This is a genomic window from Lysinibacillus boronitolerans JCM 21713 = 10a = NBRC 103108 (genome assembly GCF_000772935.1).
In the GTDB taxonomy this organism is placed as follows: domain Bacteria; phylum Bacillota; class Bacilli; order Bacillales_A; family Planococcaceae; genus Lysinibacillus; species Lysinibacillus boronitolerans.
In genome coordinates, this window is record NZ_JPVR01000068.1 from 57,672 (window position 1) to 115,342 (window position 57,671).

The window sequence follows — 57,671 nt, forward strand, 5'->3', positions numbered from 1 at the left end:
AGTAAAAGCGTTAACAAAATATATTAAACGAAAATTCGATGCAGATCCACATTTGCGTGAAGTGTATGTAAAAGGTGAATTATCGAATGTGAAAATTCATCAATCCGGCCATATTTACTTTACATTAAAGGATGATGGTGCCCGAATAGCTGCTACGATGTTTAAAACAGCAGCTACCAAATTAGCGTTTGAACCAAAGGAAGGCATGCAAGTATTTATCCGTGGGGATGTAAACGTTTACGAAGGCTATGGAACCTATCAGCTATATGTACAGGAAATGCAGCCAGATGGCATTGGCAGCCTGTTTGTTGCCTTTAATCAATTAAAAGAGCAATTACAAAAAGAAGGTCTTTTTAAACCTGAATGGAAACAACCAATACCAAAATTTCCCGAAAAAATTGGTGTGCTTACTTCAACTACTGGTGCAGCTATACGGGATATTTGTACAACCTTAAAGAGACGTTACCCACTTGCTGAAATTTTGATTTATCCAACACTTGTGCAAGGAGCTCAAGCAGCACCGAATATTGTGCAAAATATTCAACGTGCTAATCAAGAGACAAGCTGTGATGTGTTGATTGTTGGGCGAGGAGGAGGCTCCATCGAGGATTTATGGGCATTTAATGAAGAGATTGTGGCACGAGCTATTTTTGAAAGCCGAATCCCTATTATAAGTGCGGTTGGCCATGAAACAGATACGACGATCGCCGACTATGTAGCTGATTTACGTGCACCTACTCCAACAGCAGCTGCTGAGATGGCTGTGCCAGATCAGGCGGAGCTCTACCAACGGGTGCTTACGCAGAAATCACAGCTTCATCAAATGGTTAGGTCGCAACTTATGGCAGAGCGACAGCGTCTAAATAAGCTCCAGCAGTCTTATCCATTGTCAATGCCAGAAAGACTTTATCGCCCTTTTACAGAAAGATTGGCACAGCTTGAGTCAGGATTGCAGACAGCGATGCAAGTAAGCTTGATGAAAAAAACCGCCCAACTTCAACAATTACATAGTACGGTGGAGCAACATTCACCCAAAAAGGCACTTGCTTTTCATCAGAGAGAGCTTGAAGCGCGCGTCCAACAATTAACACGTGCGACTACGTATTATGTGGCGAAACAGCAACAACAATTTGAGTCAAACGTTAGAACATTAGAAGCTTTAAATCCACTGTCCATTCTAACAAGAGGCTTTACAGTAGCATATAAAGATCAGCAAATGATCAAATCATCCACTGAGGTGCAAAAGCAGGATCAACTGACACTGACCTTCCATGATGGAAAGGTTGTGGCTGAAGTGACGAATATCTTGCCAAAGAATGAGGGGGAATTGTTGTGACAGAAAAACAACAAACATTTGCAGAAGCCATGACGGCACTAGAAGAAATTGTTCGCCAGTTAGAACAAGGTGATGTGCCATTGGAAAATGCCATTGATTTATACAAGCAAGGAATGGAGCTATCAAAGTTTTGCCATAGTAAGCTGCAACATGCAGAGGAGCAGCTTGTATCAATTGTCCAAGAGACTGGTGAAACAACAGCATTTGATCCACTAAAGGGAGAGAATTAGGAAATGAATGAGCCATTAAAGTACTTTATTGAAAGCAATACACCACAAATTGAAGAGACGATGTTTGCACTTGTTGAACAAATTGATGCACCAGCAGATTTAAAGGAATCCATGCTTTATTCATTAAAGGCAGGCGGTAAACGAATTCGTCCACTTTTTGTGTTAGCGGTACTAGAGCTTTACCGTGAAAATCTCCAGGACGGTTTGATTGTCGGTTCAGTGATTGAAATCATTCATACGTATTCGTTAATCCATGATGATCTACCAAGCATGGATAATGATGATTTCAGAAGAGGCAAGCCAACAAATCATAAAGTTTACGGAGAAGCGCTGGCTACGCTTGCTGGTGATGCGTTAAACACACTGGCATTTGGCATTTTAGCACGCATGAATATCTCTGCTGAAAAGCGTATTGAACTTGTCCAATTGCTAAGCGTTGCAGCAGGTGCAGAAGGCATGGTTGGTGGTCAAGTACTAGATATGGAAGGGGAGCAACGTCAGCTTAATTTAGCTGAATTGGAACAAGTCCATGTCAATAAAACAGGTGCTTTATTGCGTTTTAGTATTGAAGCGGGAGCCGTACTTGCAGATGTATCAGAACAAGACCGTGCTACATTGAAGGAGTATGCGCATCATATTGGTTTAGCTTTCCAAATTCAAGACGATATTTTAGATATTGAGGGAACGACTGAAGAACTAGGAAAAACAGCTGGGAAAGATGTCGCTAGTGATAAAAGCACCTATCCAGCACTTCTAACATTAGAGGGAGCAAAAGAAAAGCTTGCTGAGCATTATCAACATGCCATTAACGCACTCGATCAATTACCAATAGATGTAAGCCTATTACGTGACTTTGCTGCTTATATAGTTCATCGTAAAAACTAAGAGAAAATCAAGGCGTTGAAGGAAAAGAATATGCTAGAATAGGTGGGAACGTTTGCAATATGCAAACAATGAAGTGCTCGTACTTTTAGCATATTGATAACACTGCTATAATGGTGGAAACACAATTGCGGTGAATATTTTATTGAAAAGGTGTGTGAGAAAGGTGGATTTAAATAAAATAACTAGTCCATCCTTTTTAAAAAACTTAAATAAGAAGGAGCTTGAGCAGCTTGCCCAAGAAATTCGTACCTTCTTAATCGAAAAATGTTCTGTCACAGGTGGGCATATCGGGCCGAATTTAGGCGTAGTTGAGTTAACGATGATGCTGCATAAAATGTTTGACAGTCCTAAAGATAAGTTTTTGTGGGATGTTGGCCACCAAGCTTACGTGCATAAAATTTTAACAGGTCGTGCGAGTCAATTTGACACACTACGTCAGTTCAAAGGGCTTTGTGGATTTCCAAAGCGCGTGGAGAGTGAACATGATGAGTGGGAAACAGGTCATAGCTCGACATCTTTATCAGCAGCCATGGGTATGGCAGCAGCACGTGATATAAAAAAAGAAAACAACTTTGTTATCCCTATTATTGGTGATGGGGCTTTAACAGGGGGTATGGCACTTGAGGCATTAAATCATATTGGCCATGCAAAAACAAATATGATTGTCATCCTCAACGATAATGAAATGTCGATTGCACCAAATGTTGGCGCATTACACAATGTTTTAGGTCGACTACGTACAGCCAAGGAATACTCAAAAGCCAAGGAAGAGCTGGAATCACTTATTAATAAGATTCCAGTATTAGGTGGAAAGCTTGCCTCTACTGTTGAACGCGTAAAGGATAGCTTAAAATATTTAGTAGTATCTGGTGTGTTTTTTGAGGAGCTAGGCTTTAAATACCTTGGTCCAATTGATGGACATGATTTTGAAGCGCTTGAAATGACATTATCACATGCGAAAAAAGTAAAAGGGCCAGTCCTTGTTCATGTTATTACGAAAAAAGGAAAGGGCTATAAACCAGCCGAGGATGATACAATTGGGAATTGGCATGGAACAGGTCCTTATAAAATTGAAAATGGTGCCTTTGTGAAGTCTGAGACTACTGGACCAGCATGGAGTAGTTTAATTGCTGAGACAGTTCGTAAAATTGCTCATGAAAATGAGCGAGTGGTAACGATTACACCTGCCATGCCTGTAGGTTCAAAGCTGCAAGGTATTCAAAAGGACTTCCCAAATCGTTTCTTTGATGTAGGGATTGCGGAGCAACATGCGGCAACGATGGCTGCAGGATTAGCGACGCAAAAGATGAAACCATTTTTAGCGATTTATTCCACATTCCTGCAACGTGCATATGACCAAGTATTGCATGATATTGCTCGCCCGAATTTAAATGTCTTTATTGGTATTGATCGTGCTGGTTTAGTGGGAGCAGATGGGGAAACACATCAAGGTGTATTTGATATTGCTTTCCTTCGTCATATTCCAAACATGACAATCATGATGCCAAAGGATGAGAATGAAGGGCAACATATGGTAAAAACAGCGATTGATTATGATGGTGGTCCAATTGCACTTCGTTATCCACGTGGTAATGGAATTGGTGTGCCATTAGATGATGAGCTTGTAGCTTTACCAATTGGTAGCTGGGAAGTTTTACGTGAAGGGAAAGACGCCTCTATCTTGACATTTGGAACAACGATTCCAATGGCAATGGCTGCTGCAGAAATGCTTGCGCAACAAGGGATCGATATTGAAGTAGTCAATGCACGCTTTATCAAACCTATGGATGAAGATATGCTCCACCGTATATTATCTAGCCAAAAACCGATTTTAACTATTGAAGAAGCTGTTCTACAAGGTGGATTTGGTAGTGGTGTATTAGAGTTTGCTCATGACCATGGCTATTTAAATGCGCTTATTGATCGAATGGGTATCCCAGATCAATATATTGAGCATGGCAACGTAGATCAGCTACTCGCAGAAATTCATATGACAGCGGAGGATACGGTTGCACGTATGCACGTATTACTTCAACAAAAACAGCAAGTGGGTTTAAATAAATAATGACAAAACAACCAAAAGAACGAGTAGATATTTTACTTGTAGAGCGTGGACTATGTGAAACAAGAGAAAAAGCAAAACGCTCCATTATGGCGGGTCTTGTCTTTTCGAATGAAATACGAATTGATAAGGCAGGCGAGAAAATTGCCATCGATGCACCGCTACAAGTAAAGGGCTCAGATTTAAAATATGTGAGTCGTGGTGGCCTTAAATTAGAAAAGGCGCTACAAATTTTTGATATGTCTGTAGAAGGGAAGCTGATGCTTGACATTGGCTCCTCTACAGGTGGCTTTACAGATTGTGCCTTACAGCATGGTGCAAGACATTGCTATGCACTAGATGTTGGTTCGAACCAACTAGCATGGAAAATTCGCTCAGATGAACGAGTGACAGTAATGGAGAAAACGAATTTTCGCTATACAACGGCAGCCGATTTATCAGAAGGTTTACCTGATTTTGCAACAATCGATGTCAGCTTTATTTCGTTATCACTGATTTTACCAGTATTAAAAACATTATTGCTGCCAGGCGGGGATGTTATGGCATTGGTAAAACCTCAGTTTGAAGCTGGGAAAGATAAAGTAGGTAAAAAAGGAATTGTTCGTGATAAAAAAGTCCATTTAGAAGTTTTGGAAAAAACGGCTGCAATGGCAACAGAGATTGGTTTTGTAGTGAAAGATGCTTCCTTCTCTCCAATCACAGGTGGAGAAGGAAATATTGAATTTTTATTCCATTTAGTGAATCCTATTGGACAAGAAGATCTACCTGCATATACAGCTTTTAATGCACTCGTTGAAGAAGCGCATAATTCTTTAAAATAACACGTGCTCGCTTATAGAGCCGTGTTTTTTCTTGTGCTTTTTTGTTGAAAATGGTAGTGTGATTATACACATATACAATTATTTATAAGAGGTGATTTCGTTGAATAAGGGACAACGACATATACGGATTCGGGATATTATCGCCAATCATGAAATTGAAACACAAGATGATTTAGTCGATTTTTTAAAAGATGCAGGCTATAATGTGACACAAGCTACAGTATCAAGGGATATAAAAGAGCTTCATTTAGTGAAAGTACCATTGCAGGATGGGCGTTATAAATATAGCTTACCCGCAGATCAGCGTTTCAACCCAGTCCAAAAATTACATCGTGCATTAGCAGATGCTTTTGTAAGTATTGATGGAGCATCTCATTTTTTAGTCATGAAAGCTCTTCCTGGGAATGCGAATGCGATTGCATCCCTACTTGACCATTTAGATTGGCCAGAAATTTTAGGTACGATTTCTGGAGATGATACCATTTTAATTATTTGTCGAAATGAAAATGAGCGTGAAAATACAAAAAATCGCTTATTAGATATGCTTTAATTTGATTTAGAGGTGACATTTTGTGTTAAGAGAGCTTAGTATTCGAAACTTTGCCATCATTGAGGATTTGACTGTCAGCTTCTTAGAAGGCTTAACAGTTCTCACAGGGGAAACAGGTGCCGGAAAATCCATTATCATTGATGCGGTGCATTTACTTGCAGGTGGACGAGGCAACACTGAATTTATTCGACATGGCGCAAGAAAAGCAGAATTGGGTGGCTTATTTCAAATTTCGAGTTCAGCTCATCCTGTTCTGAAAAAGTTAGAAGAAGCAGGCATTGAAATAGAAGAAGATACGATTATTTTACGTCGTGATTTAAATGACACTGGTAAAAGTATTTGTCGTGTGAATGGAAAGCTTGTGCCCTTATCGGTGCTTAGAGACATTGGGGCAAGTCTCATTGATATTCATGGTCAGCATGAAAATCAAGAGCTAATGGATGAAAAGCAACACATCAATTTGCTTGACCAGTTTGCAGAAGAAGAGCTATTGCCCATTCAAAAAACGTATCGTGCCCAGTACGATGAATACCGTTTGCTCAAAAAAGACTTAGCTTCTATATCCATTGATGAGCAGCTGATGGCACAACGTATCGATTTGTATCAATTTCAAATTAAAGAGTTGGACGAAGCTAATTTAAAGTTAGGTGAGGAAGACGAGCTTCTAGACGAACGGCGTCGTCTGATGAATTTTAATAAAATTTTTGAACGTTCTAGTGCAGCCTATGAGGCCATACAGGGCGAAACAAAAGGGCTTGATTGGATCGGAACAGCAATGGGTGCTTTAGAAGATGCTGCAATGGTTGATGAGCAATTCAAAGAATCATCGGAGGCAGTTACAAGTGCGTTTTATGCATTACAGGATGCAGCCTATCAGGTTAAAAATGTGTTAGATGAATTGGAATTTGACCCTGCACGTTTAAACGAGGTGGAGCAGCGTTTAGCGTTGTTGCAAACTTTAAAACGCAAATATGGTACGACAGTGGAAGAGATCTTGGCTTATTATGAAAAAATTAAAAACGAGTTAAATGAGCTGTTGAACCGTGATGAGATTTTGCAGGTGAAAGAACGACGTGTGTTAGAAATGGAAGCTGTACTCAATGAGCTGGCTAGTGAACTTTCAACTGTACGTAAAGCTGCGGCTCAACAATTGAGTGAAGCAATTATGGCAGAGCTACGTGAATTACATATGGAAAAAGCAAAATTTATTGTCAATTTCGATGAATTACCCTATTTCGACGCCAATGGGAAAGATCAAATTATCTTCTACATTTCCACAAACGTTGGGGAGCCACCAAAGTCTTTACCGAAAATTGCATCCGGTGGAGAATTATCACGAATGATGCTAGCGTTGAAAACCATTTTCTCTTCTTCCAATGGCATTACTTCCATTATCTTTGATGAGGTGGATACAGGTGTCAGTGGTCGTGTTGCGCAAGCAATTGCAGAGAAAATTGCTGCGATTTCAGTTAATTCTCAAGTTTTATGTATTTCCCATTTACCTCAAGTTGCAGCGATGGCAGATCATCATTACTTCATCAAAAAAGAAGTCGAGCATGATCGAACGTTTACTTCCTTATCAGAAATTGATCAAGATGCTCGTATAGAGGAAGTTAGCCGTATGATGTCTGGAACGGAAATTACAGCTTTGACACTACAGCATGCGACAGAGCTTTTAAAAATGGCAGATGAACGAAAAAAACAAATGCGTTAACCATTATTCCAGAAACAGTTTCAGCTGTTTCTGGCTTTTTTCATTTTGCGCAAATATTTACCGCTTATAAGAACGTCACAACAACACATAGTAAAAAGACAAAAATGAAAAGGAGGTGTCGTATGAATCGTCATTGGCGTCAATTAGTCATTTTGCCTATGCTCATCTTTTTATTAGTAATGCCTATACAAGCTTTAGCCGCCAAAAAGCTTATACCAATGGGCGAAGCAATTGGAATTCAACTTCAATTGTCACATGTATTTGTCGCACACGATGTACTATTAGCTTCCAATCAGTGGATGAAAGGAGGCGCTGTTATTGAAAAAATAAACGATATACCAGTAAAATCCCTTGCTGAAGCCAAGCAGGCTGTGGCAAAAGATGGCCAACAAAAATGGACGATCAATAGTGAAGGCCAACAAATTACATTAGAATTACAAAACCAAGAAGCAGAGCATGTCATTTCCTTTTTAAAAGATGAAACAGATGGAGTAGGAACACTGACTTATATTGATCCAGAGACAAAAAATTACGGTGCACTAGGTCATCAAATTGTCGATTCAACCCTACAAGAAGCCCCTGTTTTTAGAGCTGGCTCCATTTTTTTAGCTTCTATTCAGCAAATCCGAAAAAGCACACCAGGCCAACCAGGCTATAAAATTTCCTCCATTGAAAAGCATCAAGAACGCCTAGGCAGTATAGATAAAAATACTATTTATGGTATTTTTGGCCGCTGGGAAGACGGTTATCAACAAAGATTACCCAAAGCGATAGAAATTATGCATGAAAAAGATATAAAAACGGGGAAAGCTGAAATCTATACAGCCATTGAAGGCAGTAAGGTGGAAACCTTTTCAATAGAAATTACCAAAGTGGAAAATGAACGCCTTGAATTTATAGTATCTGACGAGAAGCTCATTGAAAAAACAGGTGGCATTTTGCAGGGAATGAGTGGCAGTCCTATTATCCAAGACGGTCGTTTTGTCGGTGCTGTGACACATATGTTTGTGGAGGAGCCGAAAAAAGGTGCAGCGCTAACAGTAGCGGAAATGTTAAGAAGGTCTTCATAAAAAGGTATGAAAGGTAAAAATCCGTTTAATTTTCCCCAGGCAGGACAAAAGCCGCGGGAAACTACACGGATTTTTTACCTTTATTTCATCGAATCCAACATGTATTTCCGATAATTTCCTGAAGAAGGCATGATATTTAAAAAAACTGTAGTTTTATCTACTAAATTTATCTAAAATAAGTTATAAGAGCATTCGACAGGTCGCAGTTCTTTAGCATAACTTGTCGATATTAAAAGAAAGTATCGGACTACATACTCATTTTTGGAAATAGAAAAGGTTTTTAAAACAAAAATGTCGAAAATTCCACAGTGTGCCAAAAACGGCATTTAGGGGTTTAGGTTATCGCTTTGAGGTGTTCAAAGCAAGTCCAGAAGGAGGAATTGAAATGACAAAGGTAAAAGTAGCGATTGCAGATGATAATCGTGAGTTATTAAAAACAATGGAGCAGTATTTTCAAGGACATGCCGAAATAGAAATTATTGCAACTGCTTCAAACGGAAAAGTATGTCTACAAATGCTTGAGGAATTTACACCAGATATTTTACTTCTAGATATAATAATGCCTCATCTTGACGGTTTAGCTGTATTAGAGTCCATGTATCAAAATGAAAAAATGTCATCAATTCAAGTCATTATGCTAACGGCTTTTGGCCAAGAGGATGTCATGAAACAAGCGGTAGATTTAGGAGCTTCCTATTTCATGCTAAAGCCCTTTGAATTCGACCAATTGGTACAAAAGATTTTACATTGCGCTGGACAGAAGGCGACACTTCCGAAAAAGACAAGCGTACTACAACCGACAGTACCTCAAAAATTAAATCAGCATCAATTAGACAGTACAATTACGGCTATCATTAAAGAAATCGGTGTACCCGCACATATTAAGGGCTACTCCTATTTACGTGAAGCCATTCAAATGGTCTTTGAGGATATTGAATTATTAGGATCGGTAACAAAAATTTTATATCCAGAAATCGCGAAAAAGTTTAATACGACACCATCTCGTGTGGAACGTGCGATTCGCCATGCCATTGAGGTTGCATGGAATCGCGGCAATTATGAATCCATTTCGTCAATGTTTGGTTATACTGTCCATCACTTAAAATCCAAGCCTACAAATAGCGAATTCATTGCCATGATCGCAGACAAAATCCGCATTGATATGATGGCTAGCTAGTACCAATATAATCATTAACATATACAGCAATTATACTTCGCATAGTATAGCGTCTTTTTAAATCATATTGTTTAAAAGGGCGCTTTTTTTGTTACTTCAACAAATACTATGGAAATTTCTGTGGCTGTCCTTTAACATTGAAACCGTTAAAAGAACGTCTAAATCAGATAAAAATACACGAAATACATGTAAGAAGGGCAATGGAGTTATTATTCTCATGGTAGGTGATCACAGTAAAAAGTGTAAATATTCAATTAGAGGGAATGAATTCGCTCGAAATCACTCAGATTGAGGAAGAGCTATTTGAGGTGCGTTTAGTATTCGATGGTAAAATAAGTATGCAATATATGAATCGACAGCAATTGAAACAACTAGGTTCTACTTTCCAAATCGAAAGTAATATCAATGAAATAGTTTAAAATACCTAAAATAGCTATAATTTAGTGAGAAGCAATCCTCAATACCTGTCAATGGGAGATGTTTTATTTAAAATAGCCTAATGGAATTACTTTGGATTTATCGGTAATTTTAATAAAAAAACTCAAAAACAAACAATTAATTGGTATTAATTATCTATTTTTATTTATAAAAAATAAAATATTGGCTCATGTTTTAATGATTAGGTGGTACTATTTTCTTTCTCGGTAGTGACAATGGTCTCTAAACAAATGTAAGTGGATTGTATATACTTACATATAGAGGGAAGGAGGAGGTAGCTTGATTCTAGTTCGAAATGAAAACTTCGAAATTTCTGAGGAAAATGGCAAGGTATTTATGCTTACTTTTAGCCCTGGTTTCCCATTAAAAGAATTTGACAGCATCCTACGTAGTCATCCACGACTGAAATTATCTAATTTTTCAATTTTAAAAAATGTGTTATCAACCCAGAATACAAATCCTGTTGAAATTGGACGCTGGCTTCCGAACATTGAAGCAGAAGTGGCACGTGATAAGATGTCAGCCTCTGTTTTTATATATGAAACGCATGATTATATTCAAAATAATAAAGAAAAATTAACACAACAAATCCGAGAAACACTTAATGAAAATGGAATTGTACACGGAATATTGGATTTTGATATATTGAAGGCTGAACCAGGAAAAGCATTCTTAATTGCTCAAGGCGAGCAACCTATAGCAGGAATAGATGCACAAATTACATACTTACCTAAACCCGAGAGAAAGCCAGTCATTCGTGAAGACGGTAAAGCGGATTACTATGATATGAATTTTATTTCGGAAATTTCAGAAGGCTCTTGGCTAGGTGAAAAGATTCCTGCGACATTAGGTAAACCGGGGAAAAATGTGCTAGGTCAAGAAGTTGCTGCTGTACCTGGTCGAGATTATCCAATCAAATACGATACAAAATCGGCCTATGAAGTGGAAGAAGACGGAAAAATCGTCATTCGCTCGAAAATTGCTGGTGTTTTAGATGATGTCAAAGGCATGATTGGTGTAAACAGACACCTTCCTATAAATGGGGATGTTGGAGTGGAAACAGGTAACCTTGAATTTAATGGTTCACTTAGTATTAAAGGTACAGTAACAAGTGGCTATACGGTTATTGCAACTGGCGATATTTCCATTGAGGGAGCTGAGGGTGTAAGCGGTGCCAAGCTTATTAAATCCATTGAGGGTGATGTCTATATTCGTGGTGGCATCTTTGGACTTGGTTCAACAGTGGTAGAAGCAGGTGGCAATATATTTGTTAAACATGTGAATGAAGCAAATTTATTTGCAGCTAATAGTATTCATATTGGTTTTTACGCACTAGGATCACAGCTTTCTGCTCATTCGATTTATGTGGATGAACGAAAAGGTAAAATTATTGGGGGACGTGCAGTAGCCAAAAATACGATTGTTACGGCCATTTCTGGGAACCGATTAGAGCGACGAACAGATTTGATAATAGAAAGTATTAATAAGCAAGAGAATAACACCGTGATGCAGGAAAAAGCAGCACAGCTAAGACAATTGCAAACAGAGATTTCAGCACACGAGAGTAGCATGAAAAATTTATTGCCTTTTCTCAATCAAATGTCCAAAGAACAAGCAGCGTCCTTTGAAGTGACAAAGCAAGCCTTAACTAAATTAAAGGGCGAAGCGCTTACATTAGATCGTGAAATCAAATTATTAATGGATGAAATGCGTCATGTAGGGAAAGAAGAGATTATTGTGACAAAAGAGGCTCATCCTGGAACGTATATTCAAATTGGCAGAAAATCATCTTTATTAAGCAAAATGACGAATGGTAAATTCATGCTAGAATTTGGTGAGTTAAATGTCTAAGGCAGCCTTTATTCCTGTTTTTGCACATCGTGGTGCTTCTGCTTATGCATTAGAGAATACCTTTAAAGCTTTTGAAAAGGCCTTAGAGCTAGGTGCTGATGGAATTGAATTAGATATTCAATTCTCAAAAGATGGTTTACCTGTAGTGTATCATGATCCACAATTATCGAGGTTAGTAGGCACCAATAAATTGGTAAGCGATTGTACGATCGAGGAGCTTCTGCGCTTTAAACTTGGTAAGCCTTGGAGACGTTTATTTTCGTCATATAAGATGCCAGCGTTTGAGGCAGTTTTAGCATGGGCAAATACACAGCAGATGCCGTTGAATATTGAATTAAAATCAACGATCTTGGACAATAAGAGTGGGCTAATTCATTTCCTTCGTGGGTTAGCTCTGCCAAAAGGTAGTCATTTTTCATCCTTTCACTATGAGCTTTTAGAGATCGTAAAAAAGCATAGACCAGAATTTGAAACGGCCCTTATTGCGACGAAAAAAATAAAATGGGATCTTCTAGCTGATTATAAAGCGGCTGATAGTGTGCATATGCATAAAAGGTACTACAAACCAAGATACTTGGAGGCCTGTGTTACAAGTGAAAAAGCATGTCGTTTTTATGCTATTGATGGTACAGAATCATTTTTAACCAATCCGCACCCTTCTGTCATTGGTTGGATTACGGATTATCCTGATAAAGTCCTCAGATCTCAGCAACGGGTATAAAAAGAGCTATCCAGTAAGTCTTTCCTGACTTATTTGGATAGCTCTTTTTATTTTTTTTGGAAGCGTGGTGCTACTTTTCCGTTTTTTCGATCGCGATGTAGTAAAAATCCAGCGAAAAACCCAAAGCCTATTACGAAGAAAATGACCCCAACTATAAATTGCAGCCATAAAAATGGGAATGGTGAAATGAGCTTACCAAATAATGTATCACGCATAAATTTAATGCCACCTGCAGCCATAAGACCTGGAATAAGCATTACAATAAATGCAGCTAAACGGGCCATGTATACCCCTCCTTATTCCTATGATTAATTTTACCTGTGGATGGTAGAATGTCAAGGAAGGGTATAAACCAATATAATATTTTTAGCTAAAAACGTAACAGGACAGAAAGTAGCAATTGTAACTGAATGTTTAGAAAATTCTTACTTAAATAAGAATATGTAATAATAGTTGCGAAATTGTGAATTTGTCAGTATTGTAAAAATAAGTGGAGCAATATTATCCATTACTAAACAATTTCTTCTTTAAGTATTAGGGTCTAAACACCTACTGAATAATAGGAGCTCAGAATTTGCTGAGTGAGGACGCTACAAAGATTAGATTGTTAGATAAAACTTGATTGGATGGGCATTTGGGGATGCACTTTCCAAAGCAAAGGGGCGAGTTTCATGGAAATCTTCAAGTATATGGAAAAGTATGATTACGAACAATTGGTATTTTGCCAAGATGAAGCATCAGGGTTAAAAGCGGTTATCGCTATCCATGATACAACACTTGGACCAGCACTAGGTGGAGCACGTATGTGGACGTATGCGTCAGAAGAAAATGCAATTGAAGATGCATTACGTTTAGCACGAGGAATGACTTACAAAAATGCTGCAGCTGGTTTAAACCTTGGCGGTGGAAAAACGGTCATTATTGGTGACCCATTTAAAGATAAAAATGAAGAAATGTTCCGTGCGTTAGGTCGTTTCATCCAAGGATTAAATGGCCGCTATATTACAGCTGAAGACGTAGGTACTACGGTATCGGATATGGATTTAATCCACGAGGAAACAAATTATGTAACAGGAATTTCTCCTGCATTCGGTTCTTCAGGTAATCCATCTCCAGTAACGGCTTATGGTGTTTATCGTGGTATGAAGGCAGCTGCAAAAGAAGCATTCGGTTCAGACTCACTAGAAGGATTAAAAATTTCTGTACAGGGTCTAGGAAATGTAGCCTACAAGCTTTGCGAGTATTTACATAATGAAGGGGCAAAACTTGTTGTAACAGATATCAATCAGGCAGCAATTGATCGAGTTGTTAATGACTTTGACGCGATTGCAGTGGCACCAGATGAAATCTATGCGCAAGAAGTTGATATTTTCTCACCATGTGCATTAGGTGCAATTTTAAATGATGAAACGATTCCACAATTAAAAGCGAAAGTGATTGCTGGGTCTGCAAATAACCAATTAAAAGATTCACGTCATGGTGACTACCTACATGAATTAGGTATCGTTTATGCACCAGATTATGTAATCAATGCTGGTGGCGTTATTAACGTTGCGGATGAATTATATGGCTATAATCGTGAACGTGCAATGAAACGCGTAGATGGCATTTATGATAGTATTGAAAAAATCTTTGCTATTTCAAAACGAGATGGCATTCCAACATATGTGGCAGCGAACCGCTTAGCAGAGGAACGTATCGCTCGCGTAGCAAAATCTCGCAGCCAATTCTTAAAAAATGAAAAAAATATTTTACACGGTCGCTAATTTACACGGTTGATACATGAAGAGAAGTCGCATTGTCGACTTCTTCTAATTTTCAACAAGAAATTAGGGCTTTCATGAAGTAAAGCTAAAGTTTCTAAAGCACTGACTGTTAAAAAATCACTTGGTTATTGTTTAATAGAATCCTTTAGCACTTTTCTCAATAGGGGGGAATAAACATGGCTCAAAATTATGATGTTGTCATTTTAGGTGGAGGTACAGGTGGTTATGTTGCAGCCATCCGCGCTGCTCAGCTAGGCTTGAAAACAGCCATTGTAGAGCGTGAGCGTTTAGGTGGTACTTGCTTGCATAAAGGCTGTATTCCAAGTAAAGCCTTACTACGAAGTGCCGAAGTATATCGTATGGCTAATAAAACAGCTAGCGAATATGGTGTCGATATCGAAGGTGTGACATTACAATTTGACAAAGTTCAAGCTAGGAAACAAGCAATCGTTGAGCAATTAAGTCAGGGTGTGAATACACTGATGAAAAAAGGAAAAATAGATGTTTATCATGGTACAGGGCGAATTTTGGGTCCATCTATTTTCTCACCTATGCCAGGTACAATATCTGTAGAAATGTCCAATGGCGATGAAAATGAAATGCTTGTGCCTACGAATGTTGTCATTGCAACGGGCTCAAAGCCTCGTGGTATGGCAGGGTTAACGATAGATGGGCAATATGTGCTGAATTCAGACCACGCATTACAGTTAGAAAGTTTACCAAAGTCACTGTTAATCGTTGGTGGCGGTGTTATCGGAATTGAGTGGGCATCCATGCTTTGCGATTTTGGTGTATATGTAACAGTTGTAGAATATGGTCCATCTATTTTACCAGCAGAAGATGCGGATATCGTTAAAGAAGTGACGAAACAACTTGAAAAACGAGGAGTTCGTATTGTTACGAATGCTCGCTTAGATACAAATACATTCAAAATCGAAAATGATAACGTTTTCATTTCTGCAAAAGTGAATGAAAAAGAAGAAATTTTTGAGGCTGATAAACTATTACTTTGTGTAGGGCGTGAGGCGAATACGCAAGGTATTGGTTTAGAAAATACAGAGATTGAAGTGGAAAACGGCTTTATTAAAGTGAATGATTCCTATCAAACGAAAGAGTCTCATATGTATGCCATAGGAGATGTGATTGGCGGCTTACAATTGGCACATGTCGCTTCTCATGAAGGGCTTTCAGCTATTGAGCATATAGCAACAGGGAAAACAGAGACATTGGATGCACTAAAAGTACCGAAATGTGTTTATTCCTATCCAGAGGTTGCTAGCATTGGATTAACAGAAAGTGCTGCTAAAGAACAAGGCTTTTCATTAAAGATTGGTAAATTCCCGTTTAAGGCCATTGGTAAAGCATTAGTAAATGGAGAAGCAGAAGGCTTTGTCAAAATTATTGCTGATGAAGAAACAGATGATATTTTGGGTATTCATATGGTAGGGCCTCATGTAACAGATTTAATTGGTGAAGCATCCTTAGCAAAAGTGTTAGATGCAACACCATGGGAAATTAGTCAGGCCATTCATCCACATCCATCCTTAAATGAGGTGTTAGTGGAATCTGCTCTCGCAGTGGATGATCGCGCTATCCATTTTTAATTTTCTGAATTTCATAACTAACATATCCAAAAGTGGGGATATAGGATAAGATAGTTATTTCTCTATAATACGAAAGGGGTGTTCGTATGCAAGATGTTCAAATCAAACATGAAGATTTAGGTTTGTCAAATGAAGATGTACTTGCTATGTTCGAAACAATGTTAATGGCCAGAAGATTAGATGAGCGTATGTGGTTATTAAACCGTTCTGGTAAAATTCCGTTTGTAATTTCCTGTCAAGGTCAGGAGGCAGCACAGGTTGGAGCAGCCTTTGCACTTGATAAAAATAAGGATTATATTGCACCATATTATCGCGATATGGGTGTTGTTTTACATTTTGGAATGACACCAAGAGAACTGATGTTATCTGCGTTTGCTAAAGCAGAAGATCCAAACTCTGGCGGTCGTCAAATGCCAGGTCACTTTGGCCAAAAGAAAAACCGTATTTTAACAGGTTCATCTCCTGTTACGACTCAAGTTCCACACGCAGTGGGTGTTGCACTTGCAGGACGTCTACAAAAAGAAGATTTTGTTTCTTTCGTTACGCTTGGTGAAGGTTCATCCAACCAAGGAGACTTCCATGAAGGAGCGAACTTTGCAGGTGTGCATAAGCTACCAGTCATTATTATGGTAGAAAACAATCAATATGCGATTTCTGTGCCAGTAGAACGTCAACTAGGCTGTGCAAAAGTATCTGATCGTGGGATTGGCTACGGAATGCCAGGGGTAACAGTGGATGGGAAAAATCCGTTACAAGTGTATAAAGTGGTGAAAGAGGCCGCAGATCGTGCACGTAATGGGGAAGGTCCAAGCTTAATCGAAACGGTAACCTATCGTTTAACAGCCCATTCATCAGATGATGATGACCGTCAATACCGTACGGCTGAAGACATTGCAGAAGGTAAAGCAAAGGATCCAATTGTATTATTTGAAAAATATTTAATGGATGCTGGCGTAATGACAGATGCGATACGTACTGAAATCGAAGAGCGTGTCATGGCAGAAGTAAATGAAGCAACTGATTATGCTGAAGCGGCTCCATATGCACAACCAGAGCATGCACTTAAATATGTTTATGCACCAGTGGACGGAGGTGACATGTAATGGCAGTAATGTCTTATATTGATGCGATTACATTAGCAATGAAAGAAGAGATGGAACGTGACGAACGAGTTTTCATTTTAGGAGAGGACGTTGGTCGTAAGGGCGGTGTATTCAAAGCCACTACTGGACTATACGATCAATTCGGTGAATACCGCGTGCTCGATACACCTCTTGCAGAAAGTGCGATAGCTGGTGTAGGTATCGGTGCAGCGATGTACGGTATGCGTCCGATTGCTGAAATGCAATTTGCTGATTTTATAATGCCAGCTGTCAATCAAATCGTCTCTGAGGCAGCAAAAATTCGTTACCGTTCTAATAATGACTGGACTTGTCCAATGGTCATCCGCGCACCTTTTGGCGGCGGTATTCACGGGGCACTTTATCATTCACAATCCGTTGAAGCACTTTTTGCTGGTACGCCTGGTTTGAAAATTGTCATTCCATCAACACCGTATGATGCAAAAGGTTTATTGAAAGCTGCTATTCGTGATGAAGATCCGGTATTATTTTTCGAACATAAACGTGCCTATCGTTTAATTAAAGGGGAAGTACCACTAGATGATTACACATTGCCAATTGGTAAAGCAGATGTAAAACGTGAAGGAGATGACGTGACAGTCATTACCTATGGTTTAGCAGTCCACTTTGCTCTACAAGCGGCAGAACGCCTAGCTGCGGATGGTATTTCCGCTCATATCCTTGACTTGCGTACAGTTTACCCTCTGGATAAAGAAGCGATTATTGAGGCTGCAAGTAAGACAGGTAAAGTATTGCTTGTTACAGAGGATAATAAAGAAGGTAGTATCATGAGTGAGGTTGCTGCTATTATTGCAGAACATTGTTTATTTGAGCTTGATGCACCAATTCAACGTCTAGCGGGACCTGATGTGCCAGCCATGCCATATGCACCAACGATGGAGAAATATTTTATGATTAATCCTGATAAAGTGGAACGTGCTATGCGAGAACTTGCTGCGTTCTAATAGATCACAACAAGGCTGAATGAAAAATAAAAGCCTCAGACGGAACAACAGATTTTGACTTTGCACAGTTGAAAGTCAAAATCTGTCTAAATGCCTATCTACGTTTAATGTTTTTAGCGCTGCATCAGGTACAATGACGCCTAGGCTTAATTGATGGGAGGAATAAAGGATGTCGGTTCAAAATATTACAATGCCACAGCTCGGCGAAAGTGTAACAGAAGGTACAATTGAAAAATGGCTTGTAAAGCCTGGAGATACAGTTAAAAAATATGATCCATTAGCAGAGGTTGTTACAGATAAAGTAAATGCTGAAATCCCCTCATCATTTGAAGGGGTTATCACGGAGCTACTTGCGCAAGAAGGTCAGACATTACCAGTTGGAGCAGTCGTTTGCTCGATTGAAATAGCGGGAGAAGGTGAATTACCAGCACCGCCACCTGAAAAAAAATCAGCGGTAAGTACGGCTATTTTAAATGCAGGTGTTCAAAAGAAACAGGAGGCACCACAGCAGGTAAAAGCCCCTGTAGCTGCACCAAAAGAGGCACGTACAGGTAAAGTACGTTACTCACCAGCTGTTCTTCGACTTGCGCAGGAGCATGATATAGCTTTAGACCTTGTAACAGGTACTGGCGAGGGTGGTCGTATTACACGAAAAGACCTGTTAAAGCTCATTGAAACAGGTAATATCCCAACGGCAAATGATGTAGCACAAGCAGCTCCAACCGCTCAAACAACAGCACCTACAGCAGCTCCAGCACCACAGCAACAAGTGGAAAAAGCAGCTGCACCTGTACAACCTATTCATCCAGGAGATATCGAAATTCCTGTGACGAAGATCCGTCGTGCCATTGCGAATAATATGGTGAAAAGTGTACATGAAGCGCCACATGCTTGGATGATGATGGAAGTTGATGTAACAGATTTAGTGACTTATCGTGATAGCTTAAAGAATGAATTTAAGCAAAAAGAAGGCTTTAATCTTACATATTTCGCCTTCTTTGTAAAAGCGGTTGCTCAAGCTTTAAAGGAATTCCCAATGCTGAATTCGATGTGGGCGGGAGATAAAATCATTCAAAAACATGACATCAATATTTCGATTGCAGTAGCAACGGATGATGCCTTATTTGTACCTGTTATAAAACACGCAGATGAAAAATCCATTAAAGGAATTGCCAAAGAAATCCATGAACTGGCTATCAAAGTTCGTACAGGGAAATTAGCAATGGATGACATTACTGGTGGTACATTTACTGTGAATAATACAGGTGCATTTGGTTCTGTTCAATCAATGGGCATTATCAATTACCCACAAGCAGCGATTCTACAAGTGGAAAGTATTGTAAAAAAACCTGTTGTTTTACCAGGTGGAATGTTTGCTGCACGTGATATTGTGAATTTATGTTTATCATTAGATCATCGTGTACTTGATGGACTTGTCTGTGGTAAATTCCTAAATAGAGTGAAAGAAATACTCGAAAATACCAATAAATCTTCAACGTCAGTCTACTGATGACTTGTCGGAAACCTGCTGTATAAGGGTTTCCGATTTTTTTTATGCTTTTCGAGTCGCAATTTGTCATGTAGAATAACAAATAGAAACTACTAAGGGGGGAAGCTGATTAAGCGTCCGCATGTCAAACAACATGAAAAATATTGAATTTGAAATACCAGCCTATTCAGACTGGCAAGATGCAGCAATCAAAGCTTTAAAAGGGAAACCATTTGAGTCACTATTCACAAAAACAATTGAAGGTGTTACACTACAGCCGCTTTACACGCAAGAAAGTTTAGTAGCTAAGCTTGGAGAAGAGCTTGATTTACAAGTTGCCACAATCCGTTCCCTACAAAATGATCAAGTATTTCAGGTGGCACAACAAATTCACGCTGATTCAAGCGAAGCTTTTTTTGCACAACTTGAGGATAGCTTGGCTCGAGGCAATGAAGTTATTACGATAGATAGCCGAGTGAGCTTTGCTTGGACAGAAGAAGTATTGGTCAAATTAGCATCATATTTCTCAGAATATTCGTTTAAAATTACTATTGAAAATTCAAAAGACCCGTTATTAGCAGTATTCGACAACATTCCAGTAGATCAACAAGAAGCCATTAAAGGTTACATTATTTCAAAAGACCCTATCACTTTGACTGCATTTCCGAACGTGCGCTCAGTCAGTGCAGACACAACGGTTTATCATAATGAAGGTGCTAACGCTGTCCAAGAATTAGCCTATGCACTTGCATTAGCAGCCAAATTTGCAGAACAAGAAGAAAGCTTTGAAGCGTTTTCGAAGAATTTCTTTGTATCTTTTGCCATTGATACACAATTCTTTACGGAGATTGCAAAACTACGTGCTTTTAAAGTACTTTGGAAAGCGTTCTCATCCGCTTATGGTGTAACAGATCATGTGAAAATTCCGACTGTTGCTGAAACATCATTAAGAAGCTTTTCTAAATTAGATGTGTATGTGAACTTATTACGTTCTTCAAATGAAGCGCTTTCTGGTTTAATCGGTGGTGCGGATCTCTTTACGGTTCATCCACATGATGTGTTAACAAAGCCTACGGATCAATCCATTCGTATCGCTCGTAATGTATCATTAATTTTAAGAGAAGAAACAAATGTCTTAAAAGTAAAAGATCCAGCAGGGGGCTCTTACTTTATCGAGTCGTTAACAGCAGATTTTGTGAAAGAAGCATGGGCATTATTTTTAGACATTCAGGCAGCAGGCGGTATCGATGAATATACAGCTTCTGGCAAGCTTGCAGAAGAAGTGGAAGCATCCTATCAAAAGCGCATTCAAGCTGCCCAAACACGTAAGCAATCATTAATTGGAACGAATATTTATGCTAATCCAGCTGATGTCCTTGAACATGACACAAATCCATTATTTGCTGATATTAAGCGTATTGCTGCTCCATTTGAGGATTTACGTGCAGACATGACAGCAGAAAATGTGAAAACAGGTATTTTAGCATTAGGATCATTAAAAAGCTCTAAACCACGCGCAGATTTTGTAGCGGGCTTCTTAAACACAGTGGGTCTTGAACCAGAAAAAAGTGAGCCAGTGACAACTGTAGAAGAGGCAGTAGCTTGGCTGAAGGCTACAGAGGCTAAGTATGTAGTGATTGCAGGTAATGATGATGATACAAAAGCATTTGTATCAGCTATTTTAGCTGAAAAACCAGCGAATGTGCTTGTAGATGTGGCGGGCAAATTTAAAGACGAAGAAGAAGCTTGGTTAGCAAATGGCTTAAACGGCTTTATTTTCGCAGGACAAAACATCATTGAAAAATTACTGTCCGTGTTTGCGAGCATGAAGGAGGTCCAACGATGAGCAAGCCAAATTTTAATGCAGTAGAAATAGAAAAGGTGTTAACAGCTGAGGCACCTCAAGCGTCTGAAGATAAGTTCATGACTAATGAGGGAATTGAAATTAAAGATATTTACACAAAAGAAGATATTAAAGAGGCTAAACATCTAAATGATGTAGCAGGGATTGCACCCAATACACGTGGGCCATACCCTACTATGTATGTAGCACGTCCATGGACGGTTCGCCAATACGCTGGTTTCTCAACTGCTGAAGAATCCAATGCCTTTTACAAACGAAATTTAGCAATGGGCCAAAAAGGTCTTTCTGTCGCGTTTGATTTAGCAACACATCGAGGCTATGACTCCGATCATCCACGTGTAACAGGGGATGTAGGAAAAGCAGGGGTTGCGATTGACTCAGTTGAGGATATGAAAATCCTTTTCGATCAAATCCCGTTAGACCAAATGTCTGTTTCAATGACAATGAATGGTGCGGTATTACCCGTTCTTGCATTCTATATTGTGGCAGCAGAGGAACAAGGGGTAACGCCAGATCAATTAGCAGGTACCATTCAAAATGATATTTTAAAAGAATACATGGTGCGTAATACATACATTTACCCACCAGCTATGTCAATGAAAATCATCGCAGATATTTTTGAATATACAGCGAAGTATATGCCGAAATTTAACTCTATTTCAATTTCTGGTTACCATATTCAAGAAGCAGGCGCAACTAATGACATTGAGCTTGCCTATACATTAGCAGATGGCTTGGAGTATGTACGAACAGGATTAAAAGCAGGTATTGATATTGATGCATTTGCACCTCGCCTATCGTTCTTCTGGGCAATTGGTATGAACTATTACATGGAAGTTGCTAAAATGCGTGCAGCACGTCGTATTTGGGCACAAATGATGTCTACGTTTAATCCGAAAAATCCGAAGACATTAGCGCTGCGTACGCATTCCCAAACATCTGGCTGGTCATTAACTGAGCAAGATCCATTTAACAATGTTGCACGTACATTAATCGAAGCAAATGCTTCTTCAATGGGACATACGCAATCCCTTCATACAAATGCACTGGATGAAGCAATTGCCCTTCCAACTGATTTCTCTGCACGTATCGCGCGTAATACACAGTTATTTTTACAAGAGGAAACAGCGATGACAAAAGTCATTGATCCATGGGGTGGTTCGTACTACGTGGAGAAATTAACAGAAGAAATTACGAAATCTGCTTGGGCGTTAATCGAAGAGATTGAAGCGCTTGGTGGTATGGCTAAAGCGATTGAAACGGGCCTTCCAAAAATGAAGGTTGAGGAAGCCGCAGCAAAACGTCAAGCAAAAATTGATTCTAAAACAGAAACGATTGTTGGCGTGAATAAGTATCGCTTAGCAAAAGAAGAGCCGATCGATATTTTAGATATCGATAATACAATTGTTCGTCAAAAACAAATTGAACGTTTAGAAGCGATGAAGGCAGCTCGTGATGAAGCTGAAGTTCAAAAGCATTTAGCTCGCTTAACAAAGGCTGCTCAAGATGGAGAAGAAAACTTGCTAGCGGTGGCAGTGGATGCAGCGCGCGCTCGTGCTTCTTTAGGTGAAATATCTGATGCAATTGAAGCTGTTTCTGGTCGTCATAAAGCGGTCATTCGTTCGATCTCTGGTGTTTACTCTGCTAACTTCTCTGATGAGGAGCAAATTGCGGAAGTGAAACAAATGACAGAAGAATTCCTTGAAAATGAAGGTCGTCGTCCACGTATTTTAGTTGCTAAAATGGGACAAGATGGACATGACCGCGGCGCGAAGGTTGTCGCAACTGGTTATGCTGATTTAGGCTTTGACGTAGATATTTCACCACTATTTATGACACCTGCTGAGGCAGCTCAAATGGCTGTTGAAAATGATGTTCATGTCATTGGCGTATCTTCACTAGCCGCAGGACATAAAACATTGGTGCCTGAATTGATAGCTGAGCTTGAAAAACTAGGTCGTGAAGATATTATCATTATTGTGGGTGGTGTTATACCAGCACAAGATTATGATTTCCTTTATAATGCTGGTGCAGTAGCTATTTTCGGACCAGGTACAGTGATTCCTGTATCCGCACAAAAAATTATTGAAGAAATCTACAAACGTTTAGGCTATGAGGAAGTGTCTGAATAATGGACAAAAATAAAGGAATGGAAGAAAGTGCGCTATTTGTCATGGACGGAGTAGAGGCGACTCACGACGGGATGCAATATGGTACACCCAAAAAGTTCCGAAAGAAAAAGGCAGACACTCTAAATGTAGGAGAGCTTGCACAACAAGTACGTGCGGGCTCTCGCACACATTTATCAAAAGCCATTACCCTCATTGAAAGTTCAAACGCTACCCATAAAGTACAGGCACAAGAACTATTGCAGGAGCTTCTTCCACATACAGGCAATAGTATCCGAATTGGCATAACAGGTGTGCCTGGGGCAGGAAAAAGCTCATTCATTGAGGCTTTCGGTACAATGCTGTGTGACATGGGGAAACGAGTTGCTGTTCTTGCCATTGATCCAAGTTCTTCTCTATCAGGAGGAAGTATACTTGGCGATAAAACGCGTATGGAGGAGCTCGTTAAGAAGCCTAGTGCATTTGTGCGTCCATCGCCATCGGCAGGTACCCTAGGGGGTGTTCACAAAAAAACACGGGAAACCATGTTAGTTTGTGAGGCAGCAGGCTATGATGTGATTTTAATTGAAACCGTTGGTGTCGGACAAAGTGAAACCTATGTCCGTGGCATGGTTGACTTCTTCCTGCTTCTTGTTTTAACAGGAGCGGGGGATGAATTGCAGGGCATGAAAAAAGGCATTATGGAATTAGCAGATGCAATTGTCGTGCATAAGGCGGATGGTGAAAATGTTCGTCTAGCTAAAAAAACGGTTGCAGAGTATAAACAAATTTTGCACTTTTTACAGCCAGCTACACCTGGTTGGATGTCAACTGCCATGCCTGTTAGTTCACTAGAAAAACGAGGACTTGATAAGGTTTGGGAAACAATTGGGGAATTCAAGCAAATCGTAGAAGCAAATCACTATTGGGCTACCCGACGCCAACAACAAACAAAAGAGTGGTTCCAATCGATGATTACCGATCATTTAATTGATCTATTTTATGGAAACCCGCAACGTAAAGTACAAGTACAACAGCTTGAACGTCAAATTTTAAGTGGACAGTTGACAGTTACACAAGGTGTTGATCGTTTATTTAGCGAGGAGCAGGAAGACAAGTAAACGAGTCATATTGAAATCGTAGTAATTTCAACTGAAATGTGTTGAGCAAGTAGGTGCACAAATTGCTTGCAAACTGCTATGATAAGAGATGGATAAGCGTCAAAAACCTACTATATGAAATAGAACTAAATTGGCGCAAACTTGAAAGGAGCTATCGCTATATGAATATGGATTACGATTTATTTATGCAGGAAATTTTAAAAACAGCACGTGCTGAAATTGAGGCAGCTGGTTATGAACAACTAACAACACCAGAAGCCGTGGAAGAGGCGTTTGCTCGTCCAGGTACAACATTAGTAATGGTGAACTCAGTATGTGGTTGTGCGGGTGGAATCGCTCGTCCAGCAGCGGCACAATGCGTTCATTATGATAAACGTCCAGATCATTTAGTAACAGTGTTTGCAGGGCAAGATAAAGAAGCAACTGCAGCAGCACGTTACCATTTTGGAGAAGATCATTTACCTTCATCACCATCATTCGTTCTATTAAAAGACGGACAAGTTGTCGCAGAAGTTGGACGCTATGAAATTGAAGGGCATGACCCAATGTCAGTTGTAACAAATTTACAAGCAAACTTTGAAGAATATTGTGACGAGCTTTAAGTCCATTCTTGCATAAGAAAAATCATTTTCAATCAAGTAGAAAAGCCTAAATAGATCATGCTATCTATGTAGGCTTCCTACTGATCCTCATGTATAGCTAGTTTCATTATTGTTAAAATTTTTGTAATATTGGCTAAATAATTAGCTGAATGCGTGAAGAGTACTAAAGGATGGGAGGCAGTCGGCCTGAAGAAGTTTTCAATCGGCTATCGAACTTTAAAAACAGCAATTGGTGCGGCCATCGCCATTGCCATTGCACAGTATTTTGATTTAGCCTCATATGCATCTGCTGGTATTCTAACCATATTATGTGTGCAGCCAACAAAAAAGAAATCCATTTATGCAGCCTATACACGATTAGTTGCAAGTATTGTAGCAATGCTTTTTGCCTTTGTAAGCTTTGAGTTATTTGCTTACCATCCACTTACACTAGCAGGCATGCTTATATTCTTTATACCTACCATTGTATCTTTAAAGGTTGCGGATGGATTTATCTCCAGTGTCGTGATTATTATGCATATTTACGCTGCTGAAGGGTACTCATTGACACTTGTTTATAATGAATTAGCGTTGATGGCTATCGGTTATGGGACAGGGATTGCCATTAATATGTATATGCCAGACATTCAAAAGGAATTAAATTACTACAGAGTCAAAATAGAGGAGCTATATAGTAAGATTTTTTTAGAAATTGCCAGCTATTTACGGCAAGGAGATACGTTGTGGAACGGCCAAGAAATTATCGATGCTATCAAAGCACTAGAAGAGGCAAAATCATTGGCGTTTAAAGATGTTCAAAACCATTTTACAAGACGTAAAAATGATTACTATGTATATTTCGATATGCGAGAGCAGCAGCTAGAAATTATCGAAAGAGTGCTACCAAAAGTGACGACATTACCTGTTATAGTACAAGAGGCTGAAATTGTGGCAGATTTTTTACAAGACCTAGGGGAGCATGTTCATTCGGGGAATACGGCTAGTCATTACCGTGAAAAGCTCGAACATGTTAAGCGCGATTTTTCTCAGCTTCCTTTACCACAAAGCCATGAGCAATTTATCGCTCAGGCAGCCCTCTATCAGTTTATAGAGGAAATGGACAGGTATTTAGAAATAAAGCAGTCATTTAAAGGGTTAAAGGCTAAAAAAGAGCGCCCACAGTAGTGTGGACGCCTCGTGCTTTGCCTTAAATTATCATAGATAATCCGAATGCTAGAGATGAGATTAGCATAATGGCGATCATACTATAAATAACGACTTTTTGAAATTTTTTATTACTCATATGCTCGTTCGCTCCTTCTTTTCTTATAAATAGTTTAGCAAATCTGAAAAATTTCTCAAGTAGTAGAGTTTTGACAAAAAAGTCTGTAAAATAGAGTATGTACCATAACAGAAGGAGATGTCACCATGGAGAAAGTAGACCATATTGGGATTGCAGTGCGCGATCTTGATGAACGCATTACATATTATACAGAAACTTTAGGCTTAAAGTTGATGAAAGTGGAAGAAGTAGAATCTCAACAGGTTCGTGTGGCATTTATTGATGCAGGGAACGTGAAAATTGAGCTATTAGAACCAATGAGTGATAAAAGTGCCATCCATGGTTTTATTGAAAAACGTGGAGAAGGAATTCACCATGTTGCGTTTGGTGTGACGGGAATTCGTGAACGAATGGCAGAGCTTCGTGAAAAAGGTGTACGTCTCTTATCCGAAGAGCCAGGGCCAGGTGCTGGAGGGGCAGAGGTTGCGTTTATGCATCCTAAATCCTCATTTGGGGTGTTATATGAACTATGTGATAAAAGTGGAAAAGGGGATAAGTGATTAGTATGGATATGTTCGACAAAATCAATGACTTGTATGACCGTAAAACGGTAATTGAACTTGGTGGGGGCTATGAACGCATCGATAAGCAGCATGAGAAGGGGAAACTTACTGCTCGTGAGCGTATCGACTTGTTGCTAGACGAAGGTACATTTTTCGAAATCAACCCATTTATTACACACCGTACAGTAGACTTCGGCATGGAAAAAATGGAGGGACCTGGTGATGGTGTCGTAACTGGATTCGGTAAAATTAACGGACGTCCAGTATACTTATTCTCTCAAGATTTCACAGTGTTTGGTGGGGCGCTTGGTGAAATGCATGCGAAAAAAATGGCAACAGTGATGGATCTAGCTGCTAAAAATGGTACACCATTTATCGGCATCAATGACTCAGGCGGTGCACGTATTCAAGAGGGTGTTCTTTCATTAGATGGCTATGGTCATATCTTCTACCGAAATGCCATTTATTCTGGTGTGATCCCACAAATCTCTGTGATTATGGGACCTTGTGCTGGTGGAGCTGTTTATTCTCCAGCTATTACGGACTTTATTCTAATGGTGGATAAAACATCTCAAATGTTCATTACAGGACCTAAAGTAATCGAAACGGTAACAGGAGAGAAAATTTCCGCTGAAGATTTAGGTGGTTCGAAAGTAAATAATGCGGTTAGTGGGAATGCTCATTTCCGTGCTCCTTCTGAAGAAGCAGCGATTGATGAAATTAAAAAACTATTAAGCTACTTACCACAAAACAATAAAGAAAAGGCACCTCGTCAAGCTAGACCTGAAGGGGATGACTACCGTCCAGAAATCGTGGATACAGTGCCGATTGAAACAACACGTCCATATGATGTACGTAAAGTTGTTGAGCAAGTAGTGGATGAAGGTTCGTTCATGGAAGTGCATGCAGAGTTTGCTAAAAACGTAGTAGTTGGTTTTGCACGTATTGCTGGTGAATCAGTTGGACTTGTTTGTAACCAACCAAAAGTTCTTGCTGGTGGCTTAGATATCGATTCTTCTGATAAAGCAGCTCGTTTCATTCGTACTTGTGATGCATACAATATCCCAATCATTACATTTGAAGACGTTTCTGGCTTCTTCCCAGGTGTTAAACAAGAACATGGTGGTATTATTCGCCATGGTGCAAAAATTCTGTATGCTTATTCAGAAGCGACTGTTCCAAAAATTACAGTGATTTTACGTAAAGCTTATGGAGGCGCTTACGTTGCCTTAAACTCTAAATCAATTGGTGCTGACCTTGTATTTGCATGGCCAAATGCTGAAATTGCTGTTATGGGTGCTGCTGGCGCAGCTAACATCATTTTTGCCCGTGAAATTGCAAAATCAGATGACCCAGAAGCAACTCGTGCAGCAAAAATCGAAGAATATAAAGAGAAATTTGCTAACCCATATGTTGCAGCATCTCGCGGTATGGTAGACGACGTAATTGATCCACGAGATACACGTATCAAGCTGATTCAAGGACTTGATATGCTGTCCAACAAACATGAAACACGTCCAGAGAAAAAGCACGGTAATATTCCTCTATAATAGTCGTACAAGCCTAGCAGCTCAAAAGTTGCTAGGTTTTTCATTGCCAAAAAGTGAAACATTTTTGTTTGTCATCCGTACTGATAGATAAGAGGAGTTGAGATGAATGGAATGGCAGCAATTACAAACAGAGCAAGAAAAGATTCATGCACAACTTAGAAAAGCATCTAGATTAAACGAACAAAATCAGTTAATTGAGGGACAAATTAAACATACACAACAGGAAATAGACAACCATACAACAGCACTCCAACAAATTCGATCCAAACTGGATAAATTGGATGGTTTCTCATTTATGAATATGATTCGTACGTGGACAGGGCAACAAGATGAACTGAGGGCAGAAAAAATTGATAAGGCGGCAGTACTTGAATTAAAGCTGAATGAAGCTAAGAAAATGCAAACAGATTTAGCAGAGGACAGCGTGCAGGTGATGAACCAGCTAGCCCAAATTGATGTAATAGCGTTACAGCAATCACTTCAACAGGTTTATCTTCAAAAGAAGGCGTACTTACAGATTCATGATGCTGCTCAAGCAGAGAGGCTAGAGCATTTAGCACTTGAGGAAATACTAACAAAACAGCTCATCACTGAAATTAAAGAGGCGGAGGAAGCGGGAGAAGTAGCCCTTACAAGGCTTGGGCAAGCAGCTGCTTCCTTACATTCGGCCAATGGGTATTCCACATGGGATACGTTTTTGGGTGGTGGGCTGATTGCAACACACTTAAAGCATGATGCACTCGATCAGTCAGAAAACTATTTACACAGTGCTCAAATTGCGTTACAGCGTTTTCATAATGAATTATTGGATGTTCAAGAAATGTCTACGAAATCGTTGCATGTTGAAACAGATGGCTTTGTTAAGTTTGCAGACTACTTTTTTGATGATATTTTTTCAGCATGGTCTGTTCATTCTAAAATTTCAACAGCAAGGGAACAGGTCTCACGTGTTCAGGATGATGTACATAATACGATTTGGCGCTTACAGGATAAACATAAGAAAGCAGTCAACTACCTACAATCATTAGAAAAAGAAAAAGAGCTTATTTTCAATCACTAAGGAAAGTCTGAGTTGTTCTCAGACTTTTTATTTTGGTCGTATTGTTCAATGATTTCAACTCTTCTGACGTTGTGCTAAAATAATACGTATACTATAACGTGGAAAAACACGTAAACTAAGGGAGTTTTACAACATGACAAGTCGTTTAGTAGAAGAGTTTTTTGAGCTCGTACAAATTGATTCAGAAACAAAACATGAACAACTAATAGCACCCATTCTTGTAGAGAAGTTAACTGCACTGGGATTTTCAGTGATTCAAGACGATGCACATACGCGTAATGGACATGGGGCAGGTAATATTATTGCCACATTAAAAGGCACATTGGATGTGGAGCCAATCTATTTCACTTCTCATATGGATACCGTTGTGCCAGGAAAAGGCATCAAACCGTCTTTGCGTGAGGATGGCTATATCGTATCTGATGGTACGACGATTTTAGGTGCCGACGATAAAGCAGGATTAGCAGCTCTATTTGAGATGGTCAAACGTTTGAAAGAGCAAAATATTGCACATGGCGATATTGAATTTATTATTACGGCTGGTGAAGAAAGTGGCCTTGTTGGCGCTAAAGAGTTAGATCCAGCTAACATTAAAGCAAAATATGGCTTTGCGGTTGATAGCGATGGCAAAGTTGGTGGTATCGTGACAGCAGCACCCTTCCAGGCGAAAATTTTTACAAAGATTATTGGAAAAACGGCACATGCAGGGGTTGCTCCTGAAAAGGGTATTTCTGCCATAACAGTTGCATCAAAATGCATTGCTCAAATGAAACTAGGCCGTTTAGATGAAGAAACGACAGCGAATATTGGGCGTTTTGAAGGTGGACAAGCAACAAATATTGTTTGTGACGAAGTGACAATCCTGGCAGAAGCACGTTCTATAGACAAAGCTAAATTGGATGCGCAAACAAAGCATATGCAAGATACGTTTGAACAAGTATCTGCTTCTTTAGGTGCACGGGCAGAGGTTGAAGTGAAGCTGATGTATCCAGGCTTCCGTGTAACGGAATCTGATAAAGTTGTTCAGGTAGCTATGGCTGCTGCACGCAATATTGATCGTACTCCGACACTAGGTATTTCTGGTGGAGGCTCAGATGCAAACGTCATCGCAGGCTTTGGCATTCCTACAGTTAATTTATCTGTTGGCTATGAGGATATTCATACAACGAATGAAAAGATACCAGTAGAAGAACTTGAAAAATTAGCAGATTTACTAGTAGAAATCGTCAAAGAATCGGCGAAAAATTAACAGTCGAGTAAGGATGTGTAACCCTATGGAAAGTGTCAAAGCAGTCGTTTTTGCTTGTGGGACAGAGGAATACGCCGTACCTGTGGAACAAGCGATTTCAATTGAAAAATTAGAGCATGTAACACCTATTCCTCATTTACCTAACTATCTTCTAGGCTTTACAAGAATTCGTGGTGAGCTTGTACCTGTTCTAGATTTTGAGCGCATACTGTATAACCGCTCATCTAATCCATCAACCGCACGTATCATTGTGTTGAATACTGATGTGGTTAATTATGGATTACTTGTTACAGAAGCACGAGAAATTCTTGATTTCGATGAATCAGTACTTCAGCAATTGGGCCTAGTCAATTATAGTAAAACACGCTATTTTACTGCGGTAGCTAATCTTGAAAACCGAATGATTACGTATGTTGATCCCAAAATACTTGTCAATTCATTAGACGGCATTCGTGAGATCATCAATTATTTACACAAAATGCTTGAAAATGAAAAGGAAAACGTAGAGTCTTAGACACTCTACGTTTTTTTATGTTTGAATAGTAAATTTAACCTGTATTTTGTAGTTTTTTCCTAATCATACATGTGACAATTATGCATTATACCTACAGACAAACCATTGCTAACCGCGTATGATAATGATTAAGAAAAAACTGAAAAAGGCAAACTTCACCGAAAGGGAGGGACGCAAAGCCATGAGTCTAAACACTATAATTTCAGTGCAAGATTGTCAGGTTGCCAGGTTCTGTTCTAGGAGCCGTGGCGAGTAGAATGGAGTTAGTTCGTATGAAGAGACAATTAAAAGTATGGACCGCACTAATCGTCATCATGATTAGTTCATTAGCTTTATCAAGTGGAGAGGTTGATGCAATGTCTATACAGGAAAAGGCTACGTGGCTGTGGGATACATCCCTCATCATGGATGACCAAGAAAAAATATTATTATTTTTAGAACATAACGATGTCAATAAAGTTTATCTGCAAATCGATCAAGGCATAGCGAGCAATGACTATAAGCATTTTATTAGTAACGCTTCTGACAAAGGTATTCGCATTTATGCATTGGATGGTGCTGCAAGCTGGGTTTCAGCTGAGGGTAGTCGAAGCCAAGACGAATTGTTTAATTGGTTACATACATATAATAAGAATTCAACTGAATCTGAGCAATTTTCTGGGGTTCACCTTGATGTAGAACCTTATTTAAATAGTGGATGGAGCTTACATCAAGCACAAACGATAGAATCCTATCAAACACTAATAATGAAAGCAAGTGAGAAAGCAAGTCAGTTACAACTTACTTTAGAAGTAGACATGCCATTTTGGTTTGATGAAGTTCAGTATAATAACGAATTTGGAAAAGGGTTATTAGCTGATTGGGTCATTGACCATGTGGATAGTGTGACGATCATGGCCTATCGTGATGCTGCAAAAGATATTATCTCTATTGTAGAACATGAAATCGCTTATGCTTCCACTGTGAATAAATCAATTGTAATTGGTGTAGAAACAGGCGCTTCAGAGGAAGGGGAAAATATTACTTTTTATGATAATGGAGAAGCCTTTATGAATGAACAGCTTATACTTGTTCAGGAACATTTTTCAAATAACGATGCTTTTCATGGAGTAGCCATTCATTACGTGGAGAATTGGATGACCATGCGTCCATAAAAAAAGTCCTTCCAGTGTAAAACTGGAAGGGCTTTTCTATTGCTATTAAGACAGACGACCACTGTAGTCTTCAAATTTAAACTCACGGATCACTTTAATGCCTTCTTCATCGTTATACGAAACGATAGATGGTAAGTTGACACCGTTAAACATATGGTTTTTCACCATTGAATAATGAGCCATATCTGTGAATACAAGACGATCACCTGGTTTTAACGGCTGTTCAAACGAATAATCGCCAATCACATCACCAGCTAGACATGTTAGTCCGCCTAAGCGATATGTGTGTGCTAATTCATTTGCTTGTCCAGAACCAATAATCATTGGACGGTAAGGCATTTCAAGTACATCAGGCATGTGACATGTTGCTGATGTATCTAAAATAGCAAGATCCATCCCATTTTCTTGAATATCAAGCACTGTTGCTACTAAGTAGCCTGTATTAAGGGCTACTGCTTCACCAGGCTCAAGATAAACAAGCAGGTTATACTTTTCTTGAATATAATTAATGATGTTCACAAGTTTTTCTACATCATAATCATCACGCGTAATATGGTGACCGCCACCGAAGTTTAACCATTTCATTTGGTGTAACACATCACCAAATTTTTCCTCAACTACTTCAATAATACGCTCTAATGTATCAGAATTTTGTTCACACATCGCATGGAAGTGTAAGCCATCAATACCGTCAAGCTGTGATTTATCAAAGTTAGCCAATGTTGTACCAAGGCGAGAGTTTGTGTAGCAAGGATCATAAAGGGCTGTTTCAATTTCAGAGTACTCAGGATTCACACGAATACCACATTCAATTGTTTTACCAGCAGATTTTACTCTGTCCTTGTACTGTGCCCATTGGTTAAATGAGTTAAAGACGATGTGATCCACATAGCCTAGAAGCTCGTCCATTTCATGCTCAATATAAGCAGGAGCATAAACATGTACTTCCTTGCCCATTTTTTCATAGCCAAGTCGTGCCTCATGCAGTGAGCTTGCTGTAATGCCTGCTAAATATTCCCCGACTAAAGGGAATGTTGAATGCATTGAGAAGCCTTTAAGGGCTAATAAAATGCGGCAGCCTGTACGCTCTTGAATTGATTTTAAAAGCTCAAGATTCTTTGTTAATAATCGCTCATCCACTACATAGGAAGGGGATGGAACTTTTGAAAAATCAATTGGTTTCATCGGCTTATTTCCTTTGCATCTAAATCAAGGTCTAATAATTCTGGGTTATGGCTTTCTTGCCATGGTAGGCCCCATTTATTTAGTGCATCCATGAATGGATCTGGATTGAAATCTTCCACATTCCATACACCTGGTTTACGCCATTCACCGTTCATCACAAGCATTGCACCGATCATAGCTGGAACGCCAGTTGTGTATGAAATCGCTTGTGAACCAACCTCGTTGTAGCACTCTTCGTGGTCACATACATTGTACACATAGTACGTTTTTTCTTTGCCATCTTTTAGACCGCGAATGATACAACCGATGTTTGTTTTACCTTTTGTACGTGGTCCAAGTGAAGCTGGGTCTGGTAATACCGCTTTAAGGAAGTGGATTGGTTGAATCATTTGTCCTTCAAATTCGATTGGCTCAATTGATGTCATACCTACGTTTTCTAATACTTTTAAGTGTGTTAAGTATTTTTCAGAGAACGTCATCCAGAAGCGGATTTGTTTTAAACCTTTGATATTTTTTGCAAGTGATTCAAGCTCTTCATGGTATAGAAGGTAAATATCTTTTGGTCCGATTTCAGGTAGGTTATACACTTCTTTTTTCTCAAGTGGTGCTGTTTCAATCCACTCGCCTTCTTTCCAGTAACGACCATTCGCTGTAATTTCACGAATGTTAATTTCTGGGTTGAAGTTTGTTGCGAAATGATAACCATGATCTCCCGCATTGGCATCCACGATATCGATATAGTGGATTTCATCAAATTCATGTTTTTGTGCATGAGCTGTGAAAACGCCTGTTACACCTGGGTCAAAACCGCTTCCAAGTAATGCAGTTAAGCCAGCTTTTTCAAACTTCTCTTTATAAGCCCATTGCCATTTATATTCAAATTTTGCCGTTTCAGGTGGCTCGTAGTTTGCAGTATCCACATAGTGCACACCTGTCGCTAAGCAAGCATCCATAATCGTTAAGTCCTGATAAGGTAGGGCTACGTTAATCACTACATCTGGGCCGAAAGCTTTAATAAGCTCAATCACCTCTTCTGTATTGTCCGCGTCTACCTGTGCAGTATGAATTTTTGTTTTTCCGCCGTCTAGTTTTTCTTTTAGAGCGTCACATTTTGAAACAGTTCTACTTGCGATACAAATTTCCTCAAATACGTCCGAATTTTGAACACACTTGTGTACCACAACACTGGCAACACCGCCAGCTCCGATAATCAATGCTTTACCCAATTGTCTACCCCCAAGTTCATATAAAGTATTGTCAAACAAGCTGATTATACAGAAAATTGATATACTACTCAATCATTGTTTTAAAATTTTCTACAAAAAATTTTATTTTTCTACAACAATTAGACGTATACGGAGGGGAATGCCTCGGAAAAGAAGGGAATCGTGAATAAATCTAAGAAGCCATATTTGAAATAGCTGTTGTATAGACCCACATAATTTGTAAGGTTTAATCTCCATTCTTCCTACACTCTAGTATCTCTTCCGATTTGCTTTTTGATCCACGCTACTAAATCATTTCTACCGACCTTTACATAAAAAAATCCCTTGCATATAGAAAGGGAAGGAACCACAATAAACTTGCTACCTTTATCTTTGTAATGGCAAATGAGACATATTATTTCAGAAAACGATTGGATACTTGTTGTTTTTCTTCCCCCCATATATAGAAGAAAACCACAAGCAAAGTACTAAAAAAACCCATCACAAGAGCATACGTACTGAGGGCTACATCCACTTGACTTTGCATGGCATAAATAAAAATGGCCCCTATTGTTAACAAGTTCCCTGTCACAATCGATATAAGATGAAAGCGTTTGTTCATAGCAAGCCCTCCTATTAGATGAATTGGTAATGCTCAAGATTCAAGATAATTAACTTCAATTATCGCACAATTCAGAACTTTTATCCAATGTTTTATCTTACTAGAATAATTAAAGATGCTTTTTTAATACATCTTTTTGTAGTATGATGAAAAACAAAAGGAATATTCATAGATTATTACAAGAAAGGGGAGAGGATGGATCGTGAAATTACGCAATTCATTAACTTTTCAACTTGGGACGATTATCGCTGGTATTTTAGTGGTGATGCTAGGGATTACTTCGTTCGCTACATACATAACTGCTTACAATAAACTTTATGATGCTGCTGGTGTTGAGGCCTATGGCTGTGCCAATATTACGACAGGTTTGATCAATTCGCAACAATTGGACAAGGCCCTTCAAGGCGACAAGGCTGTACAGGAAAGCATCGGGAACGATTTAAACTGGACAACCGGTCATAAAGATATTTTCCAAACACAATATATATTATCATTGGATGGCACATTAATAGCGCTTGATGATCATTTGGCTGAGAAAGGCTATGCACCTGGTGATCAATTTTATTTAGACAAAGAAGCTATTGATATGTTGCTTACACATAAGCATCCGACATACTCACAGCCCTATACCTTTGCAGGGATGGACCGTTTATCTGGCTATGCCCCTATTTTTAAAGACCATGATTCCAGTAAAGAAATTATTGCCATTAGTGTCATTGACTTTGATGCCAATATTGTTAAGGAGCGAACATGGGATGTTGTACGAAATGGGATTTTAATTAGTATTTTCCCTATGCTAATTGCTTCCATCATTACAGGCTTTTTAATCCGTCGTAAAGTAAGACCGATTAGTGTGCTGATTCAGCAGGCGAAAGAAATTGCCAATGGTAATTTAGCTGTACCTGAAACAAAAATTAACAGTAAAGATGAAGTAGCGGATTTAGCGAACACATTAAATCGAATGACAGCCAATTTACAAAATATGATTATGACGATGCGTTCCACTTCTAATACGCTAACAAACAACGCGGATGAAACCGCTTCCACCTTGAACGATATGAGCAATACCATTCAAGGTGTCGCCAATAATATCGAAGAGGTAACAAGTGCCGTAACGGCAGGGATGCATCATGCTGAAAATGCGACAGATGTTCTTACTTCTTTAGCACAGGATCTTCAATTGATTCAAAGTAATGCCAATAACAGTGCTGATAATGCTCGACAAACAATGGCATTAGCAACAGAGGGTGAGCGACTAGCAAAAGATATAAGCAATGATATGGCATTAATTCACAGCGGATCAGGTGAGGTACGACAAACAGTAGAAAACTTGGTTGCATCTGCAACAAAAATTCAAACGATTACTACGTCTATTGCGAACATCGCATCACAAACAAATTTGCTAGCACTAAATGCTTCCATTGAAGCGGCTAGAGCAGGGGAGCAAGGCAAAGGCTTTGCTATTGTCGCTGAGGAAGTACGGAAGCTTGCTGAACAATCTAATCAAGAGGTATTGCAAGTTGAACAGCTTATTCAGGATATAATGAAGCATGTTCAGCAGGTCATGTCATCTACGAATGATAATACGCAATATATTGAAAAAGGAACAGAGACAGTGCGTCTAACAGCACAATCTTTAGGAAATATTTCGACAGCAGTGGCTACAACAGTAGAAGAAATGATTACCATTTCTAATGCTATGACCGCTGAAAACGAAAAATCTGCACGTATAGTGCAAATGATTCAACAATTAACAGAATCTATTCGTGATATAGAAGAAACGATGAATATGATTACCGTCGCAGCACAGCAAACAACTGCAAGCATTGATGAGGTGGCACAAGGCTCTAATGAAACAAATCATATGGCACACACACTCGAACAACATGTAAAAGCGTTTAAATTAAAAGAATAATAAAAAGATTAGGACATGTTGGCTTTTGCTTATACTTCTTAAATGGTAAACTAGCAATAAGATTTTTCTTTTGCGAAGGTGAGGATTTTAATGGTGGTAAATCAAATGAACGAGCAAGTACAACAAGTCAATGACCTATTTTTGAGTGGTCAAGTAAAGGAAAGTTATCAACTAGCTAAAGAAATATTGGGTAATGATACAGCGATCGAAGAAGAGGCCTATCAAGTCATTCAGCAGCATGTGGCAATGCTAGAGGCAAATGGGTATGCAAATATGCCTCAGCCTACTGACGACAAAGTGAAGCAAAGTGTGGAACGTACAGATGGCTCGTATCCAGAACGAGATGTTCTTGCAGCTTATATAGGTAGTCAGGATGATGAGCAATTTGGTAAAGTGGTCGATGAGCTTTTAGCAGGGCCTATAGAGGCGCAGGCTAACGCCTATTATACAATGGCGGAATATTATGTCCTTGCAAAAGAACAGGACAAGGCATCAGTGCAGTATGCGGAGGCAATCAAATTGCAGCCTAATAAGGCATTGTATTGGGGAGCATTTGCACAGTTTTTAAATCGTCACGAAGGTAGCCCTTATTTGGCATTAAGACTGATTGAAGAAGCAATTCTCCTAGATGAAATGAATCCTCGTTGGCACTATATACAAGGTAATATATTTTTCCAGCTAGTAGCAGCGACAAAAAATTTAAGCTATTTACCTGCCTTGGAAGAAGCATGGGAGAAAGCTAAAAAACGTTGTACAGCTAAGCAAGTCACATTGAAATTGGATTTGGAGAAGTCAAAAGATTTGTTAGCGCAATGGAAAAAGCAAATGCTCTAACAGGTAAAAAGACATGAAACTATTAATAATTATTTCCTTTCAAGTATAATTATGCTATAGTGAAACCCTAAACGGACGTATGAAGCTTATCGATGACATGAAAGAAGTGTTTTTTTGAGTTTATATGTAGCGTATGTATTGGTAGGACTTGCCATTGCCATGCCTGTAGGAGCTATTACTGTAGAAATGACAAAGCAAGGACTCAAAAATGGTTTTATGCACGGCTGGGCAGTTGGGCTTGGTGGCATGACCATTGATATTGTATTGGTTTTTGCTTTGTATATGGGACTAGCCTCCATCTTGGCTATGCCTTTAATTCAACTACCCATGTGGATTATTGGAGCGGGCTTTTTATTCTTGTTAGGCTATGATTCTATCAAGAACGCTGACCATGATATTACATTGGCAGGAGAAAAAGTAACCAAATCGTTTTTTGCCTCTTATTTTAACGGCTTACTAGTGGCTGTTTCCCCAGGTAATCTTGTTTTTTGGGTCAACGTATTTGGTGTAGTGCTAGCAAAATCATATGGACAAGGGGAATCATCGAGCTTTTTAATTATTGCTGCTGGTGTATTAAGTGGAATTTTACTCCACGATATCGGTTTGCTCACCATTGTCTCGGTTACTCGTAAAGCTATGAATCGGAAGATGATTCGGACATTTACAATTGTCGCAGGCTTCTTATTAATTGGTTTTGCTTGTTATTTTATCTATGAATTTATACAAGGAATTAAGATTTATATATGAAAAGTGCGATCCCTAAAGATCGCACTTTTTTTATTACGCAATAGCCTCAGTATGCTCTTTTATACAGGCTAAAATCTCTTCTGCTACTTCATGCGCTAATGCTAGTTCTGAAGTAAAGCCAACACAAGAACAATTCATCTCACCTAAAATATAGCAATCTTCTCCGGCTTCATTGGTGTCTAGCATAAAGTCAGCCGTCCAGATTAGCGGTAAATCATAATTGCCTAGTAGGTTTGTTACTTGAGGGAGCTGCTTTAAAAAGTTTTGTACCAGCTCTTGCCAGTCTTCAGGTTTGTCATAGCGGTATTGAGCGCCAGAGAATAGAGTTGCACTAAAGGCATCCTCGGTAGCAGCTGGTTTTTTATGTACGACGTGTACGGGATGATCGCGCAACATGAATAAGCGGATTTCGCCTTCTGTAATCCTTGGAAGAAAGCGCATATCGATTAACATACCATTCGTTCCTGTAATATACTGCTCACAAAATGTCATAAAGTCGCCAAGCTGCCAATATTCTACATGATTGTCTTTTGCTTCAGTACATTTGATTTGTGTATCAAGTGGCACTTCAGTGATACCCTCTGCTAGCGGTTCCACCAATTTTACACGCCAAATACCTTCTCCCGTTGAACCACGATTTTGCTTCAAAACACGCTCTGTTAAGGCTAAGGAAGTAGGGAATTGTGTTTTAAATGCTTCGATTGTGTAGTAGGCAAATGTATCGTCAGGTACTAAATTTGTTGTCGTCAGTTTTGATAATACATCTTTTGAACCATAGCTAATCATGGCGTCTGGATGTGGCATCCCTATAACGCCAGCTTGGCATAGCTCTCGTAGCATAGCAAAGTACTCATCCTCATGCTGTAAGTTGCCTGGGTTAATGCGAGATACATAGGCAATACCATGTTCCTTAACATAGTGAAAGATTTCCTGCTTTTTTGTGATATCAAAGAAGAGTACCTCTGCATCCTGTCCACGTTGCTTTAGCGCTTCCACCATTGGCATTGTATCTGGGCGATAGCCATCTGGCCCTTTATCTGTGCCGCCTTCCACCTCGAAAAAAATAACTTTTTTATCCATAAAATACCTCCTTATATCTGTTATTATGTTCAGTATAGTAGACAAATAAGGAGAAAAGATAGATGAAATATGTAAATTTTATGTATAAATTCATATATTACTATCTCAGTAATAGGAGGTATTGACTATTAAAATCATAAATCTCTTAATTTTCTGTTTTCAAGGCTGCTTTTTCTGAAATACTGTGAGATATAAAATCATAAGTAGAATTAGCAATGTACCAATAAACTGATAGCCGCCAAAAGCAATTTTTAACCACCAAACACTTGTGATGACAGCCATTAATGGTTCAAGACTACCTAGTAGGCTCGACTCCTTTGGTGAAAGATAGTGCAAGCTAGCAATATAAAACCAAAAAGCGAGCATTGTCCCAAAAATAACAATAAAGAGAAAATAGGCAGTGGTTGAAAATGTCCAATCTGATAGATCGATAGCCCATGGTGGGTGAGCTATACTCATTACTATACCGCCGATGATCATTGACCAGCCGACAACTAATAATGAATGGAATTGCTGTAAAAGTGGAACGGCATAAATGGTATAAAATGCAACAGAGAGACCAGATAAGATACCCCACAACACAGCCATAAAAGGAACGGACAATGTTGAAAAAGAACCGTTTGTTAATAATAAAAAGGTCCCCACAAGTGTAAGTGACACAGCTATACCATCCTGCTTTGTCAATGGACTTTGTCTCGTTAGAAAATAATAAGCCATGATAAACAGTGGTGCTAAATATTGCAATAATGTGGCGACAGCTGAATTACCAATAGCGATTGACATCATATAGGTGTATTGGACAGCAAGCATGCCGAGTAAGCTAAATAAAATTTGTCTAAAAGCATTTTGCTTTGTGCGCCACATGACGAAAATGGATTCATGCCGATGGGTTATTTTATAAATAGCTATTAGTAGCAGACCTGCTAAAAGTAAACGACTAGAAACAAGCCAGCCGACCTCTAAATTGTCTTGCTGAAATAGTCGTTGGGCAACGGTCCCTCCGATTCCCCAGAAACTTGCTCCAAGAATAACTAGTAGAAAGCCCCGTGTACGTTTATTTTGGATAATTTGATTCATCTGTTTACATCTCCTAAACTATCAATATAAGATGATTATAAAGTGATTAAGTGGAAATAAATATCGATTTAATCCAATAAAATATCAATATATTGAGGTGTTATAGATGCCACTAACACATATTAAAGTTGCCAAGGATTTACAGGAGTTAACATTGCATGGAACAAAGGAATTTCCAGTTGCCTTATATGAAACGATTATGCGATTAGAAAGCATGGATTTTCTACCTCTCCATTGGCATAAAGAAATACAATTTGTTTTTATAAAAAATGGATGTGCACAGTATCGAGTGGGGACGGACGTTTTTGTATTGAAGCAAGGCGAGGGACTCTTTATTAATGCCTCAGGTTTACATGAAGCAAAGCCTTATCAAATTGAACAAGCGACCGTTTATTGTGTGAATGTAGATCCAAAGTTAATGGGGGGGCATGAGGGCAGTATCTTTTTCTCAAAATATGTAGAACCGTATATTACAAGAAATCGAATACCTTATGTCAAACTAACAGGAGAGTTAGCGCAGAAGGTAGCAACGATTGCGGAATTAATGCGAGCGCAAGCTGCTTTTTTTGAGCTAAAGGTACGGAGAGAGCTTCTATTTATTTGGGAATCTATGCTAACCCAATCCTTATTGACAGAACAAATAATGGATTCTGCCACTATTGTGCAGCATGAACGAGCAAAGGCTATGCTAGATTTTTTACACGCACATTATCAGCAGAAAATAGCATTAGAAGATTTAGCTAGCCATGTGTATATAAGTCGCGCTGAATGTAGTCGTTTTTTTAAGAAAATAGTGGGCTTGACACCGTTTACCTATTTATGCCAATATCGATTGCGCAAAAGCATAGAATTATTGAAAGGTAATGAGCTATCGATAACAGAAATAGCTGTGGATACAGGCTTTAGTACTGTCAGTTATTATATTGAAAAGTTTAAAGAATACACTGGCTACCCGCCACATGTTTATCGTAAGAAGTTTTTAAGTGTGAAAAATAATTGAACGTGAATGGAAATAGGAACATCTTTTATACGCAAATTCTATACAAGATGAACCATTTGGCATAAAGTAAAATTAATAGTAGAGAAGGGGGCGGAGTGAATGGTGGTCTTAAAAAGTAAGCAAAATATATGGCTGGCCTTATTATTAGTGGTGTTAGCGAGTAACTATACACTTTATAACACAGGATTTGGCACATCTATTTTACCTATCGAAACAAATGGTGTTGTTATGGGTTCATTGATTGATTTTATTGTGGTGGTACCTGTGCTATTTATGCTTTATAAAGGCAAATTTTCGTTCAAGCAAGCCATCCTATTAGCCGCAGCAGGCTGTATTGCTGCACGTTTGATCATTCCTATGGAGCACCTTCAGCCATATGTGGCAGTAACATGGGCTGGCTTTGCGATTGAAGGATCTATTATTCTATTAGAAATTATACTAGTGGCAACACTTGTACGATACCTGCCAAAAATACTAGGAGAAGTGCGTAAAAGCTCTTTACCAGACCTCTTTTCATTTTCTAAGGCTGTAGAAAAACATGCACCCAAGCACCCAGTTATTCAGATGATCTGTGCCGATTTATTAGTGCTTTATTATGGTTTCGCGAGTTGGAAAAGGCAAGAACGACAAGGCTTAACTTTGCATAAAAATTCCAGCTATATCGCTTTTCAGCTCATGATTATTCATGGGATTGCAATTGAAACGATCGGTATTCATTGGTGGCTACATGAAAAATCCATAATACTTTCCGTTGTGTTGCTTGTTTTCAATATTTATTCAGTAATCTTCTTTCTTGCGGATATGCAGGCTATTCGCCTAAATCCTGTTTATGTCACAAATGATACAGTGTACTTATCCCTGGGATTAATGAAACGTACTGAAATTCGTTTTGATCATATTGCTGAAATCATCGAAGACAAGGAGCAACTAAAGGGAAAATTATCAAAAGATACGATAGACTTTATAGCACGTGATTTTGGTGAGGCCTATCCGCATTTTATTTTGAAAATGAAAGAGCCTGTGGAAGTAACGTTTATGCTAGGAATCAAGAAGCGCTATAGTCACATAGCCATTAAAGCAGACCAGGCTCAAGAATTTAGACAAATGCTTGTACAAGGAATGGCAATGAGCCAACCTGATTGACTATTTCTTAGTGATAAAAAACAAAATAGTCAATTGAAAGGTAGAAATGGATTTCCGTTGCAGGCTACTTGTTTTCCTATGGGAGTCAAGTAGCCTTCCACTTCACCCCATAAAAATATTGCCCTGGTTTTCAAATAAAGTAAAGTGTTCGCAACTCTTTATGGAGAGGTTTGTCACGCATTACTTCTCTATATAAATAACACTTGTGCAGAATGGCTGATTGTAATGGAGCCAGCGTCACAGAGGAGACCTTGGAGCGAATGGACGTGAGTGAAGCGGCATATCGGACGCTGGCGGAAAAGAAAATCAACCTCTCACCTTGCAAAGTTGCTTTTTCTGCCGTTGACATCAACTTAATTTAACAACATGAAATAGTCAATGTTTTGTGATCAAAACATTGACTATTTTTTTATTGATTGATTTTTAGCAATGCTTTCTGGATAAATTACTTCTGATTATCATCTCATCTGTTAGGAAAGGGAGAAATCCATTCCTTATAGTTTAATAAAATATTCAATTTACTTAGCTCGGAGATTGCATTTTAACAACAAAGGACCTAGTGATTCGTTATAATATGATTATTTTATCCTGCATTAGTGAAAGTGATGAATACTATTTAACCTAATTTTAACCTTCGAATTTTATAGTTTTAATGTACTAAAATAGAAGGAGTGTTTATTTTGAAGGTAGTTCCAAGAAAGATTGCTGAATTACAGGAAGGCTTTGTTTTAGGGAAAGATCTATATGTTGAAAATCGTATGCTAATGAAAAAGGGAAGTGTATTAACAGCACGTATTATTACATTATTAAAAAACCGTAATGTTCAACATGTATATATTGAAGTGCCAATAGACAAAGAGGTTAATCAAATACAGTCTATTAAAGTACAACCGCAACAAAATTCTTTGGTAAGTAGTGAATGGGATGAAATGCCTAAATTTCTGCAAGCACTAGCAGCATTGAGTACGGAGAGACGATATGGTCATGCTTTAAAAAATATGGATGATATCGTATTTGTGCGAGATTTATTTGAAACGTATATGGAGAATCTAAGCTATCGAAGGCTATTGCAGACACTAAAAAAATATGATGAATATACTTATATGCATGCGCTTGACGTATTTACACTTGGTACATTATTTGCGAAAAAAGAAGGTATTTCTCATTTAGAGCACTATGCATTAGGCTTTTTATTTCATGATATTGGTAAATTAAATATTCCACATGAAATTTTATCGAAAGAGGAGAAACTAACTGTGGAAGAATTTACTATCATGCAGAAGCATACACAGCTTGGCTATGACCTATTAAAGGAACTTGGACTTGAATCCATTGCCTTTTTGGCAAAATTACATCATGAACGGATCGATGGCTCTGGTTATCCAGATGGATTAGCAGGAAAAGAGATTCCAAAGGTAGTATTATTACTACAGCTGATTGATATCTATTCGGCTATCACGATGAATCGCCCCTATAAACAGGAAATAGGGGCTGCAGAAGCTATAGCTACTATCTATAAAGAAAAGCATTTATTAGACGAAAAGCTTTTGGCTAAATTTGTTGATTTTATTGGTATCTATCCAGAAAAGTCCATTGTCCTTTTGTCAGATGGAACGCATGCTTTAGTAGAACATGTCAATCTTATGTTCCCGCTTCTTCCTACGGTTAGAAGATTAGATTCGAATACAATTTTTGCGTTACCAGTAAATCTTCAAATAAAAATTGAGAAGCTTATTACATATTATGTAGAAACACCGGATCAGTTGTTCCGAAAATTTTCTGAGTATTTAATAAAAGGCGAAGCGCATTTAATGGAGAAATATTATAATAAGCTAGTTGAGCAACACACCATTTCTGAATGCATCACAAAAATTTATATCCCCGTATACCAAATCTTTGATGTGCTCAAAGAACAAGTAATGTTAGAAAATGTACGAGTAAAGTTAAGAGGGTTATTAAACAAGGCTATATTCCATTTACGAAAAGATACGAAAACAAAAAGCTCTGCCATCTTTCTAGTCGATCAAAATCTACGAGCAAGTATTCCTTTACTTTTACTAGAAGGTGTTTTTTATGTAAAGGGAATCTGTCCTATTATGATAGACACTACAACAAGCAAAGAGGAGTTATTGCGAATCGCAGACTATTGTGAAGCGACTGTCATCTGTTCATTTGAAGAGGAATATAACCCATTAATCGGTACAAACCGAAAATTGGAGCTCTATCATATTACACCAAAGAAGTTAGAGAGTCTCGTTTTTAGCTTTGCTGGACAATCAATTAAACAAATAAATATAAAGGTAGCGTTGCAAAAATATAAAGCGGTTACAAAGATAATAAACAACTAGCATTGAAGAGGAGGGTTTGTGTGTGAATGATTGTATTCTTTTACAGTCTAGTCAAGATTGGCATCTACAAAGAATGTATATGAAGAAATTTAACAATCTGGTACTGGTAAAAAGTGTTCATCATAATTCAGCAGAGACAAGAGCCAAACTACAATATGAATTTTCTTTGTTTTCGAATGAGCAAAATCCTTGGTTATTAAAGCCAATTGCTATTGATTATATAGATGATCAATATGCCATCATCTATGAAAATTTTAATGGAGTCCCCTTAAAGCAATTCAGTAATAACTTGATTTCTTTGCATCAATTTCTACAGATTGCGATTGACCTTGTCAATATTTGTATGAAAATGCAACAAAGTGGTTTACTTTACCTACACCTACATCCTAATCAAATCTTAATCAATCCTAATTCTTTAAAAATAAAACTATTAAGCTCTGAATTTAGTACAAAATATGATGTAGAATCTCCAGTTGTGATTGAAAATCCCTATGAACGACTAGAACAGCTACCCTATTATGCACCTGAGCAAACGGGCAGACTTCATTTAGAGGTAGACTATCGGACAGATTTATATGCACTGGGCATCATTTTTTACGAAATATTGGGGGGGCAATTGCCTTTTCAAGCAAACGATGCCGTCGATTTGATTTATGAAATCATCACCAAAAAACCAGAAGCATTGGTGAGTATAGACAGTCGCTATCATTCTTTGCTTTGGGAAATTATTGAAAAGCTATTAGCTAAAAATCCAGCTGATCGTTATCAAAGTGCCATTGGTTTGAGAGAGGATTTACTACATATCCAACAGAAACTTTTAGTAAACGAACCGCTTGAAAATTTCCTGCTTGGTGAACAGGATTTGCATCTGAATATGGGACTATCTACTAAGCTGTATGGGAGAGAATCGCAATTCGCAGAGCTTTCCTCTATTTTTCGTCAGGTTGCAAAAGGTGACAAAAAGATGGTTACTATATCAGGACAAGCAGGGTATGGAAAATCCAAGTTAGTTCAAGAACTAAAGGGTGAAATTGCGGCCGCAAAGGGCTATTTTATTACGACTAAGTATGAGCAATTGCAACTAGAAAATGATTATTCCATTGTCATCCATCCTTTAAGGAGCTTATTGAAATTTATTTATATGGAAGGGGAAAGGTCTGTCCATTTATGGAAAAAATTATTTCAAGAGGTTAAATTAGTTGTGACAGATGAACTTATCCATCTATTACCTGAACTCAAATGGTTTGTGAAGGAGGAAGTACACTTTCAAAAAGAAGTGCGCCAAAATACAAAACAGCTCCATTCCTATACGTTTATATCGATTCAAAAAATTTTATTAACATTTGCTATGCAGAAGAAACCAGTCATATGGTTTGTAGATGATTTGCATTGGGCGAATCAAAGTACGATTGAAATTATGACCCAAATTTTTGAGCAGCACCGAGCAGGATACTTTATGATGATTGGTACATTCCGGGTGAATAATGACAGCGCTGAGGAGGAAAATCAACAAAGAACCCCTAGTTTTTCGAACGGTCATCATATCCATTTACCCTTGCTTCAGGAGCAACATGTTCAACAATGGTTAGAGGCGTCTTTCCATGCAAAGCCACATACCATACAGATCATTGCCAAGCAATTATTTAATTTGACCAAAGGGAATCCGTTATTTGTGAAAGAAGTGTTTCGTTCACTCCAGCAAGATAACACGATTTATTTTAATGCAACAACAAAAGAATGGGAGTTTAATCGTAAGAAATTTAATTTATCGCGTTTAAATAACGAGCTACTTGCCTTTATCGAAACTAGAATGGCTAATTTAACAACAGAAGCCCATGAGATTTTACGAATTGCTGCATGTTTTGGTCAGCGCTTTGAATTTACAGATGTCTTAAAGCTGGTGTCCTTATCAGCTCAAGCGTTATTAAAACACCTGGAAACACTTGTTGAAAATGGCTTTATTATTCCATTAGATGCCCATTATAAATGGGCAAGTACATTAGAGCATGAAGGAATTTTGCATACATTTTCTACCAAATTCCGATTTGTTCATGATCGTATTCAACAAGTAGCTTATCAGGATTTACCAGGGCAATTGCGTGCAAAATTTCATTATCAAATTGGCCAGCTTTTAACAGATGTCTCTCAAATAGCTGCAGATCATGATCGATTAAGCGAAATCGTCATGCATTTCAATTACAGTCGACACTTATTGACTGGGGAAGAAAAGCAAAAGTTGGCTATCTGGAATTATCAACTCGGTATTGAGGCTAAAAGAATAGGGCTCTTTGATAATGCGCTAAAATTTTTTACAACTAGTAAAGAACTATTGACGCCTGATCATTGGGAGACTAGGAGAGAGCAGTCGGTTAAATTATATGCAAATTTAGGTGAATGTGAATATTTAACCGGCCACTACGAACAATCGGAAAGGCATTTAACAGAGGCTTTGCAGCATGCAGAGACAAAATTAGAAAAACTGATGATTAACAATTTGAAAACGGTATTATACATTGAGTCCGATAACCCTATTATTGGTCTAGAAGCAGGCTTGGCAGGTTTTCAAGTTGCGAATCTTAAAATTTCAGCTTATCCTAAAAAGTCACAGCTTCTAAAAGAGTATCTATTGTTGAAATGGGCATTGCGACATATGTCTGACCAAGACTTGTTGCAGCATCCACCAACGAATAGTAAAGAAATTGATATTTTGATTCATTTAATTATTAATATGACGGCAAGTGCTTTCCTATTAAACCCTAACTTAACAGGTATTCTTTTAATGAAAGGGCTGCGTTTACAGTTGAAGTATGGCACTACATCGAAAAGCGGCATGGTATTGATTAACTATGCTTTGCTTTTAAATGCAGGCTTTACCAATATAAAAGAAGCCACTCGCTTTGGCAAACTTGCCATCATTGTTGCCGATAACCAAGAAAGCATATATATCAAGGGCCATACTTATTATGTGTATGGCGTGTTTATCAGCCATTGGACAGAGCCCTATGAAACCAGTATTCAATATATTAACGAGGCTCAAGCAAAAAGCCAGGAGCTCGGCTTATATCATTTAGTATCCTCAGCTTCATGTTTTATTGTCGCGATACGACTTATTCAGGGGGGTGCCCTAGAGGATTTACAACAAGAAATTAGACGACAACAAGAGGAATTTTCTATTCATGCAAGTACCCTTTCAATTGACTTTTTAGCCGAAATGGGGAGATGGATGAATATCCTACGCTATCCTCACCATCCTGTACATTGGGCTTGTCCTATCACAATACAGGATCAGCCTGCTATTAAAATTATGCATTATTCAGTACGTTTACAAATGTCCTTTTTATTAGCTGATGAAAAACAAGGGAAAGCGATTCTGGTTGAATTAAAGAAGCTAAGTAAGGACACTTATACATTACCAATCACCACGGTCTATTATTTTTATCGAGCCATGTGGCAATTTCACTTTCTGCATAGTCAAAATTGTCAGGTACAAGAGCAGAGGTTGTTTTTAACGGATATACGTCAAAGCCTCAAGAAATTTAAGAAATGGGCTGCTTATTCTCCAGAAAACTATGAGCATCTCTATGCTTTATTAATGGCAGAGAATTACCGTTTACACAACAACGACAATGAGGCAGAACTCTATTATGACCGAGCAATACGATTAGCAAGTATGAATGGTTTTGTCCAGGATACAGCACTAGCATATGAACGAGCTGCAAACTATTATCTCGCAAAACAGCAAAAGAAAACGGCAAGACATTATATACTAAATGGTATTCAAAATATTGAAACATGGGGAGCAGAAACAGTTGCTAGAAGATGGGCAAGAGATTATCAGGTGCATCGCAAACTGGAAAATCAGAGCAGAGAATCACTCTCGTTTGATATGATGACAGTTTTTGAGACGACTCAATCTTTTGCAACAGCCATCCGTATGGAAGAATTACTGTATAAAATATTGTTTTCCCTGTTAAAGCACGTGGGGGCAAATAGTGGCTATTTCATTCATAAACAGCAGCAGGAATTATTGGTGTTAGCAAAGGCAGAAGCTGCGGAAAAAACCTTTACAATGTATGATCAACAAAGTATGGAGAATTTTAATGCGAATATGCAATCGATTATACGCTATGTTTATAATAGTAAAGAGCATGTGATTATCGACAATGCACAAAAACCACAGCATCCTTTTTTCTCCTATTCAACGGCTAAATCTATTCTTTGCCTACCAATTATCCATCAAAATGAAATTATTTCGATATTGTATTTTGAAAATACCTTAATGACGAATGCCTTCCATCCATCTCATGTTCAGCTATTGAAAGTGATCGCTGCTCAAATTGCCGTTTCTTTTGAAAATGCAAAAATATATGGAGATTTAGAAAAACGTGTTCAGTTGCGTACTAGGGAGCTAGATGAGACGAATCGGCATTTGATAAAAATGAATGAACGTTTAGAAAAAAATGAACTGGAACGTAAAAAACTCTTGCATAGTATTTCCCATGAATTACGCTCACCGCTAACCTCTACATTAGGGTATATAGAACTAATGCTAGAGGGCGTGATAGTTGACCCAGTAGCCAGAAAGAAATATTTAATACGAAGCAAAGAAAGGCTACTATCATTAAATAGCTTAATACAAGATTTGTTTGATTTAGCAAATCTAGAAGCTGGTAGAGCAGAATTTTCTTTTACAGAGGTAAAGGCGAAGGAATTTTTACAAATGGCAACCCGTTATGAGGATGAAGTAAAACAATCAGGATTAACATACAGTGCGCACTTTTATGGTCATGAAGAAGCCCAGCTACTGATTGATAAAACGCGAATCAATCAAGTGATTGAAAATATCATGACCAATGCAATGAAATATACATCAAATGGTGGAATTCAAGTGTCCATCCATGTAGAGGACAAGCACTTGATTTGTTCGATAGCAGATAGTGGCATTGGAATTGCTGAGAGTGAACTTCCCTTTATTTTTGATAGCTATTATCGTGCAACTAACATCCATGAAGCACATTCGCACGGCATTGGCTTAGCGATCTGTAAACATATTGTTCACCAGCATAATGGTGAGATTTTTGTTGAAAGTCTTGAAAATGAAGGAAGCATATTTAGCTTTACATTACCACTAGTTAAGGTATTGGTAAAAAATTAAGAAGGGGTGGTGAGTGTTTTCTTACTTCTCACCACTCTCTTTTTTATAGACGAATTGGTAGCCAAAACCTCTCACTGTTTGAATCCATTTCGGCTTTGAGGGAATATCTTCAATTTTACGACGAAGCGTACTAATATGGACAGATACAGTTTTCAAATCAGTGACACCGTCATAGCCCCAAACATGATCAATGAGTTGATCAACACTAATCACTTGATTCGCATGCTCAATTAGAAAAAAGAGGAGCAGCTTCTCCTTCGTAAATAAATTTAATAGCTGTCCATCCTTATAAACATTTTTCTCATCTAAATGTATGGACAAATTATCAATATGTACAATATTACTTTTCTTTGATGGGTTTCTCCGTTTTAAATTTGCTTGGATACGGGCCAATAATTCTTTTGGAATAAATGGCTTTGTCAAATAATCATCTGCCCCCACCTCAAAGCCCTCAAGCTTCTGTTCAATTAGATGATTGACGGTCACAAAAATGATAATGACATCCGACACATCCCGGATTCTTTTGGCTAACTCGAAGCCTGTTCCATCTGGTAGATTAACATCTAACAAGATTAAATCTGGCTGCTGCGTGACAGCGAGGTGCCAGCCACTGGATAGAGATGATGCCTTTAATACACTATAGTTAGCATTCGCTAGTGTGAGTGATAAAACCTCCATAATATCTATATCATCTTCCACTATTAAAATTTTCTCGTTCGACATATCTATCACCTTCCTATTTCAAATATACCAACTTTTGTCTAGGTTGGGAATTAGAAGACTTAGAAGTCGAATGATTTTAGAATCCCTCATAGCCCTAGTCAAAATAATCATGCGAGTTTACAAAATAAATAGAGACTTCTATTTCCATGAGAAAATGAAGTCTCTAAAAAATTAATCTAGGTGTGCGATAGCATGGAGTAGATCATCACGGATGGCCTCCCAAAATTGCTGTTGAACACTATCACTGTACATATAAAGCTCTTTATGTTGAACATGGTCATAGATGGCAGCAATCGTTTCTTGATGAAAAGAGAGACGATGGTTTAATAGCTCTCGTTCTTCTTCAATACAAAATAGTTTATAAATATCGGATAGGCGTTCAAACTTTGCTAATTTCTGTGACATCACTTCATATTGTGTTTGATGAAAACGTCCTACGGCAGAAGTCATTGAAATTTTTGCACGATGCTCTGCCTGTAATGTTCGAAACTCCTCCTGACGAATGGCCACACGATACCAAAATTCATAACGATTTGGTAATTCTCTTAGTTCATAGGTAAGTAATGATTTTAAAATTGAATGCACTTGTTCATATGTATCGATGATCTTCGCTGGTTCTTTAAAAATGCCAAACATACTACCACCCCCATGTAGTTTAATACTACGAGTGAAGATTAAAATCCTTTAAAATAATCATAATATTCAAAAGCGAGAACCTACTAATTATTGAAACCTTGACTCAGCAGTTATGTAAAGATTTACAGGGGGTGAGTCAATGTATGCGTATAAATTTGTACAAACACAATTAGGCAGCTTTTTTCAGGAATCTACCTATCGGAAAACAATCGAAGAATACGATAAGCAAGGTTGGCGCTTAGTGCAAGTATTGCCGATTGCTTATAATGGACATGGGAAACCAACAGACTATGAAATCATTTTTGAGAGATTACTGTCATGACTATCAATGAACGCTAGATTCTTGCCTTAAATGGTGGGAGTGTAGCGTTTTCTTATTTTAATACAAAGTTTGCTGTTTTTATTAACAAAAATAGTGTATTCAGAAAAATATAGAAATAGCATTTACAAAACAAAAATATATGTGTTAACTTAAATAGTGTTAATGGTTAACTTAAAAGAGGGGGGTTAACAATGCAACATTTTTGGGTTGTCGGTACAGATACGGATGTTGGGAAAACAATTGTCACCACCATGTTGATGTGTCATTTACAAAAACAAGGCTTGAAAGTTTCACCATACAAGCCTGTGCAAACAGGAGAGGTATACGAAAATGGTCGTGGCTATTATTATGATACAGCCATGTATGAAAAGTATTCCTTACAAAAGCTTCAACAAGAGCACCTTAATAGCTATTCATTTAGAGAAGCTGCATCGCCACATTTTGCTGCGCAACTGGAGGGGCAGCAAATTGATGCCAATGAGCTATTATTGCGTATTCAATTATTACAAGCATCCTATGATGTTGTGATATGTGAGGGAGCGGGTGGGCTTTTTGTTCCGCTTACTGCCCCCAATGGAATGACGCTGCTTGATGTCATCGTGAGTAGCAAGCTGCCAGTAGTGCTTGTTACAAGGACATCCCTAGGGACGATCAATCACACATTATTAACAATAGAGGCATTGCGCTCTCGTCAAGTTGACGTTCTTGGCATGGTGTTTAATGGGGACACGGGCAGCTGTATGGAGCAAGATAATATACAAACGATTTTACAGTACCACCCCTTACCCTATGCGATTATTCCGCAGCTACAAAATTTGTCACAGCTAATGGATTATGCCATCACACACACCACACTGTTTGAAAGGCTATTTAACTATGAAACAAGCAGTAACTGATTTACAGGTAAGAGATTTACGTCATGTTTGGCATCCATGCTCGCAAATGAAGGACTATGAAGCATTTCCACCAATCGTCATAAAAAAGGGGCAAGGTGTGTGGCTTTATGACGAACATGATCAGCGTTATTTGGATGCTGTCTCATCTTGGTGGGTTAATTTATTTGGACATGCCAATCCGCGTATTAGCCAGGCTTTAAGTGAGCAAGCATTTACATTGGAGCATACGATCTTTGCGAATTTTACACATGAACCAGCTATACAATTGGCTGAAAAACTAACCGCGCTAGCACCACAGGGATTACATAAAGTCTTTTTTGCCGATAATGGCTCATCTGCTATTGAAGTTGCACTGAAAATGAGCTTTCAATACCATATGCAGACGGGGAAACCAGCAAAAAAGCGCTTTCTCGCCTTGACGGATGCCTATCACGGAGAAACCATTGGTGCTTTATCTGTTGGAGGGGTAGGGCTTTACAATGAAGTTTACCAGCCTCTGTTATTAGATACGGTGCGTGCCAAAGGGCCAGATTGCTTCCGCTGTCCATTTCAGGAAGATCCAGCAAGTTGTAATGCACCATGTAGTCAATTTGTTGAGGAACAACTTCAAGCGCATCATGAGGAAATCACGGCAGTTATTATTGAACCATTAATTCAGGCTGCAGCAGGTATGAAAATGTACCCACCTGTCTATTTACAGCACTTACGGGCATTGTGCTCACACTATGATGTGCACTTCATAGCAGATGAAATTGCTGTAGGGTTCGGTCGGACAGGTACATTGTTTGCCTGTGAACAAGCGGATATCATGCCAGATTTTATGTGTTTATCAAAGGGGCTAACTGGTGGTTATTTACCTTTATCTGTTGTCTTAACGACGCAGCAAATCTATGACGCTTTTTATGATGATTACGGAACAATGAAAGCTTTTTTACATTCGCATAGCTATTCAGGCAATACATTGGCCTGTCGTGTGGCACTGGAAGTGTTAACAATGTTTCAAGAGGAACAAGTGATGGAGATGATTCAGCACAAGGGACAATACATGCGAGCTTTAGCCATGGAAGCTTTTTGTGATATGCCTTATGTGGGTGAATACCGACAAGTTGGTTTAGTGGGGGCGATTGAACTAGTGAAAAGCCGGCGGACAAAGGAAGCGTTCGCCAGTGAGGAGCGTATCGGCTATCAAATTTATCAACGGGCTTTAACGAAAGGCTTACTCATCAGACCGCTCGGCAATGTTCTGTATTTTATGCCACCTTATATTATTTCTGAAGAGGAAATGTCATTTATGATTCATACAACGAAAGAGACAATCGAACAATTTTTCCAAGACAGGGGGGCTAAGGTTGGGTAAGCGACATCAAACATTAGCGCTTGTCATGATTGCCATGTTTGCTGCTCTAACAGCAATCGGCGCTTTTGTTAAAATTCCAATGCCTGTCGTACCCTTTACATTACAAATTGTTTTTGTATTTTTAGCAGGCTGTTTATTGGGTAGTCGGAATGGTTTTTATAGTCAACTTGTCTATATCGGTGTGGGCTTAGTAGGCTTACCTGTTTTTACACAGGGTGGTGGTATCACATATGTCTTACAGCCAACTTTTGGTTATTTGATTGGCTTTGCCCTAGCCGCCTATGTGATTGGGTTCATCATTGAAAGGATTGAGACGCCAACGAAAAAGCATTTTATCGCAGCAACCATTTTTGGGCTGGTTATTATTTATGCTGTGGCTGTTCCTTATTTGTATGTAGCATTGAATTTCTGGTTAGACATGAAGTCAAGCTGGTCACATGTGTTTGTTGTCGGCTTTTTAAGTAGTATTGTCGCTGATTTTTGCTTAGCTATTACATCAGCGCTATTAGCGGAGCGCTTGTATAAAGTATTTCAGTCAGCAAGAAATGTGAAATTTTCACACGTAGAGGGGGAGAATGTAATATGAATTATTACCAATTAGCAAAAGAAGTAATTGCTGGAAAGGTTATTAGCAATGAAGAGGCACTCGCCATATTAAATAGTGAGGATGATGAGCTATTACAGCTTATGGATGGTGCTTTTGCGATTCGTCGTCATTATTATGGTAAAAAAGTAAAGTTGAATATGATTATGAACGCCAAAAGCGGTTATTGCCCTGAGGATTGTGGTTATTGCTCCCAGTCCTCTAAATCGACGGCTCCTATTGAAAAATATCCCTTTATTACAAAAGAGGAAATTTTAGCGGGTGCAAAACGAGCATTTGACAATAAGATTGGGACGTATTGTATTGTAGCCAGTGGACGTGGGCCAACACGTAAGGATGTCAATGTCGTGAGTGAGGCGGTTGCTGAAATAAAAGAAAAGTATGGCTTGAAGGTTTGTGCCTGTCTTGGCTTACTAAAAGAAGAACAGGCACAGCAACTAAAGGAAGCGGGTGTGGATCGCTACAATCATAATTTAAATACATCGGAACGTCATCATTCCTTCATCACGACCTCACATACATATGAGGATCGTGTCAATACGGTGGAGATCGTGAAAAGGCATGGCATTTCACCTTGCTCAGGTGCCATTATTGGGATGAAGGAAACAAAAGAGGATGTCGTCAATATTGCACGCGCCCTCCATCAATTGGACGCTGATTCTATTCCTGTAAACTTTCTAAATGCAATTGATGGAACAAAGCTAGAAGGGACAAAGGATTTAAACCCACGCTATTGTTTAAAGGTTTTAGCGTTGTTCCGCTACATTAATCCGACAAAGGAAATCCGTATTTCGGGTGGTCGTGAAATCAATTTAGGCTCACTTCAGCCACTTGGTCTCTATGCAGCTAATAGCATTTTTGTAGGGGATTATTTAACAACAGCTGGACAAGAAGCGAATAATGATTATCGCATGCTTGAGGATTTGGGCTTCGAAATTGAATTAACACATAAGCAAGAAGAAGTATTTTGTTAATCTTATGAGATAGAAATCTACTACTACAGCAAAAACCGTACTTTTGTACGGTTTTTTGCTGTAGATGAAAAGAGACGGATAGGCTGTGAAAGGTAGTGGATAAAAATTGAAAAGTGATGGATAGACCGGACATCACTGGCTGTTGATATACCTATAAAATCAAGGTTTTCACAAATTGTTCAATGAAAGCGTTTTGAAATTGAACAGTTTGTGAAGACCTTCACATAAAGCTTTCTTTTTGAAAAAATCAGCGTAAAATAAGAATCAAGTAAGGAATTGTTATAAAACAGTTGATGAATCGTCTCACAAATTTTAGTGGTTGTTATATTACAAAAATAATGAGTGAAGGGAGCTTTTCACATGTGGGTTATTACAGTTTTTGATAAAAAGGACGTTCGAATTTTTGAGTATGCGAGCAAGAATGAGGCAACAGAAGCTTTAGCAAAATTCAAGAAAAATGCCGTTTTAACGTATACAAAATAAGTTGCTGCTAAAGCAGCCCTCTACCGACAGAGGGCTGTTTTTTTAATGTACAACAATGGAAGCAGCACTGTACAGTAATAATAGTGCCATGATGATGTTAAACGGCTTTCGATATTGCTGTAGAACCTTTTGAAAAACGGAGCCACATAACGCCCAACTAAATGTACTGATTACACCAAATGGAACGTTAGACGCTGAGGCCCATAGAGAAGGAACGGAGGAATATAAAACCGTTTTTGATGGGGAATTAATCATCCATATACAGGATCAGGATTATCGATTAACAAAGGGTGATGCCATACGATTTAAGGCTGACCATCCACACACATACAGCAATCCAGGTAGTACAATAACACGACTTAGTATGACTATTTACTATCCACATTAAAAAACGTATAAACGCTTTTCACAGCGTTTATACGTTTTCGTTTTATAAAATACTAGCTAACCGTTTAATTCCCTCACGGATGACTTCAGGTGTTGCATTTGTATAGTTAAGGCGCATTGTATTCACATTCG

51 protein-coding genes, 1 pseudogene and 1 riboswitch (2 of these 53 cut by a window edge) are annotated in these 57,671 nt (G+C 38.6%); of the genes and pseudogenes, 42 read left to right on the plus strand and 10 right to left on the minus strand.

The annotated features are described in order from the left end of the window. The 12 genes from xseA to CD31_RS07510 form a co-directional block, all read left to right on the plus strand. Window positions 1-1,336 carry the 3' portion of an exodeoxyribonuclease VII large subunit gene (gene xseA / locus CD31_RS07455; RefSeq protein ID WP_016994731.1) on the plus strand. 23 nt of this gene lie to the left of the window's left edge, so 1,336 of the gene's 1,359 nt are visible here — the last part of the coding sequence; its start codon lies beyond the left edge, outside the window; the stop codon is at window positions 1,334-1,336. Continuing rightward, window positions 1,333-1,566, plus strand: a complete 234-nt coding sequence (gene xseB / locus CD31_RS07460) for an exodeoxyribonuclease VII small subunit (protein WP_008179899.1) — start codon at window positions 1,333-1,335, stop codon at window positions 1,564-1,566. Before xseA ends, xseB begins: the two co-directional genes overlap by 4 nt. 3 nt (window positions 1,567-1,569) lie before the next feature. Next, a complete protein-coding gene (locus CD31_RS07465; protein WP_016994730.1) occupies window positions 1,570-2,451 on the plus strand; it encodes a polyprenyl synthetase family protein in 882 nt (293 codons plus the stop codon). 163 nt (window positions 2,452-2,614) lie between these two features. Next, window positions 2,615-4,516, plus strand: a complete 1,902-nt coding sequence (gene dxs / locus CD31_RS07470; protein ID WP_016994729.1) for a 1-deoxy-D-xylulose-5-phosphate synthase — start codon at window positions 2,615-2,617, stop codon at window positions 4,514-4,516. Next, window positions 4,516-5,334: a TlyA family RNA methyltransferase gene (locus tag CD31_RS07475; protein ID WP_016994728.1), complete on the plus strand. Its 819-nt coding sequence runs from the start codon at window positions 4,516-4,518 to the stop codon at window positions 5,332-5,334. Before dxs ends, CD31_RS07475 begins: the two co-directional genes overlap by 1 nt. 100 nt (window positions 5,335-5,434) lie before the next feature. Continuing rightward, window positions 5,435-5,884, plus strand: coding sequence for a transcriptional regulator AhrC/ArgR (gene ahrC / locus CD31_RS07480; RefSeq protein ID WP_016994727.1), 450 nt, complete (start codon window positions 5,435-5,437; stop codon window positions 5,882-5,884). Between the two features lie 22 nt (window positions 5,885-5,906). Continuing rightward, the gene (recN, locus tag CD31_RS07485; RefSeq protein WP_036076572.1) at window positions 5,907-7,598 is read left to right on the plus strand and encodes a DNA repair protein RecN; all 1,692 of its coding nucleotides are present in this window, start codon (window positions 5,907-5,909) and stop codon (window positions 7,596-7,598) included. A 122-nt stretch (window positions 7,599-7,720) separates the two neighbouring features. Beyond that, on the plus strand, window positions 7,721-8,668 hold the full coding sequence (locus CD31_RS07490; RefSeq protein ID WP_016993891.1) for a SpoIVB peptidase S55 domain-containing protein: 948 nt from the start codon (window positions 7,721-7,723) through the stop codon (window positions 8,666-8,668). Between the two features lie 385 nt (window positions 8,669-9,053). Then, window positions 9,054-9,845 carry a sporulation transcription factor Spo0A gene (gene spo0A / locus CD31_RS07495; protein ID WP_016993890.1) on the plus strand — a complete coding sequence of 264 codons (792 nt, stop codon included), beginning with the start codon at window positions 9,054-9,056 and terminating at the stop codon, window positions 9,843-9,845. Between the two features lie 263 nt (window positions 9,846-10,108). Then, the gene (locus CD31_RS23515; protein ID WP_167334365.1) at window positions 10,109-10,264 is read left to right on the plus strand and encodes a hypothetical protein; all 156 of its coding nucleotides are present in this window, start codon (window positions 10,109-10,111) and stop codon (window positions 10,262-10,264) included. 298 nt (window positions 10,265-10,562) lie between these two features. Continuing rightward, window positions 10,563-12,134: a flagellar assembly protein A gene (locus tag CD31_RS07505; protein WP_036076575.1), complete on the plus strand. Its 1,572-nt coding sequence runs from the start codon at window positions 10,563-10,565 to the stop codon at window positions 12,132-12,134. After that, complete coding sequence (locus tag CD31_RS07510; RefSeq protein WP_036076577.1) at window positions 12,127-12,855, plus strand: glycerophosphodiester phosphodiesterase; 729 nt, start codon at window positions 12,127-12,129, stop codon at window positions 12,853-12,855. The genes CD31_RS07505 and CD31_RS07510 overlap by 8 nt, the downstream gene beginning before the upstream one ends. Before the next feature lie 47 nt (window positions 12,856-12,902). On the opposite strand, the gene CD31_RS07515 is transcribed toward CD31_RS07510, so the two are convergent. Then, on the minus strand, window positions 12,903-13,139 hold the full coding sequence (locus CD31_RS07515) for a DUF2627 domain-containing protein (RefSeq protein ID WP_016993886.1): 237 nt from the start codon (window positions 13,137-13,139) through the stop codon (window positions 12,903-12,905). A gap of 387 nt (window positions 13,140-13,526) precedes the next feature. Here CD31_RS07515 and CD31_RS07520 point away from each other — a divergent pair, with 387 nt between their 5' ends. The 10 genes from CD31_RS07520 (at window position 13,527) to CD31_RS07565 (ending at window position 26,659) form a co-directional block, all read left to right on the plus strand. Then, window positions 13,527-14,621, plus strand: coding sequence for a Leu/Phe/Val dehydrogenase (locus tag CD31_RS07520; RefSeq protein WP_036076580.1), 1,095 nt, complete (start codon window positions 13,527-13,529; stop codon window positions 14,619-14,621). A gap of 176 nt (window positions 14,622-14,797) precedes the next feature. After that, window positions 14,798-16,225 (plus strand): dihydrolipoyl dehydrogenase, encoded by a 1,428-nt coding sequence (gene lpdA / locus CD31_RS07525; protein WP_036076583.1) that lies wholly within the window; start codon window positions 14,798-14,800, stop codon window positions 16,223-16,225. Window positions 16,226-16,311: 86 nt separating this feature from the next. Further along, entirely contained in the window at window positions 16,312-17,328 is a 1,017-nt protein-coding gene (locus CD31_RS07530; RefSeq protein WP_016993883.1) for a thiamine pyrophosphate-dependent dehydrogenase E1 component subunit alpha, read from the plus strand. Next, window positions 17,328-18,311, plus strand: a complete 984-nt coding sequence (locus tag CD31_RS07535; RefSeq protein WP_016993882.1) for an alpha-ketoacid dehydrogenase subunit beta — start codon at window positions 17,328-17,330, stop codon at window positions 18,309-18,311. The genes CD31_RS07530 and CD31_RS07535 overlap by 1 nt, the downstream gene beginning before the upstream one ends. A gap of 169 nt (window positions 18,312-18,480) precedes the next feature. Then, window positions 18,481-19,821, plus strand: a complete 1,341-nt coding sequence (locus CD31_RS07540; RefSeq protein ID WP_036076586.1) for a dihydrolipoamide acetyltransferase family protein — start codon at window positions 18,481-18,483, stop codon at window positions 19,819-19,821. A 121-nt stretch (window positions 19,822-19,942) separates the two neighbouring features. Beyond that, complete coding sequence (locus CD31_RS07545; RefSeq protein WP_036076588.1) at window positions 19,943-21,646, plus strand: methylmalonyl-CoA mutase family protein; 1,704 nt, start codon at window positions 19,943-19,945, stop codon at window positions 21,644-21,646. Continuing rightward, window positions 21,643-23,796 carry a methylmalonyl-CoA mutase gene (gene scpA / locus CD31_RS07550; RefSeq protein WP_004231201.1) on the plus strand — a complete coding sequence of 718 codons (2,154 nt, stop codon included), beginning with the start codon at window positions 21,643-21,645 and terminating at the stop codon, window positions 23,794-23,796. The genes CD31_RS07545 and scpA overlap by 4 nt, the downstream gene beginning before the upstream one ends. Next, window positions 23,796-24,893: a methylmalonyl Co-A mutase-associated GTPase MeaB gene (gene meaB / locus CD31_RS07555; protein WP_036076590.1), complete on the plus strand. Its 1,098-nt coding sequence runs from the start codon at window positions 23,796-23,798 to the stop codon at window positions 24,891-24,893. The genes scpA and meaB overlap by 1 nt, the downstream gene beginning before the upstream one ends. 161 nt (window positions 24,894-25,054) lie before the next feature. Further along, on the plus strand, window positions 25,055-25,495 hold the full coding sequence (locus CD31_RS07560) for a BrxA/BrxB family bacilliredoxin (protein ID WP_004231203.1): 441 nt from the start codon (window positions 25,055-25,057) through the stop codon (window positions 25,493-25,495). Between the two features lie 153 nt (window positions 25,496-25,648). Continuing rightward, on the plus strand, window positions 25,649-26,659 hold the full coding sequence (locus tag CD31_RS07565; protein WP_009370217.1) for an aromatic acid exporter family protein: 1,011 nt from the start codon (window positions 25,649-25,651) through the stop codon (window positions 26,657-26,659). A 22-nt stretch (window positions 26,660-26,681) separates the two neighbouring features. On the opposite strand, the gene prli42 is transcribed toward CD31_RS07565, so the two are convergent. Further along, window positions 26,682-26,777 (minus strand): stressosome-associated protein Prli42, encoded by a 96-nt coding sequence (gene prli42, locus CD31_RS23990; protein ID WP_009370219.1) that lies wholly within the window; start codon window positions 26,775-26,777, stop codon window positions 26,682-26,684. 125 nt (window positions 26,778-26,902) lie between these two features. On the opposite strand from prli42, the gene mce reads away from it, so the two are divergent. The 6 genes from mce to CD31_RS07595 all read left to right on the plus strand — a co-directional run bounded on the left by mce (window position 26,903) and on the right by CD31_RS07595 (window position 32,846). Next, complete coding sequence (mce, locus tag CD31_RS07570) at window positions 26,903-27,316, plus strand: methylmalonyl-CoA epimerase (RefSeq protein ID WP_004231207.1); 414 nt, start codon at window positions 26,903-26,905, stop codon at window positions 27,314-27,316. 5 nt (window positions 27,317-27,321) lie between these two features. Next, on the plus strand, window positions 27,322-28,869 hold the full coding sequence (locus CD31_RS07575) for an acyl-CoA carboxylase subunit beta (RefSeq protein WP_016993877.1): 1,548 nt from the start codon (window positions 27,322-27,324) through the stop codon (window positions 28,867-28,869). Between the two features lie 106 nt (window positions 28,870-28,975). Then, window positions 28,976-29,929 (plus strand): hypothetical protein, encoded by a 954-nt coding sequence (locus CD31_RS07580; protein WP_036076592.1) that lies wholly within the window; start codon window positions 28,976-28,978, stop codon window positions 29,927-29,929. 133 nt (window positions 29,930-30,062) lie between these two features. Continuing rightward, a complete protein-coding gene (locus CD31_RS07585) occupies window positions 30,063-31,178 on the plus strand; it encodes a M20/M25/M40 family metallo-hydrolase (RefSeq protein ID WP_036076594.1) in 1,116 nt (371 codons plus the stop codon). 25 nt (window positions 31,179-31,203) lie between these two features. Next, window positions 31,204-31,692 carry a chemotaxis protein CheW gene (locus CD31_RS07590; protein ID WP_016993874.1) on the plus strand — a complete coding sequence of 163 codons (489 nt, stop codon included), beginning with the start codon at window positions 31,204-31,206 and terminating at the stop codon, window positions 31,690-31,692. Window positions 31,693-31,829: 137 nt separating this feature from the next. Then, window positions 31,830-31,921: riboswitch (cyclic di-GMP riboswitch) on the plus strand. Between the two features lie 43 nt (window positions 31,922-31,964). Continuing rightward, the gene (locus tag CD31_RS07595) at window positions 31,965-32,846 is read left to right on the plus strand and encodes a hypothetical protein (RefSeq protein WP_036076651.1); all 882 of its coding nucleotides are present in this window, start codon (window positions 31,965-31,967) and stop codon (window positions 32,844-32,846) included. Between the two features lie 45 nt (window positions 32,847-32,891). Here CD31_RS07595 and nspC read toward each other — a convergent pair whose 3' ends face one another. The 3 genes from nspC to CD31_RS07610 form a co-directional block, all read right to left on the minus strand. Continuing rightward, entirely contained in the window at window positions 32,892-34,031 is a 1,140-nt protein-coding gene (gene nspC / locus CD31_RS07600; protein ID WP_016993872.1) for a carboxynorspermidine decarboxylase, read from the minus strand. Beyond that, complete coding sequence (locus tag CD31_RS07605; protein WP_036076596.1) at window positions 34,028-35,257, minus strand: saccharopine dehydrogenase family protein; 1,230 nt, start codon at window positions 35,255-35,257, stop codon at window positions 34,028-34,030. Before CD31_RS07605 ends, nspC begins: the two co-directional genes overlap by 4 nt. A gap of 394 nt (window positions 35,258-35,651) precedes the next feature. After that, on the minus strand, window positions 35,652-35,858 hold the full coding sequence (locus tag CD31_RS07610; RefSeq protein ID WP_016993871.1) for a hypothetical protein: 207 nt from the start codon (window positions 35,856-35,858) through the stop codon (window positions 35,652-35,654). A 202-nt stretch (window positions 35,859-36,060) separates the two neighbouring features. Between CD31_RS07610 and CD31_RS07615 the strand changes: the two genes are divergently transcribed. The 3 genes from CD31_RS07615 to CD31_RS07625 all read left to right on the plus strand — a co-directional run bounded on the left by CD31_RS07615 (window position 36,061) and on the right by CD31_RS07625 (window position 39,354). Continuing rightward, on the plus strand, window positions 36,061-37,773 hold the full coding sequence (locus CD31_RS07615) for a methyl-accepting chemotaxis protein (protein WP_036076601.1): 1,713 nt from the start codon (window positions 36,061-36,063) through the stop codon (window positions 37,771-37,773). Between the two features lie 105 nt (window positions 37,774-37,878). After that, the gene (locus CD31_RS07620; protein ID WP_244905062.1) at window positions 37,879-38,607 is read left to right on the plus strand and encodes a tetratricopeptide repeat protein; all 729 of its coding nucleotides are present in this window, start codon (window positions 37,879-37,881) and stop codon (window positions 38,605-38,607) included. Window positions 38,608-38,721: 114 nt separating this feature from the next. After that, entirely contained in the window at window positions 38,722-39,354 is a 633-nt protein-coding gene (locus CD31_RS07625; RefSeq protein ID WP_016993869.1) for a LysE family translocator, read from the plus strand. A gap of 33 nt (window positions 39,355-39,387) precedes the next feature. On the opposite strand, the gene CD31_RS07630 is transcribed toward CD31_RS07625, so the two are convergent. Beyond that, entirely contained in the window at window positions 39,388-40,434 is a 1,047-nt protein-coding gene (locus CD31_RS07630; RefSeq protein WP_036076605.1) for a Cj0069 family protein, read from the minus strand. Window positions 40,435-40,593: 159 nt separating this feature from the next. Continuing rightward, the gene (locus CD31_RS07635) at window positions 40,594-41,511 is read right to left on the minus strand and encodes a DMT family transporter (RefSeq protein WP_016993867.1); all 918 of its coding nucleotides are present in this window, start codon (window positions 41,509-41,511) and stop codon (window positions 40,594-40,596) included. Between the two features lie 106 nt (window positions 41,512-41,617). Here CD31_RS07635 and CD31_RS07640 point away from each other — a divergent pair, with 106 nt between their 5' ends. The 4 genes from CD31_RS07640 to CD31_RS07660 all read left to right on the plus strand — a co-directional run bounded on the left by CD31_RS07640 (window position 41,618) and on the right by CD31_RS07660 (window position 51,157). Further along, on the plus strand, window positions 41,618-42,511 hold the full coding sequence (locus CD31_RS07640) for an AraC family transcriptional regulator (RefSeq protein ID WP_036076607.1): 894 nt from the start codon (window positions 41,618-41,620) through the stop codon (window positions 42,509-42,511). Between the two features lie 99 nt (window positions 42,512-42,610). Continuing rightward, window positions 42,611-43,654, plus strand: a complete 1,044-nt coding sequence (locus tag CD31_RS07645) for a hypothetical protein (protein WP_036076609.1) — start codon at window positions 42,611-42,613, stop codon at window positions 43,652-43,654. Between the two features lie 680 nt (window positions 43,655-44,334). After that, window positions 44,335-46,002 (plus strand): HD-GYP domain-containing protein, encoded by a 1,668-nt coding sequence (locus tag CD31_RS22935; RefSeq protein WP_081977466.1) that lies wholly within the window; start codon window positions 44,335-44,337, stop codon window positions 46,000-46,002. A 22-nt stretch (window positions 46,003-46,024) separates the two neighbouring features. Next, a complete protein-coding gene (locus CD31_RS07660; protein WP_036076611.1) occupies window positions 46,025-51,157 on the plus strand; it encodes an ATP-binding protein in 5,133 nt (1,710 codons plus the stop codon). Window positions 51,158-51,178: 21 nt separating this feature from the next. Here CD31_RS07660 and CD31_RS07665 read toward each other — a convergent pair whose 3' ends face one another. Beyond that, window positions 51,179-51,880 carry a response regulator transcription factor gene (locus tag CD31_RS07665; RefSeq protein WP_016993859.1) on the minus strand — a complete coding sequence of 234 codons (702 nt, stop codon included), beginning with the start codon at window positions 51,878-51,880 and terminating at the stop codon, window positions 51,179-51,181. Between the two features lie 171 nt (window positions 51,881-52,051). Next, the gene (locus tag CD31_RS07670) at window positions 52,052-52,516 is read right to left on the minus strand and encodes a hypothetical protein (RefSeq protein WP_036076613.1); all 465 of its coding nucleotides are present in this window, start codon (window positions 52,514-52,516) and stop codon (window positions 52,052-52,054) included. A 139-nt stretch (window positions 52,517-52,655) separates the two neighbouring features. Between CD31_RS07670 and CD31_RS07675 the strand changes: the two genes are divergently transcribed. The 7 genes and pseudogenes from CD31_RS07675 to CD31_RS22945 form a co-directional block, all read left to right on the plus strand. Then, window positions 52,656-52,838, plus strand: coding sequence for a DUF4177 domain-containing protein (locus CD31_RS07675; RefSeq protein ID WP_036076615.1), 183 nt, complete (start codon window positions 52,656-52,658; stop codon window positions 52,836-52,838). Between the two features lie 191 nt (window positions 52,839-53,029). Next, entirely contained in the window at window positions 53,030-53,734 is a 705-nt protein-coding gene (gene bioD / locus CD31_RS07680; protein ID WP_036076617.1) for a dethiobiotin synthase, read from the plus strand. Then, window positions 53,715-55,091 (plus strand): adenosylmethionine--8-amino-7-oxononanoate transaminase, encoded by a 1,377-nt coding sequence (gene bioA, locus CD31_RS07685; RefSeq protein WP_036076618.1) that lies wholly within the window; start codon window positions 53,715-53,717, stop codon window positions 55,089-55,091. The genes bioD and bioA overlap by 20 nt, the downstream gene beginning before the upstream one ends. Beyond that, window positions 55,084-55,677: a biotin transporter BioY gene (locus tag CD31_RS07690; protein ID WP_036076620.1), complete on the plus strand. Its 594-nt coding sequence runs from the start codon at window positions 55,084-55,086 to the stop codon at window positions 55,675-55,677. The genes bioA and CD31_RS07690 overlap by 8 nt, the downstream gene beginning before the upstream one ends. Next, window positions 55,674-56,669, plus strand: a complete 996-nt coding sequence (gene bioB / locus CD31_RS07695) for a biotin synthase BioB (RefSeq protein WP_036076623.1) — start codon at window positions 55,674-55,676, stop codon at window positions 56,667-56,669. The genes CD31_RS07690 and bioB overlap by 4 nt, the downstream gene beginning before the upstream one ends. 360 nt (window positions 56,670-57,029) lie before the next feature. Beyond that, complete coding sequence (locus CD31_RS23995; RefSeq protein ID WP_004231260.1) at window positions 57,030-57,152, plus strand: hypothetical protein; 123 nt, start codon at window positions 57,030-57,032, stop codon at window positions 57,150-57,152. A gap of 163 nt (window positions 57,153-57,315) precedes the next feature. Then, window positions 57,316-57,540 (plus strand): annotated as a pseudogene (locus CD31_RS22945) (cupin domain-containing protein); the annotation flags it as partial. Window positions 57,541-57,582: 42 nt separating this feature from the next. On the opposite strand, the gene CD31_RS07700 reads toward CD31_RS22945, so the two are convergent. Then, window positions 57,583-57,671 carry the final stretch of an aminotransferase-like domain-containing protein gene (locus tag CD31_RS07700; RefSeq protein WP_004231267.1) on the minus strand. Its footprint extends 1,075 nt past the window's final position, so the window shows 89 of its 1,164 coding nt (coding positions 1,076-1,164); the start codon falls outside the window, past its right edge; it ends in the stop codon at window positions 57,583-57,585.

Excerpts from the sequence above, each read along its gene's own strand:
- CD31_RS07465 (WP_016994730.1), top strand. The coding sequence starts at position 1,570 with ATGAATGAGCCATTAAAGTACTTTATTGAAAGCAATACACCACAAATT.
- CD31_RS07475 (WP_016994728.1), top strand. The coding sequence starts at position 4,516 with ATGACAAAACAACCAAAAGAACGAGTAGATATTTTACTTGTAGAGCGT.
- CD31_RS07490 (WP_016993891.1), top strand. The coding sequence starts at position 7,721 with ATGAATCGTCATTGGCGTCAATTAGTCATTTTGCCTATGCTCATCTTT.
- spo0A (WP_016993890.1), top strand. The coding sequence starts at position 9,054 with ATGACAAAGGTAAAAGTAGCGATTGCAGATGATAATCGTGAGTTATTA.
- CD31_RS23515 (WP_167334365.1), top strand. The coding sequence starts at position 10,109 with ATGAATTCGCTCGAAATCACTCAGATTGAGGAAGAGCTATTTGAGGTG.
- CD31_RS07510 (WP_036076577.1), top strand. The coding sequence starts at position 12,127 with ATGTCTAAGGCAGCCTTTATTCCTGTTTTTGCACATCGTGGTGCTTCT.
- CD31_RS07515 (WP_016993886.1), bottom strand. The coding sequence starts at position 13,139 with ATGGCCCGTTTAGCTGCATTTATTGTAATGCTTATTCCAGGTCTTATG.
- CD31_RS07520 (WP_036076580.1), top strand. The coding sequence starts at position 13,527 with ATGGAAATCTTCAAGTATATGGAAAAGTATGATTACGAACAATTGGTA.
- lpdA (WP_036076583.1), top strand. The coding sequence starts at position 14,798 with ATGGCTCAAAATTATGATGTTGTCATTTTAGGTGGAGGTACAGGTGGT.
- CD31_RS07530 (WP_016993883.1), top strand. The coding sequence starts at position 16,312 with ATGCAAGATGTTCAAATCAAACATGAAGATTTAGGTTTGTCAAATGAA.
- CD31_RS07535 (WP_016993882.1), top strand. The coding sequence starts at position 17,328 with ATGGCAGTAATGTCTTATATTGATGCGATTACATTAGCAATGAAAGAA.
- CD31_RS07540 (WP_036076586.1), top strand. The coding sequence starts at position 18,481 with ATGTCGGTTCAAAATATTACAATGCCACAGCTCGGCGAAAGTGTAACA.
- CD31_RS07545 (WP_036076588.1), top strand. The coding sequence starts at position 19,943 with ATGTCAAACAACATGAAAAATATTGAATTTGAAATACCAGCCTATTCA.
- scpA (WP_004231201.1), top strand. The coding sequence starts at position 21,643 with ATGAGCAAGCCAAATTTTAATGCAGTAGAAATAGAAAAGGTGTTAACA.
- meaB (WP_036076590.1), top strand. The coding sequence starts at position 23,796 with ATGGACAAAAATAAAGGAATGGAAGAAAGTGCGCTATTTGTCATGGAC.
- CD31_RS07560 (WP_004231203.1), top strand. The coding sequence starts at position 25,055 with ATGAATATGGATTACGATTTATTTATGCAGGAAATTTTAAAAACAGCA.
- prli42 (WP_009370219.1), bottom strand. The coding sequence starts at position 26,777 with ATGAGTAATAAAAAATTTCAAAAAGTCGTTATTTATAGTATGATCGCC.
- mce (WP_004231207.1), top strand. The coding sequence starts at position 26,903 with ATGGAGAAAGTAGACCATATTGGGATTGCAGTGCGCGATCTTGATGAA.
- CD31_RS07575 (WP_016993877.1), top strand. The coding sequence starts at position 27,322 with ATGGATATGTTCGACAAAATCAATGACTTGTATGACCGTAAAACGGTA.
- CD31_RS07580 (WP_036076592.1), top strand. The coding sequence starts at position 28,976 with ATGGAATGGCAGCAATTACAAACAGAGCAAGAAAAGATTCATGCACAA.
- CD31_RS07585 (WP_036076594.1), top strand. The coding sequence starts at position 30,063 with ATGACAAGTCGTTTAGTAGAAGAGTTTTTTGAGCTCGTACAAATTGAT.
- CD31_RS07590 (WP_016993874.1), top strand. The coding sequence starts at position 31,204 with ATGGAAAGTGTCAAAGCAGTCGTTTTTGCTTGTGGGACAGAGGAATAC.
- CD31_RS07595 (WP_036076651.1), top strand. The coding sequence starts at position 31,965 with ATGAAGAGACAATTAAAAGTATGGACCGCACTAATCGTCATCATGATT.
- nspC (WP_016993872.1), bottom strand. The coding sequence starts at position 34,031 with ATGAAACCAATTGATTTTTCAAAAGTTCCATCCCCTTCCTATGTAGTG.
- CD31_RS07610 (WP_016993871.1), bottom strand. The coding sequence starts at position 35,858 with ATGAACAAACGCTTTCATCTTATATCGATTGTGACAGGGAACTTGTTA.
- CD31_RS07620 (WP_244905062.1), top strand. The coding sequence starts at position 37,879 with ATGAACGAGCAAGTACAACAAGTCAATGACCTATTTTTGAGTGGTCAA.
- CD31_RS07630 (WP_036076605.1), bottom strand. The coding sequence starts at position 40,434 with ATGGATAAAAAAGTTATTTTTTTCGAGGTGGAAGGCGGCACAGATAAA.
- CD31_RS07635 (WP_016993867.1), bottom strand. The coding sequence starts at position 41,511 with ATGAATCAAATTATCCAAAATAAACGTACACGGGGCTTTCTACTAGTT.
- CD31_RS07640 (WP_036076607.1), top strand. The coding sequence starts at position 41,618 with ATGCCACTAACACATATTAAAGTTGCCAAGGATTTACAGGAGTTAACA.
- CD31_RS07645 (WP_036076609.1), top strand. The coding sequence starts at position 42,611 with ATGGTGGTCTTAAAAAGTAAGCAAAATATATGGCTGGCCTTATTATTA.
- CD31_RS07665 (WP_016993859.1), bottom strand. The coding sequence starts at position 51,880 with ATGTCGAACGAGAAAATTTTAATAGTGGAAGATGATATAGATATTATG.
- CD31_RS07670 (WP_036076613.1), bottom strand. The coding sequence starts at position 52,516 with ATGTTTGGCATTTTTAAAGAACCAGCGAAGATCATCGATACATATGAA.
- CD31_RS07675 (WP_036076615.1), top strand. The coding sequence starts at position 52,656 with ATGTATGCGTATAAATTTGTACAAACACAATTAGGCAGCTTTTTTCAG.
- bioD (WP_036076617.1), top strand. The coding sequence starts at position 53,030 with ATGCAACATTTTTGGGTTGTCGGTACAGATACGGATGTTGGGAAAACA.
- bioA (WP_036076618.1), top strand. The coding sequence starts at position 53,715 with ATGAAACAAGCAGTAACTGATTTACAGGTAAGAGATTTACGTCATGTT.
- bioB (WP_036076623.1), top strand. The coding sequence starts at position 55,674 with ATGAATTATTACCAATTAGCAAAAGAAGTAATTGCTGGAAAGGTTATT.
- CD31_RS23995 (WP_004231260.1), top strand. The coding sequence starts at position 57,030 with ATGTGGGTTATTACAGTTTTTGATAAAAAGGACGTTCGAATTTTTGAG.